The 51,420-nt window shown below is 71.4% G+C and carries 53 protein-coding genes; 28 read left to right on the plus strand and 25 right to left on the minus strand.

What is annotated here, in order from left to right; genetic code table 11:
- Nucleotides 1–1,770: transposase (locus tag AB0K82_RS36335; protein ID WP_364405742.1), on the plus strand; the 1,770-nt coding region annotated here is incomplete at its 5' end.
- Between the two features lie 325 nt (nucleotides 1,771–2,095).
- Here the strand turns inward: AB0K82_RS36335 and AB0K82_RS36340 are convergent.
- The 4 genes from AB0K82_RS36340 to AB0K82_RS36355 are packed head-to-tail and all read right to left on the minus strand — an operon-like array spanning nucleotide 2,096 to nucleotide 4,435.
- Nucleotides 2,096–2,914: an ABC transporter permease gene (locus tag AB0K82_RS36340; protein ID WP_364405743.1), complete on the minus strand. Its 819-nt coding sequence runs from the start codon at nucleotides 2,912–2,914 to the stop codon at nucleotides 2,096–2,098.
- Nucleotides 2,911–3,735, minus strand: coding sequence for an ABC transporter ATP-binding protein (locus AB0K82_RS36345; protein WP_364405744.1), 825 nt, complete (start codon nucleotides 3,733–3,735; stop codon nucleotides 2,911–2,913). The genes AB0K82_RS36340 and AB0K82_RS36345 overlap by 4 nt, the downstream gene beginning before the upstream one ends.
- On the minus strand, nucleotides 3,732–4,202 hold the full coding sequence (locus AB0K82_RS36350; RefSeq protein WP_364405745.1) for a Clp protease N-terminal domain-containing protein: 471 nt from the start codon (nucleotides 4,200–4,202) through the stop codon (nucleotides 3,732–3,734). Before AB0K82_RS36350 ends, AB0K82_RS36345 begins: the two co-directional genes overlap by 4 nt.
- Nucleotides 4,202–4,435 (minus strand): hypothetical protein, encoded by a 234-nt coding sequence (locus AB0K82_RS36355; RefSeq protein ID WP_364405746.1) that lies wholly within the window; start codon nucleotides 4,433–4,435, stop codon nucleotides 4,202–4,204. Before AB0K82_RS36355 ends, AB0K82_RS36350 begins: the two co-directional genes overlap by 1 nt.
- Nucleotides 4,436–4,677: 242 nt before the next feature.
- On the opposite strand from AB0K82_RS36355, the gene AB0K82_RS36360 reads away from it, so the two are divergent.
- The 3 genes from AB0K82_RS36360 (at nucleotide 4,678) to AB0K82_RS36370 (ending at nucleotide 6,479) form a co-directional block, all read left to right on the plus strand.
- Nucleotides 4,678–5,271: a recombinase family protein gene (locus AB0K82_RS36360; RefSeq protein ID WP_364405747.1), complete on the plus strand. Its 594-nt coding sequence runs from the start codon at nucleotides 4,678–4,680 to the stop codon at nucleotides 5,269–5,271.
- A 75-nt stretch (nucleotides 5,272–5,346) separates the two neighbouring features.
- Nucleotides 5,347–5,757, plus strand: a complete 411-nt coding sequence (locus tag AB0K82_RS36365) for an amidohydrolase family protein (RefSeq protein WP_364405748.1) — start codon at nucleotides 5,347–5,349, stop codon at nucleotides 5,755–5,757.
- Nucleotides 5,758–5,867: 110 nt separating this feature from the next.
- Nucleotides 5,868–6,479 carry an NAD(P)H-binding protein gene (locus tag AB0K82_RS36370; RefSeq protein WP_364405749.1) on the plus strand — a complete coding sequence of 204 codons (612 nt, stop codon included), beginning with the start codon at nucleotides 5,868–5,870 and terminating at the stop codon, nucleotides 6,477–6,479.
- Nucleotides 6,480–6,550: 71 nt separating this feature from the next.
- On the opposite strand, the gene AB0K82_RS36375 is transcribed toward AB0K82_RS36370, so the two are convergent.
- Both AB0K82_RS36375 and AB0K82_RS36380 read right to left on the minus strand, forming a co-directional pair.
- Nucleotides 6,551–7,093: a TrmH family RNA methyltransferase gene (locus tag AB0K82_RS36375; protein ID WP_364405825.1), complete on the minus strand. Its 543-nt coding sequence runs from the start codon at nucleotides 7,091–7,093 to the stop codon at nucleotides 6,551–6,553.
- Complete coding sequence (locus tag AB0K82_RS36380; RefSeq protein ID WP_364405750.1) at nucleotides 7,087–7,692, minus strand: methyltransferase; 606 nt, start codon at nucleotides 7,690–7,692, stop codon at nucleotides 7,087–7,089. The genes AB0K82_RS36375 and AB0K82_RS36380 overlap by 7 nt, the downstream gene beginning before the upstream one ends.
- Before the next feature lie 99 nt (nucleotides 7,693–7,791).
- Here AB0K82_RS36380 and AB0K82_RS36385 point away from each other — a divergent pair, with 99 nt between their 5' ends.
- Complete coding sequence (locus AB0K82_RS36385; RefSeq protein ID WP_364405751.1) at nucleotides 7,792–8,244, plus strand: hypothetical protein; 453 nt, start codon at nucleotides 7,792–7,794, stop codon at nucleotides 8,242–8,244.
- 27 nt (nucleotides 8,245–8,271) lie between these two features.
- Here the strand turns inward: AB0K82_RS36385 and AB0K82_RS36390 are convergent, their stop codons facing one another.
- From AB0K82_RS36390 to AB0K82_RS36400, 3 genes are read right to left on the minus strand one after another with little or no spacing between them, the layout of a single operon-like run.
- The gene (locus AB0K82_RS36390) at nucleotides 8,272–9,219 is read right to left on the minus strand and encodes a VWA domain-containing protein (protein ID WP_364405752.1); all 948 of its coding nucleotides are present in this window, start codon (nucleotides 9,217–9,219) and stop codon (nucleotides 8,272–8,274) included.
- Entirely contained in the window at nucleotides 9,216–10,172 is a 957-nt protein-coding gene (locus AB0K82_RS36395; RefSeq protein ID WP_364405754.1) for a DUF58 domain-containing protein, read from the minus strand. Before AB0K82_RS36395 ends, AB0K82_RS36390 begins: the two co-directional genes overlap by 4 nt.
- Entirely contained in the window at nucleotides 10,169–11,173 is a 1,005-nt protein-coding gene (locus tag AB0K82_RS36400; protein WP_364405756.1) for a MoxR family ATPase, read from the minus strand. The genes AB0K82_RS36395 and AB0K82_RS36400 overlap by 4 nt, the downstream gene beginning before the upstream one ends.
- A 127-nt stretch (nucleotides 11,174–11,300) precedes the next feature.
- Between AB0K82_RS36400 and AB0K82_RS36405 the strand changes: the two genes are divergently transcribed.
- On the plus strand, nucleotides 11,301–12,083 hold the full coding sequence (locus AB0K82_RS36405; protein ID WP_364405758.1) for a hypothetical protein: 783 nt from the start codon (nucleotides 11,301–11,303) through the stop codon (nucleotides 12,081–12,083).
- A gap of 89 nt (nucleotides 12,084–12,172) precedes the next feature.
- On the opposite strand, the gene AB0K82_RS36410 is transcribed toward AB0K82_RS36405, so the two are convergent.
- The gene (locus tag AB0K82_RS36410) at nucleotides 12,173–13,750 is read right to left on the minus strand and encodes a carboxylesterase family protein (protein WP_364405760.1); all 1,578 of its coding nucleotides are present in this window, start codon (nucleotides 13,748–13,750) and stop codon (nucleotides 12,173–12,175) included.
- Between AB0K82_RS36410 and AB0K82_RS36415 the strand changes: the two genes are divergently transcribed.
- The 5 genes from AB0K82_RS36415 to AB0K82_RS36435 all read left to right on the plus strand — a co-directional run bounded on the left by AB0K82_RS36415 (nucleotide 13,743) and on the right by AB0K82_RS36435 (nucleotide 16,950).
- Nucleotides 13,743–14,345: a TetR/AcrR family transcriptional regulator gene (locus tag AB0K82_RS36415; protein ID WP_364405761.1), complete on the plus strand. Its 603-nt coding sequence runs from the start codon at nucleotides 13,743–13,745 to the stop codon at nucleotides 14,343–14,345. The genes AB0K82_RS36410 and AB0K82_RS36415 overlap by 8 nt on opposite strands.
- 93 nt (nucleotides 14,346–14,438) lie before the next feature.
- A complete protein-coding gene (locus tag AB0K82_RS36420) occupies nucleotides 14,439–15,068 on the plus strand; it encodes a LysE family translocator (protein WP_364405763.1) in 630 nt (209 codons plus the stop codon).
- Between the two features lie 287 nt (nucleotides 15,069–15,355).
- The gene (locus AB0K82_RS36425; RefSeq protein ID WP_364405765.1) at nucleotides 15,356–15,976 is read left to right on the plus strand and encodes a dihydrofolate reductase family protein; all 621 of its coding nucleotides are present in this window, start codon (nucleotides 15,356–15,358) and stop codon (nucleotides 15,974–15,976) included.
- 48 nt (nucleotides 15,977–16,024) lie between these two features.
- Nucleotides 16,025–16,348 carry a YciI family protein gene (locus AB0K82_RS36430; protein WP_364405766.1) on the plus strand — a complete coding sequence of 108 codons (324 nt, stop codon included), beginning with the start codon at nucleotides 16,025–16,027 and terminating at the stop codon, nucleotides 16,346–16,348.
- Nucleotides 16,345–16,950, plus strand: a complete 606-nt coding sequence (locus AB0K82_RS36435; protein ID WP_364405768.1) for a sigma factor — start codon at nucleotides 16,345–16,347, stop codon at nucleotides 16,948–16,950. The genes AB0K82_RS36430 and AB0K82_RS36435 overlap by 4 nt, the downstream gene beginning before the upstream one ends.
- A 131-nt stretch (nucleotides 16,951–17,081) precedes the next feature.
- Here AB0K82_RS36435 and AB0K82_RS36440 read toward each other — a convergent pair whose 3' ends face one another.
- Nucleotides 17,082–18,347: an MFS transporter gene (locus AB0K82_RS36440; RefSeq protein ID WP_364405770.1), complete on the minus strand. Its 1,266-nt coding sequence runs from the start codon at nucleotides 18,345–18,347 to the stop codon at nucleotides 17,082–17,084.
- 124 nt (nucleotides 18,348–18,471) lie between these two features.
- On the opposite strand from AB0K82_RS36440, the gene AB0K82_RS36445 reads away from it, so the two are divergent.
- The gene (locus tag AB0K82_RS36445; protein WP_364405772.1) at nucleotides 18,472–19,908 is read left to right on the plus strand and encodes a PLP-dependent aminotransferase family protein; all 1,437 of its coding nucleotides are present in this window, start codon (nucleotides 18,472–18,474) and stop codon (nucleotides 19,906–19,908) included.
- Nucleotides 19,909–19,969: 61 nt separating this feature from the next.
- Here the strand turns inward: AB0K82_RS36445 and AB0K82_RS36450 are convergent, their stop codons facing one another.
- Nucleotides 19,970–20,563 carry a TetR/AcrR family transcriptional regulator gene (locus tag AB0K82_RS36450; RefSeq protein ID WP_364405774.1) on the minus strand — a complete coding sequence of 198 codons (594 nt, stop codon included), beginning with the start codon at nucleotides 20,561–20,563 and terminating at the stop codon, nucleotides 19,970–19,972.
- A gap of 101 nt (nucleotides 20,564–20,664) precedes the next feature.
- Here AB0K82_RS36450 and AB0K82_RS36455 point away from each other — a divergent pair, with 101 nt between their 5' ends.
- Nucleotides 20,665–21,867 (plus strand): MFS transporter, encoded by a 1,203-nt coding sequence (locus AB0K82_RS36455; RefSeq protein ID WP_364405776.1) that lies wholly within the window; start codon nucleotides 20,665–20,667, stop codon nucleotides 21,865–21,867.
- A gap of 113 nt (nucleotides 21,868–21,980) precedes the next feature.
- On the opposite strand, the gene AB0K82_RS36460 is transcribed toward AB0K82_RS36455, so the two are convergent.
- Nucleotides 21,981–22,994 (minus strand): tyrosine-type recombinase/integrase, encoded by a 1,014-nt coding sequence (locus tag AB0K82_RS36460; RefSeq protein ID WP_364405778.1) that lies wholly within the window; start codon nucleotides 22,992–22,994, stop codon nucleotides 21,981–21,983.
- A gap of 128 nt (nucleotides 22,995–23,122) precedes the next feature.
- Complete coding sequence (locus tag AB0K82_RS36465; protein WP_364405780.1) at nucleotides 23,123–23,758, minus strand: TetR/AcrR family transcriptional regulator C-terminal domain-containing protein; 636 nt, start codon at nucleotides 23,756–23,758, stop codon at nucleotides 23,123–23,125.
- Nucleotides 23,759–23,965: 207 nt separating this feature from the next.
- On the opposite strand from AB0K82_RS36465, the gene AB0K82_RS36470 reads away from it, so the two are divergent.
- Entirely contained in the window at nucleotides 23,966–24,901 is a 936-nt protein-coding gene (locus AB0K82_RS36470; protein ID WP_364405781.1) for a zinc-binding dehydrogenase, read from the plus strand.
- Between the two features lie 186 nt (nucleotides 24,902–25,087).
- On the opposite strand, the gene AB0K82_RS36475 is transcribed toward AB0K82_RS36470, so the two are convergent.
- Nucleotides 25,088–26,221, minus strand: coding sequence for an NAD(P)/FAD-dependent oxidoreductase (locus tag AB0K82_RS36475; protein WP_364405783.1), 1,134 nt, complete (start codon nucleotides 26,219–26,221; stop codon nucleotides 25,088–25,090).
- A gap of 145 nt (nucleotides 26,222–26,366) precedes the next feature.
- Between AB0K82_RS36475 and AB0K82_RS36480 the strand changes: the two genes are divergently transcribed.
- Nucleotides 26,367–27,134 carry a TetR/AcrR family transcriptional regulator gene (locus AB0K82_RS36480; protein WP_364405785.1) on the plus strand — a complete coding sequence of 256 codons (768 nt, stop codon included), beginning with the start codon at nucleotides 26,367–26,369 and terminating at the stop codon, nucleotides 27,132–27,134.
- A 177-nt stretch (nucleotides 27,135–27,311) separates the two neighbouring features.
- On the opposite strand, the gene AB0K82_RS36485 is transcribed toward AB0K82_RS36480, so the two are convergent.
- From AB0K82_RS36485 to AB0K82_RS36500, 4 genes are all read right to left on the minus strand, one after another.
- Nucleotides 27,312–27,842, minus strand: coding sequence for an HIT family protein (locus tag AB0K82_RS36485; RefSeq protein WP_364405787.1), 531 nt, complete (start codon nucleotides 27,840–27,842; stop codon nucleotides 27,312–27,314).
- The gene (locus tag AB0K82_RS36490; RefSeq protein WP_364405789.1) at nucleotides 27,835–28,095 is read right to left on the minus strand and encodes a hypothetical protein; all 261 of its coding nucleotides are present in this window, start codon (nucleotides 28,093–28,095) and stop codon (nucleotides 27,835–27,837) included. Before AB0K82_RS36490 ends, AB0K82_RS36485 begins: the two co-directional genes overlap by 8 nt.
- Nucleotides 28,096–28,367: 272 nt before the next feature.
- A complete protein-coding gene (locus AB0K82_RS36495; RefSeq protein ID WP_364405790.1) occupies nucleotides 28,368–28,634 on the minus strand; it encodes a VOC family protein in 267 nt (88 codons plus the stop codon).
- The gene (locus AB0K82_RS36500; protein ID WP_364405792.1) at nucleotides 28,631–28,765 is read right to left on the minus strand and encodes a hypothetical protein; all 135 of its coding nucleotides are present in this window, start codon (nucleotides 28,763–28,765) and stop codon (nucleotides 28,631–28,633) included. The genes AB0K82_RS36495 and AB0K82_RS36500 overlap by 4 nt, the downstream gene beginning before the upstream one ends.
- A 407-nt stretch (nucleotides 28,766–29,172) precedes the next feature.
- On the opposite strand from AB0K82_RS36500, the gene AB0K82_RS36505 reads away from it, so the two are divergent.
- The 7 genes from AB0K82_RS36505 (at nucleotide 29,173) to AB0K82_RS36535 (ending at nucleotide 37,206) form a co-directional block, all read left to right on the plus strand.
- Complete coding sequence (locus AB0K82_RS36505) at nucleotides 29,173–29,766, plus strand: hypothetical protein (protein ID WP_364405794.1); 594 nt, start codon at nucleotides 29,173–29,175, stop codon at nucleotides 29,764–29,766.
- A gap of 298 nt (nucleotides 29,767–30,064) precedes the next feature.
- A complete protein-coding gene (locus tag AB0K82_RS36510; protein ID WP_364405827.1) occupies nucleotides 30,065–31,237 on the plus strand; it encodes an MFS transporter in 1,173 nt (390 codons plus the stop codon).
- 1,038 nt (nucleotides 31,238–32,275) lie between these two features.
- Nucleotides 32,276–33,742, plus strand: a complete 1,467-nt coding sequence (locus tag AB0K82_RS36515) for a hypothetical protein (protein WP_364405796.1) — start codon at nucleotides 32,276–32,278, stop codon at nucleotides 33,740–33,742.
- Nucleotides 33,743–33,922: 180 nt separating this feature from the next.
- Nucleotides 33,923–35,680 carry a copper resistance protein CopC gene (locus AB0K82_RS36520; protein WP_364405829.1) on the plus strand — a complete coding sequence of 586 codons (1,758 nt, stop codon included), beginning with the start codon at nucleotides 33,923–33,925 and terminating at the stop codon, nucleotides 35,678–35,680.
- Nucleotides 35,681–35,738: 58 nt separating this feature from the next.
- On the plus strand, nucleotides 35,739–36,461 hold the full coding sequence (locus AB0K82_RS36525; protein WP_364405798.1) for a hypothetical protein: 723 nt from the start codon (nucleotides 35,739–35,741) through the stop codon (nucleotides 36,459–36,461).
- A gap of 32 nt (nucleotides 36,462–36,493) precedes the next feature.
- Nucleotides 36,494–36,883, plus strand: coding sequence for a DUF1775 domain-containing protein (locus AB0K82_RS36530; RefSeq protein ID WP_364405800.1), 390 nt, complete (start codon nucleotides 36,494–36,496; stop codon nucleotides 36,881–36,883).
- Nucleotides 36,880–37,206, plus strand: a complete 327-nt coding sequence (locus AB0K82_RS36535) for a DUF1775 domain-containing protein (RefSeq protein ID WP_364405802.1) — start codon at nucleotides 36,880–36,882, stop codon at nucleotides 37,204–37,206. Before AB0K82_RS36530 ends, AB0K82_RS36535 begins: the two co-directional genes overlap by 4 nt.
- A 439-nt stretch (nucleotides 37,207–37,645) precedes the next feature.
- On the opposite strand, the gene AB0K82_RS36540 is transcribed toward AB0K82_RS36535, so the two are convergent.
- From AB0K82_RS36540 to aroB, 3 genes are read right to left on the minus strand one after another with little or no spacing between them, the layout of a single operon-like run.
- Complete coding sequence (locus tag AB0K82_RS36540) at nucleotides 37,646–38,800, minus strand: sugar phosphate nucleotidyltransferase (protein WP_364405804.1); 1,155 nt, start codon at nucleotides 38,798–38,800, stop codon at nucleotides 37,646–37,648.
- A 31-nt stretch (nucleotides 38,801–38,831) separates the two neighbouring features.
- The gene (locus AB0K82_RS36545) at nucleotides 38,832–40,826 is read right to left on the minus strand and encodes a TIM barrel protein (protein WP_364405806.1); all 1,995 of its coding nucleotides are present in this window, start codon (nucleotides 40,824–40,826) and stop codon (nucleotides 38,832–38,834) included.
- Nucleotides 40,823–41,995, minus strand: a complete 1,173-nt coding sequence (gene aroB / locus AB0K82_RS36550) for a 3-dehydroquinate synthase (protein ID WP_364405808.1) — start codon at nucleotides 41,993–41,995, stop codon at nucleotides 40,823–40,825. The genes AB0K82_RS36545 and aroB overlap by 4 nt, the downstream gene beginning before the upstream one ends.
- A 209-nt stretch (nucleotides 41,996–42,204) precedes the next feature.
- On the opposite strand from aroB, the gene AB0K82_RS36555 reads away from it, so the two are divergent.
- From AB0K82_RS36555 to AB0K82_RS36570, 4 genes are read left to right on the plus strand one after another with little or no spacing between them, the layout of a single operon-like run.
- Nucleotides 42,205–43,152, plus strand: a complete 948-nt coding sequence (locus AB0K82_RS36555; RefSeq protein ID WP_364405831.1) for a sugar nucleotide-binding protein — start codon at nucleotides 42,205–42,207, stop codon at nucleotides 43,150–43,152.
- Between the two features lie 2 nt (nucleotides 43,153–43,154).
- Entirely contained in the window at nucleotides 43,155–44,579 is a 1,425-nt protein-coding gene (locus AB0K82_RS36560) for a trehalose-6-phosphate synthase (protein ID WP_364405810.1), read from the plus strand.
- Nucleotides 44,579–45,841, plus strand: a complete 1,263-nt coding sequence (locus AB0K82_RS36565) for an aspartate aminotransferase family protein (protein ID WP_364405812.1) — start codon at nucleotides 44,579–44,581, stop codon at nucleotides 45,839–45,841. Before AB0K82_RS36560 ends, AB0K82_RS36565 begins: the two co-directional genes overlap by 1 nt.
- A complete protein-coding gene (locus AB0K82_RS36570; RefSeq protein WP_364405814.1) occupies nucleotides 45,838–46,884 on the plus strand; it encodes an alcohol dehydrogenase catalytic domain-containing protein in 1,047 nt (348 codons plus the stop codon). Before AB0K82_RS36565 ends, AB0K82_RS36570 begins: the two co-directional genes overlap by 4 nt.
- A gap of 76 nt (nucleotides 46,885–46,960) precedes the next feature.
- Here the strand turns inward: AB0K82_RS36570 and AB0K82_RS36575 are convergent, their stop codons facing one another.
- The 3 genes from AB0K82_RS36575 to AB0K82_RS36585 form a co-directional block, all read right to left on the minus strand.
- Nucleotides 46,961–47,650 (minus strand): HAD-IA family hydrolase, encoded by a 690-nt coding sequence (locus tag AB0K82_RS36575; protein WP_364405816.1) that lies wholly within the window; start codon nucleotides 47,648–47,650, stop codon nucleotides 46,961–46,963.
- 29 nt (nucleotides 47,651–47,679) lie between these two features.
- Nucleotides 47,680–48,861: an MFS transporter gene (locus AB0K82_RS36580; RefSeq protein WP_364405818.1), complete on the minus strand. Its 1,182-nt coding sequence runs from the start codon at nucleotides 48,859–48,861 to the stop codon at nucleotides 47,680–47,682.
- Nucleotides 48,862–49,021: 160 nt separating this feature from the next.
- A complete protein-coding gene (locus tag AB0K82_RS36585) occupies nucleotides 49,022–49,843 on the minus strand; it encodes a universal stress protein (protein ID WP_364405820.1) in 822 nt (273 codons plus the stop codon).
- Nucleotides 49,844–50,143: 300 nt separating this feature from the next.
- On the opposite strand from AB0K82_RS36585, the gene AB0K82_RS36590 reads away from it, so the two are divergent.
- Together AB0K82_RS36590 and AB0K82_RS36595 are read left to right on the plus strand one after the other, a co-directional pair.
- Nucleotides 50,144–50,803: a response regulator transcription factor gene (locus tag AB0K82_RS36590; RefSeq protein WP_364405822.1), complete on the plus strand. Its 660-nt coding sequence runs from the start codon at nucleotides 50,144–50,146 to the stop codon at nucleotides 50,801–50,803.
- Complete coding sequence (locus AB0K82_RS36595) at nucleotides 50,793–51,230, plus strand: pyridoxamine 5'-phosphate oxidase family protein (protein ID WP_364405824.1); 438 nt, start codon at nucleotides 50,793–50,795, stop codon at nucleotides 51,228–51,230. The genes AB0K82_RS36590 and AB0K82_RS36595 overlap by 11 nt, the downstream gene beginning before the upstream one ends.
- The last annotated feature ends 190 nt before the right edge of the window (nucleotides 51,231–51,420 follow it).

Below are 51,420 nucleotides of genomic sequence, written 5' to 3' on the forward strand. Positions count from 1 at the left end.
CACCGGCCGGTGCTGGAGGCACTCGAGCTGATCAAGCGGTACAAGGCCGAACACCCCGGCAACACCCGCTACTACGCCCGCGGCGAGCACGTCCCCATCGACGGGGTCATCCCCAAGGACCTGGTCGAACTGCTGTACAAGACCGACAAGCGCGGCCGGGCCCGGATCCAGCGGACGGTGTATGAGTGCGGGGTGTTCCAGACCCTGCGCGACAAGCTGCGGTGCAAGGAGATCTGGGTGGTCGGCGCCGACAAGTGGCGCGACCCTGACCAGGACCTGCCGAACGACTTTGAGGCGCGGCGGGCCGAGAACTACGAGGCGCTGCGAAAGCCGCTGGATCCCAAGGTGTTCACCGCCCAGATGCGCGAGGAGATTGCGGCCGCACTCGCCGAGCTCAACGACGAGCTACCCAACCTGTATTGGGTGGAGGTCACCGAGCGGCCCAAGGCCGGCCCGATCATCCTCACCGACCTGGACCCCGTCCCCGAGCCACGCAACCTGCGGCGGCTCAAGGCCGCGGTGAAGGACCGGTGGGGCACGGTCCCGCTGCTGGACATGCTGACCGAGACGAGCTTGCGCACCGGCTGCCTGGACGCCTTCACACCGATCGGCACCCGCAGCGACATCGAGGCCGGCAAGCTGTTCCAGCGGTTGTTGTTGCTGGTCTACGCCTACGGCACCAACACCGGGATCCGCACAGTGGCCGCCGGCGACCACGGCCACACCGCGGACGAACTGCGCTACATCCGCCGCCGCTACGTCACCGTCGAGTCGGCCCGCCAAGTCGCTCGCGTCATCGCGAACGCTACCTTCGCCGCCCGCCAGTCCTGGCTGTGGGGTGAGGGCAGCACGGCGGTGGCCTCGGACTCCACCCACTTCCGCGCGTGGGACCAGAACATCTTCACCGAATGGCATTCGCGGTACCGGCACGGAAAAAGGGGCGTGCTGATCTATTGGACGGTCGAGCGGGGCGGGGCGATGGCCGTGCACAGCCAACTGCTGTCATGTTCGGCCTCGGAGGTGCACGCCATGGTCGAGGGCGCGATGCGGCACGGCACCGACATGCAGGTCGAAGCCAACTATGTCGACTCCCATGGCCAGTCGTTCATCGGGTTCGGAATCACCAGGCTGCTGGGCTTTGACCTCCTGCCGCGGATCAAGCAGATCAACCGCTGCAAGCTGTACCTGCCCGAGCCGGGCAGCCTGGACCTGTACCCGCGGTTGCGGCCCGCCCTGACCAACCCGATCCGCTGGGACCTGATCGAGAACAACTACGACCTGATGATGAAGTACGCCACCGCGATCCGGACCAACACCGCCTCCACCGAGGCGATCCTGCGGCGCTTTAACGCCGAGGTCACCCATCCGGCCTACGCCGCGATGCTGGAGGTCGGCCGCGCCCAAAGAACGATCTTCATCGCCCGGTATCTGCGAGACCGGGAGCTGCAGCGGGAGATCAACGCCGGGCTGAACGTGGTGGAGAACTACAACGGCGTCAACGACTACATCTTCTTCGGTAAGAGTGGGGAGCTGTCCTCCAACCGGCGCGAAGAACAAGAGATCTCGATGGTCTGCCTGCAGATCCTGCAGTCGGCGCTCGGCTACATCAACACCCTCATGATCCAAGACACCTTGGCCGAGCCCGAATGGGCCGAGGTGCTCGGCGACGCCGACCGGCGTGGGCTGACCCCGCTGTTCCACACCAACATGACCCCCTACGGCGACATCCAGCTCAACCTCAAGCGCCGCTTGGACTTGACCGGCCCGTAACCCCCAGGAGAATCCCTGGCGATGAGCCGAACCAGCCGTCGGCTGCGACACGGCGAGATACCGCTATGCGGGTCTCACCGACCCGGGTGGAAGCTGGAAGCCCGGGAAGGTCTTTGGCTATAAGGGGTGGGACCGGTCGGGTGGCCCCGGGGAATCGCACCCCGGGGCACCCGACCGGTCCCACCCCCATAACGAGCGGTGACTGGGTCAGCCGGGATAACGGATGTTCAGGCTGGCGGCCAGAGGTGCCGGTTGCTGGGTCGAGTGAGCGTGTCCAGCAGGTGGGATACAGCTTGTGTATCTTCCGTGCCGTCGAAGGCCCGCTTCAGCCGACCCGCTGCAGGGCCTTCTCGCGGTACTCGGCCACGCGGGAGCCCGATTCGCGGCGGGCCATCCGGCGTAGCAGGAGCGGCGCGAGGATCAGGCCGAGCAGCGCCCACGCTCCGAGTACGGCGAAGGTTTCCAGGTGCCGCCAGGAGTGGCCGAGTTCGACGCTCGCCATGCGGGCGGGCAGCAGGGCCGAGCGCATGCCCAGGCCGAGCCAGTAGATCGGGAACACCTCGGCGATCCAGCGCAGCCAGCCGGGCATCGCGGTGATCGGGTAGAAGATGCCAGAGATCGCGATCAGGGCCATGACCGGGAGCGACATCATGCCGGCGGCGCGGGAACCAGAGATCATCGAGCCGAGTGCGGCGCCAATGGACTGGGTCGCCACGAACCCCAGGATCAGTACCCCGACCAGCGCCGGGCCAGGGGATTTCATCCCGTGGACGAGGAAGAGTCCAGGGATGAGGAGGATCGCGAGGTAGGCCAGGACGGTCCCAGAGACGGTGATGAGCTTGCCGGTGAAGTATGCGCGGATGCCGTACGGCGTGGCCTTGGCGCGCAGGAGGGTGCCGTCCTCGCGCTCCGCGGTGAGGTACTGCATCACCAGGAGCATGCCGAACGCGACGAACATTCCCAGGACGCTCGGCAGGATGAGCGGGCCGAGCTTGACGCCGTTGAATTCGCGGTTCCGCAGGAAGAAGACGGCCACGAGCGTCACCGCGGGCCAGAAGACCTGCGCGATCAGATCGAAGCCGCTGAAGGACTGACGGAGTTCGATCAAGCCACGAGACAGGCCCGCGCGGAGTACCGGGGTCATGCGTTCTCCACCAAGGTGAGATAGGTGTCCTCTAGCGACGCCGGGCGTACCTCGAGGCTGGAGACGGCGTCGCCGTACTGCTTGAACAGATCGAACACAAACCGCGTCGAGTCCTGCGTCGATCGCTCGTGACGCCGCCCGTCAAGGGTCCAGCGCACGACGTCCTCGCCCGCGAGTTCCTCGGCGGTGCCGTCGGCGACGATCCGGCCCTCGCTCAGGATCACGATGCGGTCGGCGAGTTTCTCCGCCTCGGGCAGGTCGTGGGTGGTGAGCATGATCGTCGTCTCGCCGGCGATGCCCTGGATCAGCGCGTGGAAGTCGCGGCGGGCCTCCGGGTCGAACCCGGCGGTGGGTTCGTCGAGGAACAGCATCTCGGGCCGCCCGACCAGGCCGATCGCGACGTCCAGCCGGCGCCGCTGCCCGCCGGAGAGCATCCTGAGCTGCTTGTCCGCGTGCTCGGTCAGGCCGACTGCGGCGAGCAGGTCGTCGGTGTCCCACGCGCGCCCGGCGTAGTACGAGCCCTGGTGCGCGAGGAGTTCCCTTACGCGCCATTTGGCGTGGTCGCGCCAGGATTGCAAGACGACGCCGATCCGGGCTCGCCAGCGCTCGTCGCCGTGCGCCGGGTCGACGCCGAGCACGCTCACCCGGCCGGCCGACCGCCGCCGGAACCCTTCGAGGATCTCGATCGTGGTGGTCTTGCCCGCGCCATTGGGGCCGAGCAGGGCCAGCACCTCGCCGCTGTCGACATGGAACGTCACATCGTTCAAGACGTCGCCCGCGCCGTACCGCATGCGGAGCCCGTCGACGGTGATGGCTTTCATCGGCTCACGGCCTGTCGGACGCGTTCCGCAAGGTCGGCCTGGTCGACACCGGCGAGGGCGAGCGCGCGCGGCACGGTGCCGACGTTGAGCTGCAGAACGCCCAGCAGGAGATGTGCGGGCCGCAGGTCCTTCTTGGAGGCGACCGTGGCCATGCCGCGTTCGAGGACGAGCTTGCCGGTGGCGCCGATCCGCGAGGGACGCTTGGGCGAGCGGCTCGGCCTCGGAAGTTCGCCCACGGTCACGCCGGCCGTGCTCAGGCTGTGCTTGAACTCCTGCTCCAGCGCGTCGCTGATCGCCGGATACTCGAGTCCGGCCTCGCTGAGGAGCCGCTGCGTGGTGCTCTCGTGCTCGGCAGCGATCGCGAGCAGCAGATGCTCGGCCTCGATCGTGGCGGATCCGGCCTCTTGGGCTTCGCAGGCGGCCCGCTCCATGACCGAGTGGATGTACATCCCGACTTCGTGCGACATCAACGCCTCCTAGGCAGGTCGACACCGGCGGCGATGAGCCGCTTGGCGTGCTTCTTGTGAACCGCCTGGCGCGTGATCCCGAGCGCCTCAGCGACTTCGGACCACGTCCAGCCCGACCGCATGGCCTTCTCGACCGCGGCGTCCTCCAGCCGATCCGCGAGGCGCCTGAGAGCGACCACGGCCGCCAACGCGTCAGCGGAATCCTGCGGAGCGGGAATCTCGACATCCGGCATGCGAGCAACTTAGGTTGACAAGCTGGCCTTGTCAACTCAAGTTGCTTATCGGACGTAATCTGGGTCCGGCCGCCGCTGTCCCCTTCCCCACCTATCGCCCCCGACTTCGCGGAATTCGTCGCAGTAACGATCGTTCGCGATACACCACTGGCCGATCGACGTTCTCCCAGCGTGAGCGTGTAACGCTTCCCGTGTACGCGCCTATGTCACGCCGTCGGGCTTTCGCGTTACGCTCGCGACCCATGGGGATTGGCTACGCCCGGGTCTCCACCCGCGACCAGCACCCCGAAGCCCAACACGACGCCCTCACCGCCGCCGGCTGCGAACGCGTCTTCATCGACAAGGCCTCCGGCAAGCTGGCCCGCCGCCCGGAACTGGACAAGGCGCTGCTCGTCGCCCGCGTCGGCGACCAGCTCGTCGTCACCAAACTCGACCGGCTTGGCCGCTCGCTCGAACACCTGATCGCGCTATCGAGGGACCTGCACGACCGTGGTGTCGACCTGGTAGTGCTCGACCAGGGCATCGACACCTCCACCGCCGTCGGCCGCATGTTCTTCCAAATCCTGGGCGCGATCGCCGAGTTCGAGCACTCGCTGATGTCGGAAAGAACGCTGGACGGGCTGGAGGCCGCCCGCGCCCGCGGCCGTACCGGCGGCCAGAAACCGAAGCTCGGCCCTCGGCAGGTCACGCTGGCCCGGCAGATGTATGAAGAGACTGGCCCAGACGGCAAACGCCGATACACCGTCGCCCAGATCGCCGCCGAGTTCGGCGTCACCCGGCCCACCATCTACCGGCACCTCGCCACCACCACAGCCACAGGCAAGCCGACAGCCTGACCTACCTCGGAAAATGCCTCAGATGGCGGCTGGTGGTAGCTCCCTTACCGACAGGCCTACCAGGCCGAGGCCGGGTTGCACGCCATGCGGCTCATCCTCAGCGGCACGCTGGACCGCCACCCGGGACTGACCGTCGTGCTCGGGCACCTCGGCGAGGGCATCCCGTACTGGCTGCGGCGGATCGACAACCGGCACGCGTTCGCGGCGCGGACGGCCGGGGCGGCCACGCCGATGCCGCGCCTGTCCCTCACGCCGAGCGAGTACTTCCGGCGCAACTTCGTGATCACCACGAGCGGCATCGACGATCCGGACGTGCTCGGACTGGCCCTGCGCGCGGTCGGCGAGGACAGGATCATGTTCGCGATCGATTTCCCGTACGAGGACCCGGCGGCTGCCGTGGCCTTCCTGCGGGACGTGCCGCTGACCGGCGATCAGCGGACGGCGATCGGTCACCGCACGGCCGAGCGCGTGTTCGGTATCGCCTAGGACCGGCCCGTGTCGAGATCGCCTCGCCGCCGATCTCGACACGGGCCCTCTCGCGGTACGACCTGTCCACCTGTCTCACCAACACTCATTCACCCAGAGGATGGATCATCATGCGCATCGCGGTACTCGGCGCGTCCGGGAAGGTCGGCCGTCTGCTCGTCGACCAGGGGCTTGAACGGGGGCACGAGATCGTGGCCCTCGTGCGCACCCCGGACAGGGTCACCGTGCCCACGGCGCGGCAGGTCGACGTCCGGCAGGCGGATGTCCTCTCCCCGCGGGACTTCCCAGACCTGGACGACGTCGACGTGGCCGTCTCGGCCATCGGCATCAGCAAGGGCGACCGTCCGGGCGCGCTGGTCGCCGGGGCCCGGGTGCTCGCCGCGGCTCGCGTTCGCACGGTGTGGCTCGGCGCACTGGGATCGGGCGCGTCGAAGGGCGCGGGCGGGCTGATCTACTCGGCGGTGATGCGGATGTTCGTCGGCGCGGAACTGGCCGAGAAGGCCGAGGCCGACCAGATCGCCCTGGACGCCGGTGCCACGGTGTTCCATGCTCCGGACCTCACCGACGGGCCCATCGAACCCGGACGCCGCGTCGTGCCGCTCGCGGAGCTACGACGCCCCCTGCTGCCGCCCCGGATCTCCCGCGCCTCCGTGGCCGCGCTCATGCTGGACGAGGCGCAGAGGGGCGACCACGGTGGCGGAATCGTCGTGCCACTCGGCTGATCGGCCGGCTCCCGGGAACCGGCCCGGCAGGGCTCCGGCCGACGCGGCCGCGCGGGCGGGACGGCCGCCGGTCAGCGGGCCCACTCGCGGCGGCGGGCCTCGGCCAGGGCGATGGCGGTGGCGACGGCGACGTTGAGGGATCCGACCCGCCCGATCTGGGGGATGTAGGCGACCGCGTCGGCGGCGGCCAGCAGGGCGGGGGAGCAGCCGTGGTCCTCTCCGCCGACGGCCAGGCAGACGTCACCGTCCAGCGGCGCCTCGTGCAGGGGCGTCGCGTCGCCGGTCAGCTCGATCGCCACGATCCGGAAGCCGTCCTCGCGCGCGGCGCGCACGGCGTCGGCGATCGGCACGGGAGGCTCCCAGGTGATGAGGCGTTCGGTGCCGAGCGCGGTCTTGCGGGCGTTCGGGTGGGTCGGGGGAGTGGCGTTGCCGGCCAGCCACACGTGGTCGACGCCGAACGCCGCGGCGGAGCGGGTGATGGAGCCGATGTTGAACGGCTGGGTCACCGACTCGACGAGCAGCGCGAGGCGGTCCTCGGTGCGCCTGCGCCACGTACGGTTCAGGCGCTTGACGTCGGTGGGGCGCAGTTGCCGGCGCGCGTCCGTGGTCACGATGGTTCCTTCGGGTCGACGGCCAGGACGCGGTACCCGGCGCGGGAGGAGAGGCGTTGGGTCGGGTGACCCTGGTCGGTGAGCCAGCGCTGCAGGGAGTCGGAGCCGAGATTCTTCTGCACGACCAGGTGGGCGCGTCCGCCGGGAGCGAGCCTGGCCAGCCAGGTCTCCAGCAGCGCGTGCAGGGCCTGCTTGCCGATGCGGATCGGTGGGTTCGACCAGATCGCGGCGAACCGCAGTTCGGAGTCGATCCGGTCGGCCAAACTGAACCTTACATTGTCAAGGCCGGCGGTTTGGGCATTTCGCTCCGCGACGGTCAGAGCACGCTCATTGACGTCCACGCCCCACACCATCGCCTGCGGCGATCGGCTGGCCATGGTCAGGGCGATGGGCCCGTAGCCGCAGCCCAGGTCGAGCAGGTCTCCCCGCGGCGGGGGAGGGGGCACGGTCTCCAGCAGCACGCGGGTGCCCGGGTCGACGCGGTCGGGGGAGAACATCCCCCGGTCGGTGGCGAGCCGCAGGTGAAGATCGGGCAGGACGAGGTCGACGGTGCCCGGTCTGCTGTCCGCCTGCGGCTGTCGCGCGAAGTAGTGCTCCCCCACGTCGGCTGACCGTACCAGCGTTCGGCTGGGGGTGACCTCAGGGGCGGGTCGGGGGAATCCCCGATGGCCTTCGCGCCGATCCTGGCGCATCATCGCGATATGACGCATCAACCGGATGTACCGAGCCGGTCGGAGACGACCTGGATCGCCATGTCGGCGGCCTCCGAAGGGCCCTGGGCCCTCGCGCTCGCCGGGGGCGCGGCGGTCGGCCTGGCCGACTTCGCCCTGCACCTGCTGGGCTGGCACCTGAGCCTTGCCGCCCCGATCGCCCTCGGCCTGTCGGTGTTCTTCCTCATCGGCGCCGGCGGCGCGCTGCTGCGCCGTGGCCATGACCGCGCGCGGGCGTGGGCACAGGCGCACCCGTGGTCGTACGCCGCGGTCCCGGCCGCGGGCACGGCGCTCACGGTGTTCGCGACCTACGTGTTCCTGTCCGGGCACGGCCTGTTCGGCAGCCTGTGGGAGGGGCTGTCCGACGGCCTGGGCGTCCTGGTCCTGCTGGGCATCATCGGGTACGTCGCGCGCGGCGTCCGCCCGGCCTCCCGGCGCGGCTGAACCCCGGAACGGCGGCCGGGCGGCCGGTCAGGGCAGGCGCTGGAACCACACCAGTGACAGCCCGCTGGCCGTCAGGGCCAGCAGCAGCGCGCCGAAGATGTACTGCGAGGCCGCCTCCTGGCGTTCGATGCGGTACCCCAGCGAACTGCCGATGTGCCGGTACACCTCCGACAGCTCGGACCCGGCCTGCGCCTCGTACGCCTTGCCGGACGTGTCGTGCGCGAGGTTGCGCAGCGTGGTCTTGTTGACCTGCACCGGCACGGTCTCCCCGTCGATGTCGACGGTGCCGTACGGGGTGCCGAACGCGATCGTCGACACCGGTACCTTCGCGGCGCGGGCCGCGGCGGCGGCCTCGGTGACCGACCGGCCGCTCTGGTTGTCGCCGTCGGACAACAGGACGATGTGCGAGGGCGGCGGGTCCTGGTTCGCGCGGGCGTCGAACGACCGGATCGACTGCAGGGAGGTGAACACCGCCTCCCCGATCGCGGTGCCCTTGCCCAGCTGCAGCCCGTCGACGGCGTGCCCCACCGCCTCCCGGTCGAAGGTCGGGGCGACCACGGCGGAGGCGCTGCCGGAGAAGCTGACCAGGCCGACGTTGAAGCGCATCGGCAGGTCCTGCACGAACTTCTTCGCCGCGGCCTTGGCGGCGTCCAGGCGGGTCGGGGCGACGTCCGTGGCCTTCATCGACAGGGACACGTCGATCGCCACGATGATCGTGGCGCGCTCCCGCGGCACCTTCACGGGCTTGGCGGGCCGCGCGAACCCGACCGTCATCAAGACCACCGAGAGCAGGAACAGCGTCGCCGCCAGGTGCCGGCGCCACCCCGGGCGGCGCGGCGCGATCTGCGACAGCAGCGCCAGGTTGGAGAACCGCACCGCGGCCTGCCGCCGGCGGGCCTGCATCAGCAGGTACGCGCCGACCAGCAGCGGCACGAGCGCCAGCAGCCACAGACGGCCGGGAGACAGGAAGGTCATGGGCGGGCTCCTCCCGGCTGCGGACGGCCCGCGACGCGCCGCTGCTGCAGCGCGAACCGGGCCACGTCGGTGATCCAGTCCCGGTCGGTGCGCAGCACCAGATGAGACACCCCGCTGCCGCGGATCGCCTCGCGGATCCGGGCGCGCTGGGTGGCCGCCGCGGCCGCGTACGCGGCACGGACCCGGCGCGACAGGATGATCTCGCGGGTCTCGCCGGTCTCCGGGTCGGTCATCATCACCGGCCCGACGTCGGGCAGGTCCAGCTCTCTCGGGTCGATGATCTCCACGGCGATCACCTGGTTGCGGGCGGCGAGACGGCGCAGCGGACGCTGCCACGCCAGCTCCCCGCCCGCGCTCTCCTGCCCGTCCAGGAAGTCGGAGATGACCACGCGCAGGCCCCGTTTGACCTGGCCGCGGGCCAGCCCGGAGATCCCCTCGGCCAGGCGTGGGCCGGGCCCGCCGCCCGATGCGCGGGGGGCGTCCAGCAACGCCTGCAACAGCGCGTACGTGGCCGCGCGGCCGGTGCGGGCGGGCAGGCGGCGCACCGGACCGCCGTGCATGATGTAGGCGCCGAGCCGGTCCCCGAGGCGGGCGGTGAGGAACCCGACGGCGGCCAGTGCCGCGACGGCCAGGTCGCGTTTGGTCATCCGCGCGGTGCCGAAGTCCATGCTGGGCGACATGTCGACCAGCGCCCATGTCTCCAGCTCATGGTCGGCGATCAGGTCCCGTACGTGCGGGACGGTCGTGCGGGCGGTGACGGCCCAGTCCATGTGCCGGACGTCGTCCTCACCGGGCTGGTAGAGGCGGGCCTCGGCCAGGTCGCTGCCGGGCCCGGGCAGCAGGCCCAGGTGCTCACCGTGCAGCAGCCCGTCGAGGCGGCGCGTCACCTTCAGCTCCAGCCGCCGCAGGGACTGCTCGGGCGCGAGCCGGCTGAGCTTCGCTGATCTGCTCATGAGGCGTGCTGGTGGTTCCAGACCACGCGCGGCGGCGGGACCGTGGCCAGGATCCGCTCGACGACCGTGACGGGGTCGACGCCGTCGGCGACGGCGTCGAAGGACAGCAGGACCCGGTGGGACATCACGTCGACGGCCACGGCGCGGACGTCGTCGGGCAGCACGTAGTCGCGCCCGCGCAGCAGCGCCAGCGCGCGGGCGGACGCGACGAGACCGAGCGTGGCGCGGGGACTGGCGCCGATCTCGATGACGCCTTTGAGGTCGGGCAGGCGGTACTGTTCCGGTTCGCGGGTGGCCATCACGAGCCGCACGATGTAGTCGGCGACCAGTTCGTGCACCGCGACCTCGTCGGCGGCGCGCTGCAACGCGATGAGGTCGTCGGGGTCGAGGATCCGCGCCGCGTCCGGCGGGTCGACGCTCATCCGCTGCAGGATCTGCATCTCCTCGCTCGCGCCGGGGTAGGCGACGTTGACCTTCATCAAGAACCGGTCTCGCTGCGCCTCGGGCAGCGGGTAGACGCCTTCGGACTCGATGGGGTTCTGCGTGGCGATCACCACGAACGGCTTCGGCAGCGGGTGGGTCCGCCCGCCGAGGGACACCTGACGCTCGGCCATCACCTCCAGCAGCGCGGACTGCACCTTGGCCGGGGCTCGGTTGATCTCGTCGGCGAGGACGAAGTTGACGAAGACCGGGCCGAGATCCACGTCGAACTGTTCGGTGGACGGATGGTAGATCCGGGTCCCCACGATGTCGGAGGGCACCAGGTCGGGGGTGAACTGCAGGCGGGCGAACGACCCGCCGACGACGGTGGCCAGGGTGCCGACGGCGAGGGTCTTGGCGACACCGGGAACACCTTCGAGCAGACAGTGGCCGCGGGCGAGCAGGGCGATGACCATGCGCTCGACCATGTGCTCCTGGCCGACGATGACCTTTTTGACCTCCGCCACGCTCTGCTGCAGCAGAGCCGCCGCCTCTTCGATGTCACCTATGGCGATCGTCATCTATTCCCTCGGGTCAGGGGCGTGCGCCGACGCTGACGACCCTATGCGATTCAGGCGAAAAGTCGTCTGATCCCCTAGCTGTTAGGGTGTCGCGCGCGACACGGTCACGCCGGGGGAGGGGGCACCGATGCCCAAACCGCTGCAGGTCGGCGATCCAGCCGAGCTGGGGCCGTTCCGGCTGCGCTCCCGGCTGCGCGAGTCCGTCGCCGGAATCGTCTACCTGGGCACCGACCCGAACGGCCGATCGGTGACGGTGGCGTTGCTGACCACCGCCGCGGCCGGTGACGCCGCCGCCCGGGACCGGTTCCGCGCGGCGATCGCGCGTGAGACGCCGGCCCCGGATTCGGTGCCGCGGGCGCTGCCGGAGCCCGGAGCGGGCCGGCCCGCTCCGGTGATCGCGGCGCTGACCGAGGGCGGCGCGCCGTGGGTGGCGACGACGTACGAGGAGGGCTGTCCGGGCGCGGAGCGGTTCCTGGAGCCGGTGCTGCCGCAGCGCGGGTGGACGGGCCGGAGCCGCCGGGGCCCGCAGTTCCAGGCGCACTGGGTGTCCGGCCCGGTCGATCCGGCGGTCGGTGCCGAGGGCCCGCCGGTCGCCGGTCCGGTGGCGGCGCTGGGTGATTCGAAGGGGCTGGCCGCCGCGGTGCTGTCCCTGGCGGCGTTGCTGGCGTTGCTGGCGTTGCTGGTGCTTCTGTTGTTCTCCTGCGAGCCGACGCAGCCGACCCCGCCGATCCCGACGGAGACGCCCACGTCGTCGCCGGGCAGCCCGGAGCCGTCGCCGTCGCTGACCTCGCCGCGGCCGTCGCCGTCCCCGGGCCGGTCCACGCCGGGGAGCCCGCGGCCCACGCCCAGCGGCAGCCAGGACAGCGGCAACCCTCCGGGTGGCCCGCTGGCCGGCGTCGGAGGCGGCTGAACCCGCGCGTTAAGGGGACGACGCCGAACGGGTCACCGGCCAGGTACTCGGCGTCGACGGCGGATCGACCAGGCGGACTGGATCCTCGTCTACGTGAGGTCAAAGGGGGCCGGGTCGTGTCGCTCCCAGATCCGGCGAGAGGCCTCTTCCGGGTAAGGCAAGGTCTTCGACTCGATGTCGAGGACGCGAGTCAGCCGTCGCTCGGGCAGGTGGGCGGGCCACCCGGGGTCGCCGGCCGTGGCGAAGCGGACCCATCCCCGCTGCAGCTCCCGGGATACCGCCGAGACCTCCGGCGTTGGCCGGTCGCCGAAGAGGTGTCGACCGGCGGGGCTGCCCAACGTGGCGAACACCAGGGGAACGTCGAGGCTGTGGCAGGCGCCCAGGACTCCGCCGGACACCGGAGCCGCTAGTTGCAGCTCGAAGAGAAACGACGTGCCTCCAGCCGCTTGGTTCGCCTGGGCCAGTTGCAGTGAGGGCATCCGGAAGAGGGCATCGGAGTACACCAGTTCGAGCAGCTCTTCAGGAGTGGCCTGCGGGTAGGCGGCACGGTAGGCGTCGGCGCCGTCTGGTGCCGGGGCGAACAGCTCCAGGGCCGTATGGGCCTCGTCCTCAGTGAAGGTGCCCAGCCGCCCCATCATGACGCTGAACAGCCGGAATTCATCGCGAGTGTGGCCGACGAGGAGCTCGATTCCGCCCGTACCGCCGCCGGCCAGCGCCCTCCAGGGCGTTTCGGTGAGCACCACGCCGTCGAGGACCGGGCACACGGCGACACCGATCTGCGAGAGCCGACCCCAACTCTTGCGGTGGCCGGGCAGGTCGACACCAAGGGCGGTGAGCTCGCCGGCCAGGCGCGGGGGGTCGATGCCGGACAGGGCTTGCGCGTCAGGTGCCGCACCGACCCGGCCCGCGAGCGCGGCGGCGACTTCTTCCGCCAGCGCGCGGGTGCACAGCGATCCCGGCACCGAGTGCACGATGGCCCTGCGGAACAACCCGCGCGCCCGCTTCATCGTCAGCAGGGCCGCGATCGACCCCGCCCCGGCGGACTGTCCCGCCACCGTGACCTGGTCAGGGTCTCCGCCGAAAGCGGCGATGTTGCGCTGTACCCATTCCAAGGCCGCGATCTGGTCGAGAAATCCGCGATTGGCCGGGGCGCCCTCGATGAGAGCGAAACCCTCGACCGCCACCCGGTAGTTGATGCTCACCACGACCAGGCCCGCGCTGGTCAGGGCCGCAGGGTCGTACATCAGGTCGCTGGAGGCCCCCGCGATGTAGGCGCCACCGTGGATCCACACCAGCACGGGCAGCCCGGCCGTCCCCAGGGCCGGGGTGCTGACGTTGAGCGTGAGCCAGTCGTTCCCGATTGAGGTCTCGGCCGTCGGTCCCGCCTGCGGAACCACGGGGCCGAACTCGATCGCCTGCCTCGTCCCGTCCCACCCCTTGACCGGGGCAGGTGCCTGGAAGCGCAGCGGTCCGACCGGCGGCTGAGCATAGGGGATGCCACGGAACACCGCATGCTCTCCCTGCCGGCGCCCTTCGACGAGGCCCTCCGCGGTCCGTGCCCTTGGTTGTTCGGACATGCCACACCCTTCCTCCGCGGCCGGACTCCAGCTTTTATCGGTCAGATGTAATATGTCAACTGTATTGGAACGGGGAGCGACGATGCCCAAGCAGGTGGACCACCGCGAACGCCGCGAGACGATCGCCCGAGCGCTGTGGCGCGTAGTGGAACAACGCGGCATCGCGCACGCGAGCGTGCGCGAAGTCGCCCAGGAAGCGGGCATCTCCCACGGCGCGGTGCAGCACTACTTCGCCACCCGAGAGGAGATGTTGGTCTTCGCCATGGACTTCGCGTCCGAACAGACATCACGACGCGTCGCCGAAGGCGTCAGAGAACTCGGCAACCCCCCACACCCCCGTGACGTGCTCCGAGTGATGCTCGCGGAGATGCTCCCTCTACATCCCGACGCACGCGCGACGAGCCGGATGAGCGCCGCCTATGTCCTGGAGGCGCTGCACGACGCGAACATCCATACACGCGCACGCGACGGGTTGGCTCACGGCCGCGACCTCGTCGGGCAGATCGTCCGCCAGGCGATCACCGATGGCCACATCGGCTCCGACCGTGACCCGGTGACAGAGACCGACCTGCTCCTGGCACTCACCGGCTTGACTCCGCTCATCGAACTGAACGTGATCGAGCCCCAAGAGGCCCTGACCGCCGTCGACCAGCACCTCGACCGACTGTTCACCAGCAAGACCTGACCGCCCCCGATCGTCGGCGGCCACGTTCCGGTAGGTGCCTCAGCCACCGTTAACGGGTTGCCGGTGCCGATACGCGGCCGTGATCATGACGGCATGCTGCAGAGTCTGCTCGTGTTCGTCGGCGCGGCGTTCCTCGTCGCGATGGTGCCCGGGCCCAGCACGGCGGTGATCGTACGCGAGTCGGTGCGGTCCGGTCGCCGGGCGGGTGTGGCGGTGATGCTGGGCAACGAGATCGGGGTGCTGCTGTGGGGGGTGGCGGCGGTGTTCGGCCTGTCGACGCTGCTGCTGGCCTCCCGGATCGCCTATGACGTGATGCGTGTCGCCGGTGCGGTGTTCCTGATCTGGATGGGGGCGCGGGCGCTGTGGCGGGCGCGGCGGGAGGGCGCGCCGGCGGGGGAGGAGGACGTCCCAGCGCCGGCGGTTTCGCGGGGGCGGCTGTTCCGGCTGGGGGTGCTGACCAACGCCGCCAATCCCAAGGCGGGGGTGTTCGCGGTGTCGTTCCTGCCGCAGTTCGTGCCGCACGGGGTCGCCGTCCCGCCGATGCTGGCGCTGCTGGTGGTGGTGTGGGCGCTGGTCGATGTCGCCTGGTATCTCGGGGTGATCTGGCTGGCGGGGCGTGCCGGGCGGCTGCTGCGCGGACCGCGTGTGCGGCGGCGCATGGAGCAGGTGTCCGGTGTCGTGCTGGTGGGGCTGGGCGTGCGGCTGGTGACGGACTCCCACTGAGAGGGGTCGTCCACAGCGTCATCCCCAGCCGGTCGCCCGGATGATGGCGCGGCGCGGCATTCGCCGGGCGGCCCGGGGCCGGGTTTTCCACAGGCCCGGAGTTGTGCTGGGCGGGGCAGTGAAGCGCTGTCGCTACGGAACTGTCGTGTTGCCGGAGCGCTGAGGACCGGTGTCCCGGAAAGTTTTTCAAAGAAGTCCGGGAGGCGGTGTCGGGTCGGGGCGGTGGTGTTCGTAGCAGGGGTGAGGACGCCCGAGAGGGGCGGCGCCAGGGCAGAGGAACCGCGATCATGAAGCTGACGACCATGACTCAGGTCACCATCGATGGAGTGATGCAGGGAAACGGCGGCGCGTCGGATGACCGCAGGAACGGACTCGAGCGCGGCGGATGGGCGCGGGGGAAGGGCGACAACGAGACCCACGCGTTCATCAACCGGACCTACCGGCGCGCCGAGGCCTTCCTGTTCGGGCGGCGGGCCTACGAGCTGTTCGCCGGCTCATGGGGGAGCCTCACGGTCCAGGATGCCCCTGGCTGGGAGTCCGTCGTGGAAGCGTTGAACACACGGCCCAAGTACGTGGCGTCGACCACGCTCACCGATCCGGCGTGGTCGAACACGACCGTCCTGTCCGGAGACCTCGCGGCCGGCCTCCGAGAACTGAAGGCCGAGCCGGGAGGTGAGCTGCAGGTGCACGGCAGTGGCATCCTGACCCGGTGGCTGCTGGAGAACGATCTGGTCGACGAGATGACTCTGATCACCGTCCCGGTGATTCTCGGCCAGGGCGCGCGGCTGTTCCCCGACGCGGGCCCGGATCTCGCGCTCGACCTGGTCGAGTCGCGGGTCGACTCCAAGGGCGTGACGATCCAGGTCTACCGGCCGGCCGGGCGCCCGCGGTATGCGCCAACGCCATGAAGTCCCTGACCACCGGACCACGCCGACACCACAGGAGATGACCTTCAGATGCGGTACCTGGTTTCCGTGATCGATGACAAGAGCAATCCCGGCAGCACGGACAGGCAGCCTGCCATCAGCGCGTTCAACGAACGACTGATCGCCGAAGGCTACTGGGCTTTCGCGGGCGGGCTCGCGGACACCGACGCGGCCACGGTCATCGACAACCGGGGCGAGCAGGCGGTGTTCAGCGACGGGCCTTTCGTGGAGTCGAAGGAGTACCTCGCCGGCGTCTGGGTGTGGGAGGCCCCCGATCTGGATGTGGCGCTCAAGCTCGCCACCGAGGCGTCGAAGATCTGCGATCGGAAGATCGAGGTGCGGCCGTTCCAGTGAGCGACGTCGAGGAGGCGGTCACCCGGGCCCACCACGAGGAGTGGGCCCGGGTGGTCTCCGCCCTGGCCAGGCGCTTCGGTGACCTCGACATCGCCGAGGAGGCGGCCGCCGAGGCCTTCGCGGCCGCCGTCGCGCGGTGGCCGGCCGACGGCGTGCCCCCCAACCCCGGCGCCTGGCTGACCACCACCGCGGGCCGCAAGGCCATCGACCGGCTCCGCCGCGAGAACAGGCGCGCCGACAAGCACAAGGAGGCTCAGATCGTCCACGACGCCGGCCCGCCCGAGCCCGTCGGCGCCATCGACGACGACCGGCTCCGGCTGATCTTCACCTGCTGTCACCCGGCGCTGGCGACGCAGACCCGCGTAGCGCTGACGCTGCGCATGGTCGGCGGTCTGACCGGGCCATCGCGGTCGCCGAGCTCGACGGACCGCAGGCGGCCCTGGCCGCCGTCGACCGTCTTGAGCACAGGTTGGCCGCCTATCACGCCTACCACGCCACTCGCGCCGACCTGCTGCGCCGGCTGGGCCGCGGTCATGAGTCGCGCGCGGCCTACGACAAAGCCATCGAACTGGCCGGCAACACCGCCGAGACCGCCTACCTGACCCGCCGCCGCGACCAACTGCGGTAACGCCCACAGACCCCGCTCGAAACCCCGCGCGCAGCGGCGGCCGCATCCGGGGCGCCCTGCCGATGGTGCCGCGCGGCCCCGGGTGGGCCGCGGCGCGCGTCCCACCTACGAGCACCGGTCGCCCGCGCAGACCGGAGTCTCCACCGGCCGTCCCGCACCCGCACCGGCCCGCGGTGCCGTACGGGTCCGCGTGGCGTACCGCGTGACCGGGCCCATCGCCAGCCCCGCCGCCAGGAACACGCCCCCGAGCACCAGCCAGCCCGCCCCGCCCCAGCCCAGCAGCAGCGTCGTCAGCACCAGCGGGCCCACCATCCGCGCGAACTGCGGCGCCATCCCGTAGAACCCCTGGTACTGCCCGTGCCCGCCCTCCGGCGCGAGCGCGAAGCTCAGCTCCCAGCCGCCCGCGCCCTGCAGCATCTCACCGAACACCTGCAACAGGGCCGCCACGACCAGCACCGCGACCGTCACCACGACTCCCGCGCGAGCCCCCGACAGCGCGTACACCGCGCACGCCGCCGCCAGCAGCGTCCCGGCGCGCCGCGTCGCCCGCGCCGCGGCCGCCGGCCCGCTCACCGGCCGGGCCACCCGCACCTGGAACACCACCACGCTGAGCATGTTGACCACCAGCAGCGCCGCCGCCACCGGCGCCGGCGCACCGGTACGCCGCACCACCCCCAGCGGCAGGCCCAGGCTCAGCAGCGGCATGTTCAGGTACATCACCGCGTTCAGGAACGTGACCAGCGCGTACGGCCGGTCCCGCAGCACGGCGGGCCGCGGGCCGTTCACCCGCGGCACGACCGGCGCCTCCGGCAGCCGCGCGAGGATCAGCGCGGCCGCCCCGAACCCCACCGCGTCCATCCCGAACACCGCCAGATACGCCGGCCGCGTCCCGAAGCACAGCGCCAGCGCGCCCAGCCCGGCGCCGACGGCCAGGCCCGCGTTCGACGCCGACTGCACCCCCGCCCGTACGCCGGTGCGCTCACCGGCCGGCACCAGGCCCGCCAGCAGAGCCTGCCGCGCCGCCGTCAGCCCCGCCTGACCGCACGCGTACGCGGCGAAGGTCACCGCGAACAGCGGGAATGACCGCACCACCAGGAACGCGGCCAGCGTCCCCGCCGTCGCACCCGCCAGCGCCACCGCCGTACGGCGTGGTCCCCACCGGTCGGCCAGCCGCCCCAGCGGAACCCCGGCGAGCATGCCGACCGCCCACCCCAGCGTCAGCGCGAACCCCACCCGCGTGGGCGACAGCCCGATCACGCGCGTGAAGAACAGCACCGAGCAGGCGTAGAACGCCCCATCGCCCACCGAACCGACCAGCTGCGCCCGGGCCAGCGTCCGCGCCGGCCCGGAACCCGCCACGATACGGAACATCTCGCGCCGCTCCTCACCTCGACCGGGCGGGCACGCCACCCGGTGACCCTCGGCCAGCGAACCGCAGCCGATTGGCCGCCGGAAGAGCCAATGGCCGCCCGGTCGAACGGGCCAATATAGGGACGTGGACCTGCACATCGCCCTGGACGGCCCCGGTGACCTGGCCGCTCGCATCTACCACCAGCTCCTGGAGGCGATCCTCGACGGCCGGCTCCGCCCCGGCGAGCGCCTGCCGCCCAGCCGTGAACTCGCCCGCCGCCTTCAGGTCTCCCGCAACACCGTCTGCGTCGCCTACGAGCGCCTGACCGCCGAGGGATTCCTGGTCGCCCGCGTCGGATCGGGCACCTACGTCGGCGACGCCCAGCGCGCCCGCCTGCGGCGCCGCGCCGCGCCGGCCGGCGGCACCGTGCGTCCCCACCCGCCCTGGGACGCACTCACCCCGGCGCCGCACCCCACCGGCCCGCCGGCCCCGTACGACTTCGGCGTCGGCGTGCCCGACAGCGCCCTGTTCCCGCTGGCGACCTGGCGGCGTCTGCTGACCGCGGAACTGCGCTCCTCGGCGCTGCGCGTCGCCGGGTACGGCGACCCCGCCGGGCACCCCGCGCTGCGCGCCGCCATCGCCCGGTACGTCGGGGTGTCCCGGTCCGTACGCGCCGACGCCGAGGACGTGCTCATCACCCAGGGCGCCCAGCAGGCCCTGGACCTGCTCGCCCGCGTCCTCATCGCCCCCGGCGACCACGTCGCCGTGGAGGAGCCCGGCTACCCGCCGGCGCGGCGCCTGTTCGGCACCCTGGGCGCCCGCGTCACCGGCGTGCCCGTCGACGCGGAGGGCCTGGTGGTCACCGCGCTCCCGGACGGCGCCCGCGTCGTGTACGTGACGCCCTCCCACCAGTTCCCGCTGGGCGTCCCGATGTCGGCGGCCCGCCGCACCGCGCTGCTCGCCTGGGCCGACCGTCACGGCTCGGTGATCGTCGAGGACGACTACGACAGCGAGTTCCGGTTCTCCGCCCGGCCCCTGCAGCCTCTGCAGAGCCTCGACCGCACCGGGCGGGTCGTCTACGTCGGGACGTTCTCCAAGACGCTGTCCCCGGTGCTGCGCGCCGGGTTCCTGGTGGCCCCGGCCGCGCTGCGAACGGCGCTGCGCGCGGCCCGGCAGCTCACCGACTGGCACGGCGACCCGGCCGCCCAGGCCGCTCTGGCCCGCCTCATCGACTCCGGGGAGCTGTCCCGTCACGTCCGCAAGGCCACCCGCGTCTACGCCGCCCGCCACGAGCGTCTGACCACGGCGCTGGGGGAGGGCTTGGCCGGTCTGCTCACCCCAGTGCCCTCGACCGCCGGCCTGCACCTGTGCGCCCGCCTGGCTCCGGACGTGCCCGCCGACCTGCGCGCCGTGCAGGTCACGGCCCGCCGCCTCGGCGTCACCGTCGAGACCCTGGCCGCCTACTGCGCCGACCGGCCTCAGGCGGGCCTGGTGCTGGGGTACGGCATGATCCCGGCCGAGCGCATCCCCGAGGGCCTTCGTCTGCTGCGCCGGGGCGTCGAGGAGGTCCTGGCGGCCTGACCTGTGCTCGCCCGGGTTCCATCGCCGGGTGCGGTGGACCGCGCCGTTGCCGGCGACCGGTTCACCGTGTGGGTCCCAGGGTCTGGATCACCGCGTCGATCGCGGTGGCCAGGCGTTCGGGGTCGTGGCCGGCGCGTTCTCGTACCCGCAGTCCGAGCACCGTGGTGAACAGCAGTTCCACGGCGGCGTCGAGGTCGAGGTCGGTGGGCAGTTCGCCGTTGTCCCGGCCCTCGCGCAGCAGGGATCGCAGTGCCTGGCGGGTGACCTCGAAGGCGGCCTCGGTCCGCTGACGGACCTGGGTGTCGGTGGTGCCGAGCTCGGTCGCCGTGTTGACCACGAAGCAGCCTCGGCCGGGCTCGCCGTCGGACGGGCAGGAGACCAACCACAGCATCCAGTCCCGCAGTACCCGGCGGACCGGGCGGCCGGCGGCGTCCAGCCGCTGCTCGGCCTGCGCGGAGTCGGTGGCCCGGTAGTGGTCGAGCGCGCGCAGGAACAGCGTGTGCTTGTCGGTGAACGTCCGGTACAGGCTGCTGGGAGTGAGCTGGAGTTCGGCGCCGAGATCACGCACCGAGGTGGCGTTGTAGCCGCGACGCCAGAACAGGTCGGTCGCCCGGATGACCGTTTCCTGCTCGTCGAACTGCCGGGGTCGTGCCATGCCCGTCACCATACCCGACTTGTGGAGCGATCGTTCCCATACTAGGGTCCCCATTCCAGCATATGGGAGCGATCGCTCCCAAACGAGTGGAGGAGGTACCCGTGACGCCCACAGAACAAGCCACCGCCCAGGCCACCGGCCGACAGGCCCCGCACAGGAATCGCTGGCCGGCCGTCACCGCGGTGGCCCTGGGGACATTCCTGCTGGTCACCGCCGAGCAACTGCCCATCGGGCTGCTGACCGACGTGGGATCGGCCCTGTCGGTCTCCGAAGGGACGGCCGGACTGATGGTGACGGTGCCCAGCCTGGTCGCCGCGGTCTCAGCACCCCTGGTCCCGGTGCTCGTCGGCCGAATGAACCGGCGGTTCCTGTTGCTCGGCCTGATGGGGCTGATGACACTCGCCAACGCGGCCTCGGCCCTGGCACCGAGCTTCGCCGTCCTCGTGTCCTCCCGGATTCTGGTCGGAGTGGCGATCGGAGGCTTCTGGGCCGTCGCCAGCAGCCTGGCCGTCCGGCTCGTGACCACCGCGAACGTGCCACGGGCCACCGCGATCATCTTCGGCGGCGTCGGAGCCGCCAACGTGTTCGGCGTCCCCATCGGCACGCTGCTCGGCGGGTTCTCCGGCTGGCGGATCGCCTTCGCGGCGCTGAGCGCCCTGGCACTCATCGCCCTGCTCGCCCTGCTGGCCGTACTGCCGCCGCTGGCCGCCTCCCGACCCGTCCGCCCGCGGCTCCTGGCCGAGCAGTTCCGCAACCCCGGCGTACGCGTCGGCATCCTCGCGACATTCCTCATCGTGACCGGCCACTTCTCGGCCTACACCTTCATCAGCCCGGCACTGCAGAAACTGTCGGGGATCGATGAACGACTCGTCGGCCCGCTGCTGTTCGCCTTCGGCCTGGCGGGCATGGCCGGCAACTTCATCGCCGGCGCCGCACTGGCGCGCAACCCGCACCGGACCGTGCTGGTCATCACCGTGACCCTGGCCGCCGCGATGCCGCTCTACCTGCTGCTGGGCAGCACACCCGTCGGCGGCGCCGCACTGCTGATCACCTGGGGCCTGGCCTACGGCGGAGTGTCGGTCGGCCTGCAAACATGGATGATCAAGAGCGCGCCGCACGCCGTGGAGGCGGCCTCCTCCCTGTGGGTCGCGGTGTTCAACCTGTCGATCGGCCTGGGCGCACTCGCCGGCGGCGTCATCGTCGACTCGCTCACCCTCCAGGCCGTCCTGGGACTCGGCGGCGCCTGCGCCCTGGCGGCCGCACTGGCGGTCCGCAGCGCACGCGCCAACGAGAACCCGCGATGACCGGGATCCCCGGCCCGCCGCCCGCGAGGCCCGGCCGCACCGTGACCTCACCGCCGCGACCCGCCCCCGGCCGGCGCGACCAGAAGGACGGCGCCGCCCGCGGCGGCCACGCGCTACCGCGGGCCGCCGGCCTCCCGGTCGCCGAGCAGGGGATGGGCACGCATCGCCGCCTCCAGCTCCCCGGGCAGCTCATCGCGGTACCGGCCCAGCGTCGACAGATCCGAATGCCCCAGCACCCGCCGTACGGCGTCCATGTCCGTCGCCGCGGCCAGCAGATGCGTCGCGGTCGTATGCCGCAGCCCATGCGGCGTCACCGAACGCCGCCGATCCGGATCGACCCGCGCCAGCACCCGGTCGATCACCCCCTGCACGTCCCCGCGCGCCAGCCGGCGCCCCCGCCACGACAGCAGCAACGCCGGAGTCTCCACCATCCGGGCGCGCCGCTGCGCCAGGTAGGCGTCCAGCACCTGCGCGACACCCCGGGGGAGCGGCACGTCACGCGTGCGGCCCCCCTTGCCGAAGATCCGCCAGTAACGCACGCCGTCATTGGTGAAGAAATGGTCCACGTCCGCGCGCGTCAGCTCCGACACCCGCGGCCCGACCGTCGCCAGCAGCAACACGATCAGAGCATCACGCAGCTCGGTGCGCTGATCGGCCCGCTTACCCTCCTCCGGCCCCGCCGACGCCAGGACCCGCGCCGTGCCCAGCAGCCCCTCCGCCTGCTCCCGGGTCAGGGCGCGCCGCTCCGGGCGCAGACCACCCCGCTGCCGCGACGTCACCGTCACCGCCCGCATCGGGTTCAGCTGCACCCACCCGGCCACGGCGGCATGCCGGAAGAACGCCGACACCGACCGGCGGAACCGCGCCTGGGAGTGCGCGCTCTGCAGCGGAACGGACCCGTCGGCGGCCACGGGCGCCTTCCGGCGCCCGTCCGGCTTGCGGGCGAACCTCAGCAGCACCTCATCGACGTCCTCACCGGTCAGATCGTCCAGCACCCGGTCCCCGCCGGCGAGGACCGCGAACGTGTGGACGTCACGCGTGTAGATCTCCGCGGTGCTCGCCGCCAGCGCACCGGTGACGGTCTTGGCCCGCACCATCTCCGCGTAACGATCCGCGGCTTCTTCCACGGTGATCCGTTGAACATCGGCAGGACGCACCCGCCGGACCTTACCGACCCCCTACGACAGAAGACCGCCCCACCGGGCGGACGGGCGGGGCGCGGCCCGCGCGCGGCGGCGTTCGCGCGACCCGCCGGTCAGGGCACGGGCCCGGCCAGCCGGGCGCGGATCCCGCTGAGAAGCAGCTCCAGCCCGTAGCCGAAGTGCTCCTGCGGATGCGGGGCCGCCACGTCGCCCGCCGCGGCGTGCAGGGCCGGATGACGGTCGGGGTCGAGCGCCGACCTCAGCCGCGCGACGGCCGACCGGCCGCCGTCGGGCAGCGCGGCCGCCAGCTGCTCCTCGGTCGCATGACCGACGACGTAGTAGGTCAGGGCGTCCACGGCCCAGACGGCGTCCCGGAGCGCCAGCCCCGCCTCTCGCAGCGTGGCGGTCATGGCATCGCCGTAGGCCAGGGCGTTGGGCAACGGGAAGAACACCCCGGCGAACAGCCGCGCGCCGTCCCGCCGCGCCAGCAGCGCGCCCCGCAGGCGGTGCGCGGTCTCGGCGACCCGCGCGTCCCAGGGCAGGCCCGGGTCCACGGCGCTGGTGACACCCTCGAGCATGCGGTCGGCCATCGCCTCCAGCAGCGCCTGCTTGCTGGAGAAATGCCAGTACGTCGCGCCGTTCTGCACGCCCAGCGCCGCAGCGAGCCGGCGCATCGTCAGCTTGTCCAGGCCGACCTCGTCGAGCAGGTCGAGACCGCCGGCGACCACCTGGTCACGGGTCAGCCGCATCCGTGTCCCTCCCGGTTAATCCGTTGACGAGCCCCGCCAGTATCCCGCAGACTTCAACACCGTTGAACTTCAACAGTGTTGAAGTCCTGGGGGAGAGGAGGCCGGATGCTGATCAGGAACACGCCGTGACGCGGTCCCGCCCCGGGCACCGCCGACCGGGCGGTGCCCGGCCCACGCCGACACAACGACCGACGAAGGAGGTCAGGCATGCGCACGGTGCGCTTCCATGAACACGGCGGCCCGGAGGTGCTGCGGGTCGATGAGCTCCCCGCACCCGAACCCGCCGAGGGAGAGGTCCTCATCGACGTCGACGCCGTCGGCGTCACACTGCCGGTCGTCCGCCTCACCCGCGGACGCCCCGGCGTGCCGCTCCCGCACATCCCCGGCGGTGAGATCGTCGGACGGGTGACACGGATCGGCCGGGGAGTGACCGACCGGCAGGTGGGGGAGCGGGTGGCCGGACTCGCCTTCAGCGGCGCGTACGCCGAGACCGTCGCGGTCCCGGCCCCCATGATGACGACCGTGCCCGACGACGTCGACGACCTGGCGGCGCTCGCGCTGACGCGCGCCGGCCAGGTCGCACTGGGCGCCCTGCGCGCCGGCGGATTCGGCAAGGGCGACAGCGTCCTGGTCACCGCCGCCGCCGGCGGCGTCGGCCACCTGGCGGTACAGCTGGCCGTGGCACTGGGCGCCGAACGGGTGACGGCCGCGGTCGGTGACGCCGCCAAGGCCGGATTCGCCCGCGAACAAGGAGCCCACCACGTCGTCACCTACGACCAGGACGACTGGGGCGAACCGGTGGACATCGTCCTCGACGGCGTCGGCGGCCAGATCCAGGACGCCGGGCTGCGATCCCTGGCCCCGCTGGGACGCCTGGTCACGTTCAACGCGACCGGCGGGACGATCGACACCAACGAGCTGCGCATGCGCGGCCTGTCCGTCATCGGGTTCGCCATGGCGCACCTGGCCGCCCGGCGGTACACCACCTACGAGCGCCACCAGCAAGAACTGTGGCAGCTGTACCGCGACGGGCGGCTGCGCCCGGCCGTCCATGAGGCCATGCCACTGGACCGCGCCGCCGACGCCCACCGCCTCATCGAGGCCCGCGCCAACCGCGGCAGGATCGTCCTCCTGCCCCGATGACACGCCGCTCGGACCGCATCACGCGGGACCGCTGAGACCTGCCACTCCTCGCACCGGACCCGCGTGGTGCGCGGCCGCCGTCAGGGTGACCCCGGCGTCGCGGACCCTGCGACAGGCGGCGTCCAGTTCCGCAGGTGCCGGAAACGCGCCGTTCGGCCTTGAGGGCGTGGCTGGGAGGTTCTGAACCTATGCCGGCTCGGGTCGTTCCGGGTTCGGGACGAAGGCGGGTAGCGCGGCGAGGCTGTGGCGCACGGCCTCGCCCCCGTACTCGAACATCTGCCGCTCGTAGTCGCCGACCGCTCCAAGGAGATCTCGGCGGCGCTCGACGGCCTCGATCAGGCAGCGGCGCAGCAGGTCGGCATCGCGCAGGGCGGTGTTCGCGCCGTTGCCGCCGGTCGGGGAGGTGGCGTGGATGGCGTCTCCGAGGAGCGTGACCGGACCGGGCGCCCAGCGCTCGCGGGGCTCGACCACCCGGATGGACAGCAGGGTGCTGTTGTCCGGGTCGGCCTGCTCGATGAGCGCCTGCAGCTCCGGATGCCAGCCCTCCATTCTGGACAGCACGGCCTCCTGCGCGGTCGGGGCGCCGAGCGAGCCGTTCGGCGGCAGGAGCATCGCCCAGCGCACGTAGTCGCGGATATCGGGGAGGGTCACCTCGGGTGCCAGTTCCTCGGCCGCCTGCTTCGGCGGGGTACGGAAACGCATCGCTCCGAGCATCAGGCTCACCCCGGCCCCGGCGATCTTCGAGCCGAAGGCCGGCGCCAGGGTGGCAAAGCGCTCGCTCAGCGGCGTACGGCCGATGACGAACCGGGTGCCGGTGTCGGTCGCGGTGGTCTGCGGCGAGAGCACCGCACGGACGGCGGAGCCGACCCCGTCCGCCCCGACGAGCAGGTCGGCGGTGGTCGGGTCGCCGTGCGCGAACCGTGCTTCGACCTTGCCGTCGTCCAGCACGTCGTAGCCGGTCAGCGCGGCCCCGGTGCGCACGGTGAGTCCGGTCAGCAGCAGGTGCCGCAGCACCTGCCGGTCGATCACGATCCCGGTCCTACCGGGGCCGAGTTCGCCGATCCGGTTCAGCTGCGGGTCCAGGATCAGCCGCTCGGCATAGGCGTCACCGACGATCGCGTCCAGCAGCGGGTGCCAGCGCAGCGGCAGACAGCCGCGCAACGCCTCGAACCCCACCGGGCTCAGCACCAGCCGGTAGCCCTGGAACCGCGCGGTGATCGCCGGGTCCCGCTCGTAGACGTCGGCCTCGATCCCGGCACCACGCAGACCCTGTGCCAAGCACAGACCTCCGAGACCGGCTCCGATCACGGAAACTCGCATCACATCTCCTGAACAGACTTCGCGTACCCCCTGCTCAGGACCTGAGCAGGGGGTACGCGAACCACGCGGATACGAACTTAGTTCTATATGAACGAACTAAGCTCTGCTTGGAGAACTTAGTTCGTGTCAAGCTATAATGATCGGTATGCCCTCCGATCCCCGGCAACGCCGAGCAGCTCGTCACGCCCAGCCCGCGGGGGAGCCCCCGGAGACGTCACCACGCAAGAAGCCCATCACGGTCGACCGGATCACTGACGCCGCCCTGCAGGTCGTGGCAGCCGAGGGCTACGACGCACTGACCATCCGTCGAGTCGCCGCGATACTCGACACCGGGCCGTCGTCGCTGTACGCGCACATCGTCAGCAAAGAGGACCTCGACGATCTGCTTGTCGGCCGGCTCTGCTCCGAGGTCGTGCTGCCCGAACCGGACCCGGCCACGTGGCGCAAGCAGATCCTCGACGTGTACGCGCAGATCCGCGACCAGTACCTGAAATACCCCGGAGTCTCCCGTGCCGCGCTGGGCGTAGTCCCGACCAACCTCTCCACGTTGCGGGTCAAGGAGGGGCTATTGGCGATCCTGCTCGCCGGCGGAATCGAACCGCGGAGCGCCGCCTGGGTGCTCGATGCTCTGTCTCTCTACGTCAGCGCCTACGCCTTGGAGCAGTCGCTGGTCCAGCAGCGGCGCAGACACCCAAACCAGGAATGGGTCCTTGACCGCGAGGAACTGATCCGCCGGTTCACCGCACTGCCGGCCGACACGTTTCCGCAGACCCGACGCTATGCCGCTGAGCTGACCTCCGGCACCGGACACGACCGGTTCGAGTTCACCCTCGGACTGATAATGGACAACCTCGCCCAGCCCCAGCCCCAGCCCCAGCCCCAGCTGACACCGGCATCCGACACCGCCGGATGAACGCGCATGGCGTGTCGCCCGCGAAAAGTCGGGCGCATCTCGATGGAATGAGTGGTTCCGTCGCTGTTCAGTGGATTCTCCAGCGGCCATCAGTAGGTGCCATGGCAGCGCGGGGCCACCTTGGTGAGTGTCCTGTCTCGTTGATTATGAGGCAGATCAGCGGAAGGGATCCTGGCGTCACTGATCGTGGCTGGCCATCGCCGCCGCGATCCGTTTGGCCAGCGCTGCTTGGTCCTTGGCGGGGATTTGCAGGTAGTCAGGCCGGTTGACCGCGTTGAACTGCTGTTCTTCGAAAGGAACCCCCGGCGGCAGTGGGACCACGTGCCAGTGGACGTGGGCGACCCCTTGGTGGCTGCCGAAGCTGAAGATGTAAAGCCGTTCTGTCGACACCAGAGCGGTGAGAGCCCTGCCGAGGCGATGGACCCGGCGCTGGAGAGCGACGTAGTCATCCTCGGTGAAGTCCGCGACGACGCCGGTGTGATGCTCACGTGGGGCCAACATGGTGTAGCCGAGCAGGCGTGGTGCGTTGGGGAAGAGCACCACGCACAACTCATCTCGATAGATCAGGGCACCCGGCTCGTTGTTCTCGTCCTCGACGAGATCACAGATGAAGCAACGCCCAGTACGGTTATCGGCCTGGAGACGAGCAGCGTACTGAGCCGTATCGAGAACGAGCCGGGGGTACTCGTTCGGCATCCACTCATCCATGCAGGATCGACTCCCTGTCGGCGGCTATCTCGACGGTGTCGATCGGGTGATCGCGGTTCCAACGGTTCCGGTAAGAGGAGTACTCGATCTCTTCCCGGAAGAACCGGACCAGCGGATCGACGTAGCGGTAGTAGGACGACGGGTCCCAGTAGTAGCCCGGGACGACGGTGCGGCGTACTTCAGAGACGAAGACGGCGTCTCGAAGGGCGAGGTGCCGCCAGTGCGGTGTGGCCAAAAGCCTGGTCAGAGCCACAATCTCAGGGTATTGCGCCGCGAAGCGCGCCGGATGGTCTCGGTCAATAATCCGGCGAGGCGTTCAATATGCGACAAAAGCTCCATACCAGACAGAAGCTGGATTCTGTCTGGTATGGGACGGGTGTGGGGTCACTCGACAAGCGACGGTGTCGGTGGAGTGGACGAGGAGAGGGCTGCCATGTGTCCCGCCCTACCGTCGGTGACGGTGCTGTCCGGCCGGCGGTTTGTGCGGCTGTGAGCGAGCTCGGGCGAGCCGGCGCTGATCGCAGGTCAGGACTGCACACTGACCATCCAGACGTGGCCGTCGGGATCGGCGAATACGCCCGCGTAACCCCAGGGCTGCCGCCCAGGGGTGGTGATGACCGTTGCCCCGGCCTTGCGGGCCTGCGTGATCATCTGGTCAACGTCGGCGGGCGTGGCGACGGGGAGCGTCAGTACGCACTCGCTGGCCCCGGATTCAGCGACCGGGCGATCGCCGATGACCCAGCCAAAGCCGCCGGTCGGGATGAACATGACCCGAACGCCGTCGTTGATCACGAACTGGGCTCCGGAACCCCATCCTCGGCCGGCTCGCCGACCGGCTCGAGGCCGAGCGCCTCACGATAGAACGTGTGCGACCGTCGGCGGTCGGCAACCGGCATGCCAATGACGAGCGGCGACGTCGACATCCCGGCCACTCCGTACCTCCTGCTGATCGGTAAGCGCTTCGGCGGTACTGACCCGAGCAGACGGGAGAACTCATCGCCCAGCCGTCCCGCAGCCCGCTTCCCCGTCCTCCGGTGGTTGCTCGATAAGAGACATTATGTCAAGTAAATCGTCGGATATTGCATCTGATGCAATCGCCCGCCCGTCCCCTCGAGGGCCTGCACATCTCCTTGTGCCACGCGGCCGAGCTGCGGTGATCGCTTCTCTCGATGGCTGTGGACGGCATGGCATCGGATCTGGCATGCCACCTCGCCCACGCGAAGTCACCTTGTCGGAATGTGCTCAACAGGACATCGATGCCTGGCTTGCCGAGGGCCCTACGACGCGACACTCGGTCCGCACGTTCATCGTCTGGACGAAGAAGAACCGATTGACGAAGAACGTCACCGTCGGGTTCCGGACAGCACGGCGGACACCCCTATTGAGCCAAGAGCAGCGGCTGGACTGGCTTCGCATCCTCGTCGAGCAACCCGTCGACACACTGTCCTACCGGGTCGCTGGGATGTTGCTGCTGCTCTACGCACAGCCACTTGTTCGTATCGTCCGGCTTGAGGCAGAGGCGGCGACTGAGAGCGCCGAGGGCCTGTTCATCAAGCTCGGCGAGGGTCTTGCCCCCGTACCAGAACCGTTCGCCGCAATGCTTCGCGCCCACCTGTCCAACCGGCCCAACCTCCGAACAGCCTCCGGCGGCCGCAGCCCATGGCTGTCCCCCAGCACCAGGCCCGGCCGGCACCTCGATGCGCAGAGCCTCATGGAACGGCTCCAGGGCATCGGAATCGAACTGCAAGCGGCCCGGAACACGGCTCTTCGAGAACTCGTCCGCGACGTCCCGGCACCCATCGCCGCACGCATGCTGGGCTACAGCGACCAGGTCACCCACAAACACGCCGCGGCCGCCGCAGTCCCCTGGGGCGCCTACGCTGACGCTGTCCGAGAGCAGGCAAAGAGTACCGACGGCGACTGAGCAGCGCTCCAGCCTGACCAACATTCCGTCGGCAAGCTGCTGTTCAACTACTCGGACTGAGCCACGGCCGCCGAGAGAAAACCGGAACCTGAGTGACCCGTGCCGCTTATGCGTCATTACTGATCGTGCAAGGGACGGCGGCGCTAGGGTGGCACCATCAGCTGCTGCCACGATCGGTGGCGGATCGTTGGGAGTTCGGCTCCCGGGTGGGCGGGCATGTCAGGAAAGGCATGCCCCCTTGCGCTCCTACGTGCGAGTCCTTCGGACACCTGGCTTGCGGGTACCACTGACGGCGACTGTGGTCGGCGCTCTTCCACTCGGCATGCTCAGCCTGGGCCTGTTGCTGTTCTTGCGGACCTGGACCGGGTCGCTCGCCGACGCAGGACTGGGGATCGGTGTCTTCGGCGTGGGCAACGCCGTTGGACTGAGTTTCCAGGGACGGCTCATCGACAGGGCCGGGCAGACGACGGTGCTGGTATCCGCCGGGCTGGCCTGCGCCGCATGGATCGGTGTGCTGGTCACCATCGCGCCGGCGACAGGGTCGATGGCATTGGCCCTCGTGGCGTCCGCGGGAGCGGGCAGCACGTTCCCGGCGACCACCGGCAGTATGCGGGTTCTGCTCGCCGAGCTGGTCGCCGAAGCCGAAGACCGCACCGCAGGCTACGCGCTGCTGGCAATGCTGTTCCAGCTGGCGCTGCTGACCGGCCCCCTGGCCACCTCCCTGCTGCTGACGCCGGTGGGGCCCGGCGGAGCCGTCTTGGTGGCCGGCGGGTTGGCCGGTGCCGCCGGGGTGCTGTTCGCCGCTACCGGCGCCTCCCGCGCATGGCGGCCCCACCCCCAGGCCGCCCGCACCGTCACACCGGCTGTCCGCACGCACCGGACGCTGCTCCCGTTGCTGGTGATCGCGACAGGGGCGGGGATCTCGGCAGGACTGATCTCGGTCGCCGTCCCAGCCGCCGCGCTGTCCCATGCCGCCGCAGGCGACAGCGGACAACTCCTCGCGATGTCATCAGCCGGCGAAATCGTCGGTGGGTTCGCTTTCGGTGCCCGGCGGTGGCGCTGTTCCGCGACCCGGCAACTACTCGCGACGCTGGCCGGAGCGATGGTAGCCGCGTGCCTGACGGCATCCGTCTCAGGCAGACTCACCTGGCTGTTCGCGGCGATGCTGCTCACCGGGGCCTGCACCGGCCCATTCGCCGTCGCCTCGTCGGATCTATTGGACACGGTTACTCCCAAGGCAGCACTGACGCAGTCCTACACCCTCATGGTCGGCATCGGCCTGCTAGGCGTCTCTTTGGGCAGCAGCGCCGGCGGTGCGATCGTAGACGCTGCCGGATACCAGATGGCTTTCACCATCAACGCCTGCTGGCTGGGCTGCCTTCTGGTCATCGGCGTCCTGATCCACCCTGCCCTCGCCCGGCAACCGCCCGAGCCGACATCGGTCATCCAAGAAGACCATCGCCGAAGGTGACCGGTTGCCAGCAATACCGGCAGATCGAATATAGGAGCTCACCAGTAGAGGATCTGATAACGCTCGGTGCGATCCCCTGGCCCGCCCGTCGAAGGAGCGGCGGCCTAGGTCTGGCCGCCGGGTTACTTGATCGAGACGCTGAGTCCGGACTCCCAGACGACGCTCTGGCCGGGACGAAGAACCCAGGCGGGCCAGCCCTTGCAGTTGGGTTTGTTGAAGACGAGGGCGGGCTGGTCGGTCTTGTTGCTGACCCGCAGCGGCCCCCTGTCGCTGCCGTAGCAACCGCTGGGGTTCTTGTACGTCTTGTGGCTGATGATCAGTTTTCCGTCGGCCGCATGGGCCGCCCCGGGGACGGTCAGGGTGAGCAGCCGCCGATTGGCAGGGCGCCGAGCGCCGTGACGATGCGTCGCATTTGGGGGTGTCTCCTCGGTTGGCGGGGGTCGTCGTCTGTGGTTTCCCGTCGAACCCAATACCCTGCGCTACTGATAAACTACCCTGGGTGTTCGGTGTGGTCGGCGTCGATCCTGACGGCCGGCCGAGCTCGAGCGTGCTCCCGACGTCCGCGGGCTGGATACGGGTGACCGTGCTCGGTGGCGGACCATTCAGGCCGGTGACCCGCCGCCATGAGCCGTCCCCCTTTGAGCGGCTTCGGGTCCGTCTCTCCCCCGGCCCGGCCGTCCGCGCCGATGGCGGTGATCAGCCGGGGAGCCACTCCGCGCTGGCGGACACGTCCGATGTTCAGCGTCCGTTGTGTCGGTGAACGTGCCGGTTCGACCGATATTCGGTGGTGACACGGACAGGAATGATCATTATCCTCTCATTGCCTGACACTGCGTCGGTTATCGCCCTGCCCGGCCGACGGAAAGGAGGATGGCGGTCCCGCGAGACAGACCACCTCCCAGGCCTGTCAGACCCCCGAGTCATCGGTTCTCTCTCGCGGTCCTGGTTCTATCCGCAAGGGGAGGCGTCAACCCGGCTTGGTCGAACCCGCGAAGTCCGGCGGCCCGCTCGTCTCAGTGAGCGTTCAGGAGTAACGCATTGAAGATCAAATCGATCGCGGCTGGTGTGGTCGCATTCGCCGCGGCGGTGGCACTGCAGCTGCCGAGTTCGGTGTCGGCGTTCGCCGCCGCACCGGCCGGCCCGGCCTCCGGTGGCCCCTCCCGTGGTGGCCCCGCCCTCGATGACACCCACAACGTGCCCACCAACGCGGTCTCGGGCAATGTCACCTTCATCGACAACGTCAAGGGTGTCAGCGGCTACTCGGGGCTGAACTTCATCAGCTACAAGAACTACGGCTACGACTTCATGTTCGCCAACGGCACCGGTGGCCTGGCGATCTGGTCGCTGAAGGACCGTAAGCACCCGGCGCTCGTCGGGAAGCTCACAGCCGCCGAACTGCGCCGTCCCGGCGACACCCAGGACCGGTTCTGGGAAGGCGAGAACATGACCGTCGACCAGAAGCGCAAGCTGGTCTTCTTGAGCCGCGACCCGCGCGGCTTCGGCGGCACTCTCACCACCGGCCAGTCGGGCTTCTACATCATCGATGTGAAGAACCCCTGGCAGCCCAGGATTGTCACGTTCCAACCCGTTCCGGCCGGTCACACCGCCACCTGTATCAACGACTGTGACTACCTGTGGTCGGTCGGGCCGTACAACACCGGCACCAAGGGGAACGACCCGAGCTGGCACGGCGTGCCGGTCTGGGTCACCGACATCCGTGACATCAACCACCCGAAGACCCTGGCGCAGGCGCTCGACCTGAACCGGTTCGATCAGACCACCGACTACGTCCACAGCGTGGACGTGGACAAGAACGGCGTCGCGTGGACGTCCGGGGCCGGTGGCGTGCGCGGCTACTGGACGACGGGGCGGCACTACGACCCGGTCAAGAAGGTCAAGCGCACCGCGACGGCGTACGACCCCGTGCCGTACGCGGGTGGCACCGTCGTGGACCCCGCGCCGGTGTCCTACTTCGACCACAACTCGTACCACAACACCGAAAAGCTCGGTAAGTACGACAAGGGCGAGCTGCTCTACATCACCGAAGAGGACATCCGTACCTGCTCCGACGCCGGTGCGCTGATGATCGCCTCGACCAAGGGCAGCTACGACGGCGAGAGCTGGAATTCCACGCCGGAGAAGCCGTTCCGCCTCAACCTGGTCAGCAGCTGGACGGCGTGGGGCCAGGAGGGCTCGGACACCTCGGCCGCCAGCTGCTCCGCTCACTGGTTCACGGTGAACGGCAACATCATCGCCCAGGGCTGGTACGCCCAGGGCACGCGGTTCATCGACGTCTCCGACCCGAAGCACCCGAAGCAGGTCGGCTACTTCCGCATCCCGTCCGGTAACGCGAACGTGACCGCCGGATCGGCCTCGGCGGCCTACTGGCACAACGGTTACGTCTACGTCGCCGACTACAGCCGCGGCGTCGACGTCCTGCGGTTCGACGGCAAGCTGGCCGGCAAGCCCGACAAGAAGATCTGCTGGAACTCCTGCGACAAGTGACATCACCGATCATCGCCCGCCGGCGCCTCGCGCCGGCGGGCCCGACCGGCCGGACGCGGTTCAGGACCGGCGTCCCGGCGCACCCTTCCGGGCGGTTCGACCACGTCGCCGCCGTCGTACGGGGCGACGCGTCCGTCTTGGCCGGCGAGCCGCGCACAGATTGATTACCACGTGACCTTCATGTTTCGCGCGGCCGAACGCGGCGGTCACCACCGGCGGGTTCTGCGTGTCCTCCTCGTCGCGGCGCTGGCCGTGGGCTGTTTCGCCGCCGAGGTGACGTTCGGTGCGCTGCTTCGCCCCGCCGAGGCCCACGCCGTGCTCCTCGAATCCTCCCCCGTCGACAACGCGGTCGTCGGTTCCGCGCCACGGCAGGCGGTCCTCCGCTTCAACGAAGCGGTGACGCTGACCCCAGAGTCGATCCAGCTCCTGGACCCCAACGGCGACAAGGTCCGGGTCGGTGCTCCCGGGCACGTGGCGGGCAAGGCGAACACCGCGGCGGCGGCGCTGCCCGCCGACCTGGCCAAGGGGACCTACACGGTCGCGTGGCGTGTCGTGTCCGCGGACTCGCACGCCGTCTCCGGGGCCTTCCGGTTCAGTGTCGGTGCGCCGAGCGCCGCGGTCGCCTCCCCCCGTACGGAGACCGGGCTGGTGACGCCGGTGGTGCACGCCGTCGGGCGTGGCCTGGCGTTCCTGGGTCTGGCGCTCACGCTCGGAGGCGTCGTCTTCCTCGGTGTCACCTGGCCCGGGGGGCTGCGGCGGCGTCGTGGCCGGCTCCTCGTCTGGGCCGGGTTCGCCGCGCTGGGTGTGGGAACAGTCGTGGTGTTCCTCGCCCAGGGCCCGTACGGCACCGGGGGGTCGCCGGCGACGGCGTTCGATCCGGGCGTCCTGCGGCTGACCCTGAGCACACGTCTCGGTCGTGCCCTGGTGGCGCGCCTCGGGATCGCCGTCGTGCTCGCGGTCGTCTTCGCGGTCGTGGCCCGGCGCCGGAGCGACGGCGGCGGGGAGGCACGGGTACCGGTGGCCGCGCTCGTCCTGGGCGCGGTCTGCGGGGTCGCGCTGGTGCTGACCTGGCCGCTCACGGACCACGCGCACACCGGCTCGCAGGCGTGGCTGGCCGTTCCCGTCACCGGCCTGCACCTTCTGGCCATCGCGGTGTGGTTCGGCGGTCTGGTCCCGCTCGCGGCGTGTGTCGTCGGTCCGGCCGCCGGCCGTCCGGAGCGGGTGCGGGTCCTGCGGCCGGCACTCCCCCGTTTCTCCGGTCTGGCGCAGGCCTGTTTCGCGGTGATCGCGGTGACCGGCCTGTATCTGGCGTGGCGGCAGGTGGGGACCTTCGGTGCTCTGGGCGGTACGGCCTACGGTCGGCTGCTGCTGGTGAAGTTCGGTCTGGTGCTCCTTGTCGTCGCGCTCGCGGCGCGGGGACGCTCGTTCGTCCGGCGCCGCGGGTCGGAACCGGCGGAGGACGTGCCCGCCGGGGAGGTGCGCCGGCTGCGCGTGTCGGTGGCGGCCGAGGTCGTGCTCGGCGTCGTCGTGCTGTCCGTGACCTCGGTCCTGGTCAACACGGCTCCCGCCCGCAGCAGTTACGCGCCGCCGGTACGGGCGACGGTCGCCGTGCCGGCGACGGCCGGGACGCGCACCGGCCTGGACGGCGGTCACGTCGAGCTGAGGCTGACGCCGGCGAGGCGGGGGTCCAACGTCGCCGACATCTACCTCGTGGCGAAGGGCGGGTCGCTGGTCAACGTCCCCGAGGTCTCCGGGCGGCTGGCACCGGTCGGCAAGGACATCGGCGCGCTGCCGGTCACGATGTCCGCGGCGGAACCCGGCCACTATGTCGCGAGTGCGATGTCCATTCCGTACCCGGGCCGGTGGGACCTGTGGCTCAACATCCGCACCTCCGACTTCGATGAGGTGCCGGTGCACTTCTCCTTCACGGCGCGTTGAAAGGATCGCAGACGAAATGAGGCTCGCGTGTCTTCGTGCCAGGCCGAGGCGGCGTCCCGTGGTGGCGCTGGTGGCCGGCGCGGCGGTCCTGGCGTCGGCCGCCGTGGGCGGCTGTGGCGCGGATTCGGGTAAGAAGCTCACCCATCCGCCGTACACGGTGAAGTCGATCCAGTTGGGGTTCGCCACCATCAAGGACGTCGGCAAGGGCGCGGTCCAGGTCCAGGACTCCGATCACGGCTCGCATGTGATCTACACGCCGCCGAACAGTGTGCCGACCTGTCCTTATGTGCAGCGTGCCGACAACATCACCGTGGCGGTGCAGCCGGACGTCGAGCCGGTGGGCGGCAATTCGACCGGTCGTTTCATCGTCGGTCCGCCCAACCCGGAACAGTCCTCGCTTCCCGTGGTCACCCAGGGCGCGGTGGTCTTCACCACCGACGCGCTGGCGGACACGGGGATGAAGGCCGTGCTGGGCGAGTCGGCGAAGTGTCCGGCGTCGTTCACGATTCTCGGCGGGCCGCCGATCATCGTCGGCGACTACAAGATCCACAGTCGTGCGTTCAAGTCGGGGGGCTGGACCGGGTTCGCGCAGCAGCTCGCGCACACGGCGCCGCCGGGTCTGGGCACCACGACGTACGACGATCTGACGACCATCGTCGCGCACAAGGCGAACGCCGTCATCTATTTCAGCTACGCGGAGATCCACAAGATCGGTCAGCGCGCCGACTCCAGCGCGAAGGCCGAGAAACTGGCGAAGACCACGCTCGGCCGGCTCGGCTGAGCCGGCTCATCTGGTGATCAGTGGGAGAACGTATGTGGCGGCGTTCCGTCCGAGGCGCGGTCATCGCCGTAGGGGCGGCGCTTGTGGTCGGGTTCGGGGCCACCGCGGCCTCGGCGCACGTGACGGTCGCTCCGGAGTCCGCGACGCAGGGCGACCATGCCGCCCTGGTGTTCCGCGTCCCGAATGAGCGGGATGACGCGAACACCGTCAAGGTCGACGTCCAGTTGCCGCCGAACCTGCCGCTGGCGTCGGTTCGCGTCAAGGCGCATCCCGGCTGGTCCTATGAGATCAAGAAGACGAAGCTGGCCACGCCGGTCGAGTCGGACGGCGCCAAGGTCACCGAGGCGGTCAGTGAGATCATCTGGACCGCCAGGACCCGAAGTCGGGGATCAAGCCGGACGAGTACGACGAGTTCGCCGTGAGCGCGGGGCCGCTGCCGAAGGCCGATTCGATGACCTTCAAGACGCTGCAGTACTACGGCGATGATCAGGTGGTGCGCTGGATCCAGGAGCCGCAGCAGCCGAATGGCCCGGAGCCGGAGAACCCCGCTCCGATGCTCCGGCTTCTGCCACCGTCGAAGACCGGCGCCGGACCGGCCGCGGACGCGCCGGCGCGGGCCTCCCGCGGCGGCGTGGTCTCCGAGGCGGATGACACCGTCGCGTACTGGGCGCTGGGGCTGTCCGTGGTCGCCGCGCTCGCCGCGCTCGGGTCCGCCGTGATGGCGCTGCGCGCGTCGCGCCGCTGAGAGTCCGCAACGGCAGGCGCGTCGGCACGGCCCGGGCATCCGGGTCCGTGAGCCGGAATGGATGCAGCCCCCCGCCTGGTGGCGGAGGGCTGCTGTGTTGAGGAGGGCCCGCTCAGCGGCGGCTGCTCGATGCCGTCACCGGGCAGCCGACGCGGGAGCCGGCGGCTTACTGACCTGCGGGCCGCGGCCGCGTGTCGGCCGGGCGCGGCCAGGGGTTCACGATCGGCGGAGTCGGCTCGATCGGCCGCGGGCGGGGGTCGATCCGAGTGGTCATGGTGTACTCCTTGGTGTCTGTTCTGTGTCGCCGTCCGCTTTTTGGCGCGGACGGGCCCGGTCCGGATCGGAGCGGGTCGATCTTGACCGTGCGGTGGTCGGCGCTCGCCGCAAGCGATCCTGCGTGGGAATTTCGCGTGTCCTGTGAGGGGAACGGCCGGGGGTTCTACGGCTCCCCCGCTGCCGTGGTCGGGTCTTGGGTTCCGGCGGCTCGAGCGGGGGTCAGGCCCGTCAGGCCGGTGCGGGTGCCGGTGATGTCTTCGCCGGCGTCGGCGATGGTGCCGTCAAGGCGTGCGCCGGCTCGTACGGTCGCTCCGGGCAGGATCAGGGACCGGTTCACTTCGGCGCCGGGTTCGATGACGCAGCCGGGGAACAGGACGCTGGAGCGGACGACGGCGCCGGGTGGCACGGTGACGTCCGCGCCGGCGAGGCCGCCGGGGCCGTCGAGGTGGCGTGGGGGCGCGTCGGTGAGGGTGCGCGGGAGCGTGTCGGGTGGGAGTGGGAGGGGCCGGTCCAGGAGCTTGAGGTGTTCGAGGTGGTAGCGCTCGACGGTGCCGATGTCGGCCCAGTAGCCGGTGATCGGGTACGCCTGGACGTGTCGTCCTTCACGGATCATGAGCGGCAGGACGTCCCGGCTGATGTCGTGCTGCCAGCGGTCCTGCCCGAGCGCGGCAAGTGAGCGGAGGACGTCGTGGAGCACGTCGGCGCGGAACAGGCAGAACGCGGTGAAGACCAGGTCGGAGGTCGGCTCGGCGGGTTTTTCGACCAGGCGGCGTACGCGCAGGTCCGCATCGACGTCGACCATGCCGAACAGGTGCACGAACCGTCGTTCGATGCGCTGCACTCCGATGGTGGCGTCCGCGCCGGCGGCGCGGTGTGCGGCGACCATGGGCCCGTAGTCGTGGACGTAGACGTGGTCGGCGTGCTGGATGAGGATGTCGCGGGCGCCGGGGGCGAAGACGTGTTCGGCGTTGGTGAGGAGGGCGTCTGCGGTGCCGGCTTCGGGTGGGCGTGGCGGCAGGGGTTCGCCGGGGGCGAGGGCGCCGGAGCGGATGAGGTGGTCGTGGGGGCCGTAGTTGATGCGCACTCCCCTGCCGTCCCAGTGGGTGTGGAGGTGGTCGATGAGGTCGCGTTCGCGGTGCAGGGACAGCAGGACGATCTCGGGTACGCCGGAGCGGGCGGCGTTGGCGACGCTGAAGTCGACGAGGCGGCAGGACGCCGCGTAGGGGACGAGGGGTTTGCAGAGGTTGTCGGTGAGGTGGCCCATGCGTTCGCCGAGGCCGCCGGCGAGCAGGGCCGCGCGTACGTCGTGCAGGGTCATCGGGTCCTCCTCCGGCGTGGGTGCGGGCGGGTCACCAGGTGCGTCCCTGGGGGGCGTGCTGTGGGAGCAGGTCGCGCAGGAGCCGTGTCGAGGCGTGGACGCTTTGTTCGCGGGGCAGCAGCGCGTCTTCGTGTTCGACGTACAGGGTGCCGTGGAAGTCCTCGTCGAGCAGCGCGGAGATGATCGCGGGCCAGGGCAGTTCGCCGGCGCCGAGGGCGCGGAACCGGATGGGTGGTCCGGGGCCGTAGCGGGACCAGCCGGCGCCGTGGGGGGCCTGGGTGGTGGTCCAGCGTTGCAGGTCTTTGGCGTGTGCGGCGGCGAGGTCGGTGCCCCAGCCGCGTACGGCGTCGACGGGGTCGTGACCGGTGGCGGCGAGGTTGGCGGGGTCCAGGCAGATCCGTACGGTGGCGCGGGGTTCGGTGCGGGCGGCGGCGTCGAGGAGCCGGCGGGTGCTGGCGCGGTCGTAGGCGACCTGTTTGGGGTGGGGTTCGATGAGGAGGGTCACGCCGTGTTCGGCGGCGAGGGTGAGGAGGGGGTGGGCGCGTTCGCACCAGGTGGTGATGTTGTCGTCCCAGGTGACGGGGCTGTGCCACCAGGAGAGCCAGCGGGTGAGGTCGGGGACGCCGAGCATGAGGCGGGCGTGGGGCGCGCCGAGGTCGGCGGCGAGGCGGATGGTGTTGCGGGCGTGGCGGAGGGCGTGGTCGTGTTTGGCCTGTTCGGTGCCGTGCAGGACGGGGTCGGTGTGGGGGCCGTGGGGGCCGAGGAGGAGTTGGGTGTCGCGGCTGTTGCTGACGCAGCCGACGTCGATGCCGGTGAGTGCGGTGCGCAGGTCGGCGCGGTAGGTGTCGTCGTGGGACCAGCGGGTCAGGTCGAGCAGGCCGGCGGTGGTGTCGGTGGGCAGGTCGACGGTGTCCGCTCCGGTCTCGGTGGCGTGCTGGAGGGCGGTGGTGAGGTCGGAGCCGCCCCAGGCCGCCAGGCACAGTCCGATGGTGATCGGCGGGTCGCCGATGCGGGGGCGGCGGGGCGGGGGTGCCGGTCGGCGGGGCCGGGGTGGCGGCGGGTCCAGGTCGATGAGCCAGGCGGCGGTGCCGGCCGGGCCGCCGGGTGGGTGGAGCCGGCCGTCCTTGAGGGTGTGGCGCAGGGCGGCGTGGACGGTGGTGGCCGGTTCGGTGATGGGGGCGACGTGGGCGGCCCCGAGTTCGTTTCGGAGTCTGCGGTCGAGTTCGGTGAGCATCGCCGGGCAGCCGCGCAGCACTCCCCCGCCGGCGGCGGCGGACCAGGGGCCGGTGAGTTCGGCGCGGTCGTGGGCGGCGCGGACGCCGAGGATGAGTTCGTCGAGTGCGGCGGTCACGAGGGCGGTGGCGGGTTCGTCGCCGTCGAGCCAGGCGTCGCAGACGGCGGGGGCGAGGGCGGCGACGGCGGTCTTGGGGAAGGCCGCGGCGGCGAGGTGGCGGGCGAGTTCGGCCGGGGGCCGGCCGTGCCGGGCGGTGAGGCGGGCGCCGATCGTGGTGGCCGGTCCCCGGCCGTCCTCGGCGCGGACGGCGGCGCGCAGTCCGGCCATGCCGAGGTCGAAGGCGCTGCCCTCGTCGCTGCCGAGGTATTCGCAGCCGCCGACGCGGGCGAGGCGGGGGTGGTCGCCGGCGGCGATGAACCCTGATCCGGTGCCGCAGACGAGGGCGACGCCGCGGCCGTGGAGAGGTGGGGCCAGGAGCCAGGGCAGGGCGTCGTTGGACAGGATGAGGCTGCCGTGCAGGCCGGCGTGGCGGGCGAGTTCGCGCAGGCGGTCGGGTTCGGTGCCGGGGGTGGTCAGGTCGACGGTGGCGGTGGCGAGCCATCCGGTGCCGGGCCGGCCGTCGAGGGCCTGGGCGATGTCGTGGAGGAGGGCGCGCAGGTTGTGGTCGGCGGTGTCGGGTCCGGCGGAGGCGGGGTTGATGGGGCCGTGGGTGGTGATGGCGCCCGGATCCGGCGTCGGGAGGATCGCGGAGGTGGTGGTTCCGCCGGCGTCGACGGCCCACAGTGCGGTCATGGGCGGCCTGCCGGGAGGTCCTCGGCGGTGGCGCGCAGCAGGGCGGCGCGTACTTCGTCCTCGGTGACGTCGTCGGTGATGAGGGTGGTGCCGAGTTCGACGGGGAGGACGAAGCGCAGGCTGCCGTCGCGGATCTGCCGGATCTTGCCGAGGGCGGTGAGGACGTCGTCGATGGGGGGCACGGCGCGGAGCTGGTGGAGGCGTACGGGCAGGTCGAGGTCGGTGAGCAGGCGGGTGATGCGGTCGGCGACGGCGGGGTCGAGCAGGCCGCGGGCGCGGGCGATGTCGACGGCGATGGCCATGCCGAAGGCGACGGCCTCGCCGTGCAGGACGGGGCCGTATCCGGTGGTGGTCTCGACGGCGTGCCCGACGGTGTGGCCGAAGTTGAGGGGGCGGCGCAGGTCCTGTTCGTAGGGGTCGCGTCCGACGAGTTCGGATTTGATGGCGCTGGCCGCGCGGACGAGTGTCTCGGTGGCGGGGCGGCGGTGGTGGAGGAGGTCGTCGGTGTGGTTCTCGATGAACTCGAACAGCTCCGGGGAGGCGATGACCGCTTTTTTGACGGCTTCGGCGAGGCCGGCGCTGGTCTGCCTGGTGTCGAGGGTGTCGAGGTAGGACAGGCAGGAGATGACGGCGCGGGGCTGGTGGAACGCTCCGACGAGGTTCTTGGCGGAGTTGTGGTCGACGGCGACCTTCCCGCCGATGGCGGCGTCGACCTGGGCGAGGAGGGTGGTGGGGACGTTGATGTAGGGCACTCCGCGCATGTACGCGCTGGCGACCCAGCCGACGGTGTCGAGGATCACGCCGCCGCCGAGGGCGATGACGACGTCGCGGCGGGCGAGGTCGAGTTGGGTGAGCCAGTCGATGAGGAGGTAGGCGGTGTCGAGGGTCTTGCTGCGCTCCCCTGGCGGGACGGCGATGGTGCCGAGCAGCAGGCCGTGCTCTTGGAGGGTGTGGGTGAGGTCGCCTGGGGGCAGGGCTGCGACGGTGCGTTCGGTGATGACCGCGGCGCGGCGGCCGTCGAGTTCGGCCAGGAGCGCTCGGGTGGCCGCTGCCGGATCGGCTGCGACGTGGATGCGGTAGGTGTCGTTTCGTTGGTGAGTGACCTCAATGGCCGACGGGGTCGTGGACAACGGGATGCGGTCGTGAACGACATGACCGTTTACGGCCATCTTGTTTCCCTTACTCAGATCGACGAAATGTGTCGGAGTTACCCAATCGGTCCGCACCATAACCTTTTAACGGGTGTGTTTGGCAAACACCAGATTTGTCAATGATGAGTCCTGATGCGCGAGTCTGTGAGTGCCCGGCGGACCGGGCGGGCGGGACCTGACGGGAACGCGGGGCGCACCCGCAGGCCGGGGATGCCGCCGTGCTGACGATGGTGGTGGGCAGCGGCTACCTCGGCGGGCGTATCGGCGCCCGGATCCGCGCGCTGGGCGGCAGGGCCGTGCTGTGCTCGCGGCGGCCGCCGGCGGCGCGGTCCGCGGCGGGCCTGGAGTGGCGTGAGCTGGACGTGCGTGACGCGCGGGCGTGCCGGGACGTCGTGCGCGGCCTGGCGCCGGACGCCCTCGTCATCGTGCACGGCCCGTCCGACATCACCTGGTGCGAGGAGCATCCGCGGGAGGCGATGGCCGCGCACGGCGCGGGCGCGATGAACCTGGCGGCCGCTGCCGGGCGGCTCCCGGTGCTGCTGGTCTCCACCGACAACGTCTTCGCGGGGACGCGGGACAGCTACGGCGAGTCCGACGAGGTCTCCCCCGCCAACGCCTACGGCCGGGCCAAGCTGGCGGCCGAACGGGCCCTGCTGGACACCGGGGTGGCGCTGGTGCTGCGGGTGAGCCTGGTCTACGGCTGGGATCCGGACGGGCACCGCCCCAACTACTTCACCACCTGCGTGCGCTCGCTGCGGGCGGGGCGCGCCGTCGAGGCCCCGGACGACCACTGGAACACCCCCGTCCTCGTCGACGACGTGGCGGCCTGGTCGGCCGAGCTGGTGCGGACCCGGCGGACCGGGGTGCTGCACCTGGCGGGTCCCGAGCGGCTGTCCCGGTACGCGTGGGCGCGCCGGATCGCCGCCGGCCTGGGGCTGGGCGAGGACCTGGTCCGGGCCGTCGGCAAGGCCGGCACGGCGTACGCGTGCCGGCCGCGGAACGCCTGCCTGCACAGTGAGCACGCGGCGGACCTGCCGGAGCTGGCCGGGCTGTGGCCGGTCGACGTCGATGAGGGCACCCGGCTGCTGGCCGGGGTCGCGCTCGCCCCTGAAGAACCTCCTGGCGCCCCTGAAGAACCTCCTGTCGTCCCCGCCCCCCGATCCGTGGAGGAGTGAGAGTGAGCAAGCGCGTCTTCCTCGCCAGCAAACGCGCGGTCGTCAGTTACGCGCCCGAGCCGGAGACCGGGCTGCTGCGCGCGTGGCTGGCGCCCGGCGGCACCGGCAACGTGGTCGCCGAGCAGGCCGGGTACCTGGACGTGGCGTGGATCGTGAGCGCGGACAGCGACGCGGACCACCGGGCGGCCCTGGAGCATCCGGACGGGATGCGGATCGAGCTGCCGTCGGGGCGGGGCGTGCGGCTGCACCAGCTGCGCCACGACCGCGACACGTTCCGGATCGTGCAGGACTTCTTCACCGCCGAGCTGATGTGGGCGGGCAACAACTACGGGTGGGACCGGTGGACGCGGCCGTCGTTCGGCGCCGAGACCCGGGCGGCGTGGGAGCGGTTCGGGGAGTTCACCGAGGACTTCGCCGGTGAGCTGCTGCGGCGCTCCGAAGGTGAGCCCGACCCGGTGTTCCTCGTCCATGACTACCAGCTGGTGCGGGTGCCGCAGCGGCTGCGGGCCGAGCGCCCGGACGCTCCGATCCTGTTGTTCGTGCACATCCCCTGGCCGGCCGCGGACTACTGGCGGATCCTGCCGAAGATGATGCGGACCGGCGTGCTGGAGGGCATGCTGGCGGCCGACGTCATCGGGTTCTTCGCGCGCCGCTGGTCGGACAACTTCCTGGCGTGCGTGGCCGACCTGCTGCCGGACGCCGAGGTCGACGTCGCCGCCGGCACCGTACGGCGGGGCGGGCACGTGACGAAGGTGTGCACGCAGCCGCTCGGCTACAGCCCGGAGACGCTGCACCGCCGGGACGCGCGGCTGCCCGAGGGCGTCGCGGAGTGGGCCGGCGACCGCCCGCTGGTGGTGCACTCGGGCCGCACCGACCCGATCAAGAACGGGGAGCGCGCCGTACGGGCGTTCGTCGCGGCGGTCGAGGCGAACGAGCGGCTGCGCGGGACGCGGATGCTGGTACGGATGAACCCGAACCGGCTGTACGTCGAGGCCAACGCCGAGTACCAGAGGCGGGTGGAGGCGGCGGTGGCCGAGGCGAACGCCGCGCTGGGCGCGGGCACGGTCCGGGTGCACTGCGACAACGACGTGGGTCACACGTTCGGCTGTTTCGAGCGGGCGGACCTGCTGGTGTTCAACTCGACGGTGGACGGCCAGAACCTGAGCGTGTTCGAGGCTCCGCTGGTGAACGAGCGCGACGCCGACGTGGTCCTGTCGGAGCTGGCCGGGGCGGCGGAGATCCTGGGGCCGGTGTGCCGGACGGTGAACCCGTTCGACCTGGTGGAGCAGGCCGATGCGATCGCCGCGGGGCTGCTGGCCGGGCCGGGCGAGCGGGCCGAGGCGGCGCGGCGGCGGCGGGAGACCGCGCGGCCGTGGACGCTGGAGGCGTGGGTCACCGCGCAGCTCGAGAGCCTGGGCGTCCGCTGATGGAGGCCGGTCCGGGGGCGTTCGCGTACTACGAGCTGGGCGAGGCCCGGCTGGTGCGCGGTGAGGGCGTGCGCGTCTGGGACGAGGACGGCCGGGAGTACCTGGACTGTGTGGCCGGGACGTTCAACCTGGTGCTGGGGCACAACCATCCGGCGGTGCTGGCGGCGGTGCGGGGGCAGCTGGATGATCTGGTGTTCGCCAGTTCGTCGTTCCGTACGGAGCCGACCGACCGGGTGATGGAGCTGCTGGTGGAGATGAGCCCGCCGGAGCTGACGCGGGTGAACCTTCGCAGTTCGGGCGGGTCGACGGCGAACGAGGGCGCCATCAAGATCGCCCAGTGGGTGACCGGGCGGCGTGATGTGATCGTGCCGTTCCGGGGGCACGTCGGGCAGAGCGTGGCCGCGACCAGCTACAACGGTACGTCGCGGATGCGGGCCCCGTTCCCGTACCACCTGCCGGGGGCGGTGCACGTGCCCGACCCGTACTGTTTCCGCTGTTTCTACCGGCAGACGCCGGACCGGTGCGGCATGTGGTGCGTGGACCGGATCGAGGACTTCATCACCTACGCCAGTTCCGGCAGCGTCGCCGCGATGATCATCGAGCCGATCAGCGGGGTGGGCGGGAACGTCGTCCCGCCCCCGGGCTACCTGCGGCGGCTCAAGGAGTTCTGCGACGAACGCGGCATCATCCTGATCTTCGATGAGAACCAGACGGGCCTGGGCCGCACGGGCCGGCTGTTCGCCGCCGACCACTTCGGCGTGACGCCGCACATGATGACGCTGTCGAAGGGGCTGACGGGCAGCGGGTTCCCGCTGGCCGCGATCCTCACCGAGGAACGCCTGGTGGGCATGCCGCGCTCGATGCACGGGTTCACCTACGGTGGCCACACCCTGTCGGCGGCGGCCGCGGTGGTGACGCTGCAGGAGGTGCGCCGCCCGGAGTTCCTCGCCGGGGTGCGCGCGTCGGGCGCGGTGCTGCTGGAGCGGCTGGGCGCGCTGCGGACCGACTTCCCGTGCGTCGGCGACGTGCGCGGGGTCGGGCTGATGCTGGGGGTGGAGCTGGTCGAACCGGACGGGGCCCGCTCCCCCCGGTTGGCCACCGCGCTGAACAAGGCCCTGCACGACCGGTCGGTGATCACCCGGGTGTCCGAGCACGGCCTGGGCAACGTGATCGAGCTGCGGCCGCCGCTGGTGCTGTCGGTGGAGGACGCCGGCCTGATCGCCGACCGGTTCGGTGAGGCGCTGGAGACGCTGCGGCCGTGAACGCGCTCTCCGGAACCGGCCCGGCGCCGCCGGGCCCGCTGAGCGTGGAGCTGACCGGCTCGGGGCCGCGGCTGTCGCGTGCCCGGCCCCGCCGCCCCGGCGGCGCGCACACGGTGCTGGTCGAACCGCTGGTCGTGGGCGTGTGCCGTTCAGACCTGAAGGAGATCGCCGGGCGGCGGCCCGGGCCGAGCCAGTTCGGCCACGAGCTGGTCGGGGTGGTGGCGCGCAGTTCGACGCCGCGGCTGCCGGTGGGCTCCCGGGTCTGCCTCGACCCGAACGTCCCGGTGCTGCGGGGCACCGGGTTCGCCCGCGCGATGTGGGTCGGCGGGGACGACGAGCCGCTGGCGCGGGCGCTTCCGCTGGCCCCCGCAGGGGTTCCGGAGCGGCGGCTGGTCTTCGCCGAGCCGCTGGCGTGCGCGGCGCACTGCCTGACCATGGCCGGGCGGCATCTGGGCCGCGCCGGCCTGCGGGGCGCGGCGATGTGCGTGCTGGGGGCGGGGACGGCCGGGGTGCTCATCAGCCGGCTCGCCGAGGCCGCCGGCGCCGGTGTCTCGCTGGTCAACCGGGACGCCGACCGGCTCGCGTTCCTGTCGGCGCGGCGGATGCTGCCGGGCGCCGGCGGGATGTGCCTGGACGAGGCGCCCTCCGGCGGCCACGACGTCGTGGTCGTCGCCACGAGCTTCGTGCTGCCCGAACTGCTGACACACGCGCTGCGGCTGGTCCGCCCGGGCGGGCTGGTGATGCTGTACGGCGGTACCGCCGCCGGTGACCGGCTCCCGGGCCTGGACTGCGACCTGGACCGGGTGCGGCGCGGCGAGCTGGTGGCGGCGGCGCGGTGGCGGGGCAGGCCGGTGCGGGTGGGCGGTAGTTACGGCACCACGCCCGCCGACTTCGCGCTGGCGCTGCGAGCCCTGGCCGGCTCACCGGACGGGCTCGGCGTCGAGCGGCTGATCACCGCCGAGGTGGCGCTGCCGGAGCTGCCGGACCTGCTGCGCCGGATGGCTGTCGAGCGGTGCTTCGGGAAGGTGCTGGCCCGCCCGTGACCGGCCCGCCCGGGCGCGGGGCGGCGGCGCGCGGCCGGAGCGGCCGGCATCGGGACCGCGGCCCGGGTCCGGGCGGTCAGCGGACCAGGCGCAGGACCGCGGCCAGGCCCCGCGCCGCGCCGGCGGACCGCTCGCTGGGCAGCAGGTAGACCGGCAGCCCGGCGCGTACGGCAGCGCCGTCCTTGGCGGGGTCGTCCCCGACGTACAGGACCCGCCCCGGGGGCGTGCCCAGCCGCTCACACGCCAGGGCGAACAGCGCGGGGTCGGGTTTGGCGAGGCCGTGCTCGCAGGACAGCACCACGGTGTGCAGCGCGTCGAGGACCTCGACGCGCGCGAAGGCCGGCCGGATGTCCCAGCCGATGTTGCTGAGCACGCCGGTGCGCACCCCGGCCTCCCGCAGGGCGCGCAGCACCGGGACGGTGTCGGGGTAGGGCAGCCAGGCGTGCGGGTCGGTCAGGCAGGCGTAGACCGCTTCGACGAGCGGCGCCTCGAACGGGCCGGCGTCGGCGATCAGCGTGGTCCAGACCCTTCGGTGGGCCTGCGGGGACAGGTCGCATCCCTCCCGGGCGGCGAAGCCCTCGGGCGAGTCGACGTGCCGCAGGGTCCGCCGGATCACCTCCGCGGCACCGGTCTCGTCGAGTCGTACGCCGTGGCGGGCGGCGGCCGTGGCGAGGGCGGCCGGATCCAGCACGCCGGTGTCGTCGAACAAGGTGCCGGAGAAGTCGAACAGGACGGCTTCGGCCCGGGCGTCGGCGAGTTGATCCACGGGCGCCAGCATAGGGCGGCGGGCGGGGATCAGGCGTCGGCGCGCTCGGGCGCCGGGCGCGCCGATGGGGCGGTGAACCCGCTCAGCCGCAGCAGCGGCGGGGTCAGCGCGAGCAGGACGGCGGCCAGGGCCGCGACCGCGACCATGGCGCCGCGCAGGCCCGTGGCGTCGGCCCACACGCCGACGTAGACCGGGCCGAGGAGGAAGCCCATGTAGGACACGGTGCCGACGATCGAGGTCGCGCGGCCCCGGTAGGCCTCCTCGACGTTGCGTGACACGATGCCCAGGAGGGTGGGGAACAGTACGGCGGTTCCCGCGCCGCCCAGGATGAGTCCCACGGCGGCCAAGAGCAGGTTCGGGGAGACGGAGATGACCAGCGCTCCCAGCGCGGCGGTGGCGGCGCCGCCGAGCAGGACCGGCCGGGCGTGGGCGTCGTTGAGCCCGCCGAGGCAGAATCGTGTGATCGCGACGGTCCCGGCGAACACGGCGGGGGCGACGGTGGTGAGCCACGCCCCGGCGTGCAGCTCGTCCTGGGCGAAGACCGCGCTCCAGCTCTGGTGGGCGTTCTCGCTGGCGAAGGCGAGCGTGCCCAGCACCCCGACGAGCAGGAGGGGCAGGAGCCGGGACCGGGTGACCGGGGCGAGCCGCGCCGGAGCGGCCTGCTCATCCTGGCCGGCGGCGCCGGGGGGAAGGGTCGTGAACAGGGCCGCGCCGGCGGCGACGGACAGGGCGGCCACCACGGCGAAGGGGACGGCCAGTGGCCAGGACGCGGCGGAGGCGGCACCGGTGCCCAGGCTGGTGAGGACGACCAGGGCGGAGAAGGTGCCGTGGGCGCGGGTGATGACGGGCCGTCCGGCGAGCTTTTCGGCCCGTCCCGCGACCGCGTTCATGGCCACGTCCGCGGCGCCGCTGGAGGCACCGGCGACGGCGAGGCCGGCGCACAGGGCCGGCAGGTCCACCGCGGTGAGGGCCAGGCCGGCGCCGACGAGGCCGAGCAGGGCGATGACGGCGGCCGAGACCCGCAGCCCCCACCGGTCGAGCGCCCGGCCGACCAGCATCATCGCCGGCAGCGCTCCGGCGCCGACGAACAGCAGGGCGAAGCCGAGTTCGCCGTCGGTGACGTCGGCCTGGTCCTGGACCCGGGGCACCGAGGCGCCCCACACTCCCCAGAACGCGCCGAAGGCGGCGAAAGCCGTGAACGCCGAGACCACCAGGCTGCGTGGCGAGGTAATGACGTACTCCTTCGGCCCGTGTCGATGCGGTCGCGGGCGATCACCGTACCGAAGCGCGCCGTTCCCCGTAAGGCCGATCCGCGGTGGATCGCCCCGGGCGGCGGTGCCGGGCGTCCCCGTCCCCTTCCGGAGGGAGTGGTCAGCGGCGTACGGCGACGGGGCAGTCGGCGTGGTGCAGGACGGCCTGGCTGACCGAGCCGAGCAGCAGGCCGCGGAAGCCGCCTCGGCCGCGGGAGCCGACGATGAGCAGGTCCGCGGCCGCGGAGGCGCTGATCAGGGCCTCGGCGGGGTGGGCGGGCACGGTGACGAGGTCGACGGGCACGTCCGGGAAGCGCCGGCCGTGCCGTTCGATCGCCTCGGTCAGGGCGGGAACGGCGGCGCCGGTGGCGTCCTCGACGGCGTGGAGGGCGGTCAGTTCGGCGCCGCGCAGGGCCGCCTCGTCGAACGCGTAGGCGAGGGCCGCCAGGGAGGGGCCGGAGCCGTCGACGCCGACGACGATCCGCTGCGCCTTGTGCGGGTGGCCGCGTATGACGACCACGGGGCAGGGGGCGCGGGCGGCGAGTTCGACGCCGGTGGAGCCGACGAGCAGTCTGCCGACGGCGCCGATGCCGCGGGAGGCGACCACCATCAAGGAGGCGTGGGCGGCCTGCTGGAGCAGGACGGGGATGGGCGCGCCGTCGAGGACGGTGGTCTCGACGGGCAGCTCGGGCGCGCGGGCCTGCGCGCGGCGTTCGGCGGTACGGGCGATCTGCTCGGACGTCTCGCGCAGGGAGTCCAGTTCCGAGCCGAGCAGGGGCGGGCCCAGGGGCGCGTACAGCATCGGCAGGGTGAAGACGTGGACGACGCGCAGCGGTGCGTGGCGCAGGCGTGCCTCGTCCGCGGCCCATTCGACGGCGGTGAGGCTCTCGTCGGAGCCGTCGACGCCGACGGTGACGGGGCCGGTCCCGGGCTGGTCGTGCATGTGGACCTCCTCTGGTCGTCTCCAGCTCATCAGCGGCGGGGCGGGGCCGGGCAGGGACCAACGGCCCGGAACGGCGGCCGACGGCCCCTTCTCGGGTGTGGCCGGTGGCGGTGCCGCGCAGGCGGCCGACACCAGGTGCGGGAATATCGGGGATATCGGGGAATGCCGTCTCCAGGACCGGCGGGTCCGGTCGCTCGACAGGGTCGTTGGTCCTTGATTTGCGGGGCGTGCCGCCCTGTCGCCCGGATCGAGTCCGGGTCTACGGTGGTGCGTCGCGCCGGATCAGGAAGCGAGGCGGATATGACCGTCCGGGTGTTCTTGCTGGACGACCATGAGGTCGTCCGGCGTGGGGTGGCGGCCCTGCTGTCCTCCGAGTCCGACATCGAGATCGTCGGTGAGGCCGGCAGCGCGGAGCAGGCGCTGGCCCGGATCCCGGCGGCCCGCCCGGACGTGGCCGTGCTGGACGTGCGGCTGCCCGACGGTGACGGTGTCAGCGTGTGCCGGGAGGTCCGGTCGCGGATGCCGGAGGTGGCGTGCCTGATGCTGACGTCCTTCTCCGATGAGGAGGCGTTGTTCGACGCGGTGATGGCCGGGGCCGCGGGATACGTGCTCAAGCAGATCCACGGATCGGACCTGGTCAGCGCGGTCCGTACGGTGGCGTCCGGGCAGTCGCTGCTGGATCCGCGCAGCACCGCGCAGATGCTGGCGCGGCTGCGGGAGCGGCAGACCCGCAAGGATCCGCTGGCGGCCCTGTCGACGCAGGAACGTCAGATCCTCGAGCTGATCGGTGAGGGCCTGACGAACCGGCAGATCGGCGAGCGGCTGTTCCTGGCGGAGAAGACGGTGAAGAACTACGTGTCGAACCTGTTCGCCAAGCTCGACATGCGCCGGCGTACGCAGGCGGCCGCGTTCGTGGCGCAGCTGAAGGCGGCCGAGGGCCGCGAGTCCCGTGCCGAGTGACGTCGTGCTGGACGCCGGCGGCCTGGAGGTCCTGGGCAGGCAGGAGTGCCTCGCGCTGCTCGGCGCGGCCCCGATCGGCCGGATCGTGTTCACCGACCGGGCGTTGCCGGCGGTGCAGCCGGTGAACTTCGTGCTGAGCGGCGGGGACATCGTCATCCGCACCACGGCGGGGTCGAAGCTGGCGGCGGCGGCCCGGGGCGCGGTCGTCGCGTTCGAGGCCGATGAGTTCGATCCGCGGGCCGAGACCGGCTGGTCGGTGGTGGTGACCGGGCAGGCCCGTGTCGTGTCGGAGGCCGGTGAGCTGCGGCGGTTGCGGGACCTGTCGTTGCCGGTGTGGGTGCCCGGCGAACGCGGCGACTACATCGCGATCACTCCTGAGCTGGTGTCGGGGCGGCGGATCCCGGCGCGCGGCGGCTCGGCGGCCTGAGACCCGCTCCCCTCCCCCGCGAATCCGGGCCCGGGTGTGGCATGGGCCGAAGGTCCCTCGGATCTGAGCGGCCCGGTACGGGCCGTCCCGGCGCGCCTAGAGTGCGGGCATGCCCGATGGACCGTACCGACGCCGCAGCGCCCGTGTGCTCCTCATCGACGACGCCGACCGCGTCCTCCTGCTCCGCCTG

This window comes from Actinoallomurus sp. NPDC052274 (genome assembly GCF_040679475.1).
GTDB lineage: Bacteria > Actinomycetota > Actinomycetes > Streptosporangiales > Streptosporangiaceae > Actinoallomurus > Actinoallomurus liliacearum.

What these genes read in the sequence shown, in the direction of transcription:
- aroB (WP_364405808.1), bottom strand. Translation starts at nt 41,995, where the DNA reads ATGGCCGTAAACGGTCATGTCGTTCACGACCGCATCCCGTTGTCCACG.
- AB0K82_RS36340 (WP_364405743.1), bottom strand. Translation starts at nt 2,914, where the DNA reads ATGACCCCGGTACTCCGCGCGGGCCTGTCTCGTGGCTTGATCGAACTC.
- AB0K82_RS36360 (WP_364405747.1), top strand. Translation starts at nt 4,678, where the DNA reads ATGGGGATTGGCTACGCCCGGGTCTCCACCCGCGACCAGCACCCCGAA.
- AB0K82_RS36585 (WP_364405820.1), bottom strand. Translation starts at nt 49,843, where the DNA reads ATGCACGACCAGCCCGGGACCGGCCCCGTCACCGTCGGCGTCGACGGC.
- AB0K82_RS36420 (WP_364405763.1), top strand. Translation starts at nt 14,439, where the DNA reads ATGCTGCAGAGTCTGCTCGTGTTCGTCGGCGCGGCGTTCCTCGTCGCG.
- AB0K82_RS36390 (WP_364405752.1), bottom strand. Translation starts at nt 9,219, where the DNA reads ATGACCTTCCTGTCTCCCGGCCGTCTGTGGCTGCTGGCGCTCGTGCCG.
- AB0K82_RS36450 (WP_364405774.1), bottom strand. Translation starts at nt 20,563, where the DNA reads ATGGCACGACCCCGGCAGTTCGACGAGCAGGAAACGGTCATCCGGGCG.
- AB0K82_RS36590 (WP_364405822.1), top strand. Translation starts at nt 50,144, where the DNA reads ATGACCGTCCGGGTGTTCTTGCTGGACGACCATGAGGTCGTCCGGCGT.
- AB0K82_RS36465 (WP_364405780.1), bottom strand. Translation starts at nt 23,758, where the DNA reads ATGCGGCTGACCCGTGACCAGGTGGTCGCCGGCGGTCTCGACCTGCTC.
- AB0K82_RS36540 (WP_364405804.1), bottom strand. Translation starts at nt 38,800, where the DNA reads ATGACCCTGCACGACGTACGCGCGGCCCTGCTCGCCGGCGGCCTCGGC.
- AB0K82_RS36350 (WP_364405745.1), bottom strand. Translation starts at nt 4,202, where the DNA reads ATGTCGCACGAAGTCGGGATGTACATCCACTCGGTCATGGAGCGGGCC.
- AB0K82_RS36425 (WP_364405765.1), top strand. Translation starts at nt 15,356, where the DNA reads ATGAAGCTGACGACCATGACTCAGGTCACCATCGATGGAGTGATGCAG.
- AB0K82_RS36565 (WP_364405812.1), top strand. Translation starts at nt 44,579, where the DNA reads ATGGAGGCCGGTCCGGGGGCGTTCGCGTACTACGAGCTGGGCGAGGCC.
- AB0K82_RS36430 (WP_364405766.1), top strand. Translation starts at nt 16,025, where the DNA reads ATGCGGTACCTGGTTTCCGTGATCGATGACAAGAGCAATCCCGGCAGC.
- AB0K82_RS36470 (WP_364405781.1), top strand. Translation starts at nt 23,966, where the DNA reads ATGCGCACGGTGCGCTTCCATGAACACGGCGGCCCGGAGGTGCTGCGG.
- AB0K82_RS36415 (WP_364405761.1), top strand. Translation starts at nt 13,743, where the DNA reads ATGCCCAAGCAGGTGGACCACCGCGAACGCCGCGAGACGATCGCCCGA.
- AB0K82_RS36530 (WP_364405800.1), top strand. Translation starts at nt 36,494, where the DNA reads ATGTGGCGGCGTTCCGTCCGAGGCGCGGTCATCGCCGTAGGGGCGGCG.
- AB0K82_RS36355 (WP_364405746.1), bottom strand. Translation starts at nt 4,435, where the DNA reads ATGCCGGATGTCGAGATTCCCGCTCCGCAGGATTCCGCTGACGCGTTG.
- AB0K82_RS36520 (WP_364405829.1), top strand. Translation starts at nt 33,923, where the DNA reads ATGTTTCGCGCGGCCGAACGCGGCGGTCACCACCGGCGGGTTCTGCGT.
- AB0K82_RS36345 (WP_364405744.1), bottom strand. Translation starts at nt 3,735, where the DNA reads ATGAAAGCCATCACCGTCGACGGGCTCCGCATGCGGTACGGCGCGGGC.
- AB0K82_RS36555 (WP_364405831.1), top strand. Translation starts at nt 42,205, where the DNA reads ATGGTGGTGGGCAGCGGCTACCTCGGCGGGCGTATCGGCGCCCGGATC.
- AB0K82_RS36545 (WP_364405806.1), bottom strand. Translation starts at nt 40,826, where the DNA reads ATGACCGCACTGTGGGCCGTCGACGCCGGCGGAACCACCACCTCCGCG.
- AB0K82_RS36475 (WP_364405783.1), bottom strand. Translation starts at nt 26,221, where the DNA reads ATGCGAGTTTCCGTGATCGGAGCCGGTCTCGGAGGTCTGTGCTTGGCA.
- AB0K82_RS36395 (WP_364405754.1), bottom strand. Translation starts at nt 10,172, where the DNA reads ATGAGCAGATCAGCGAAGCTCAGCCGGCTCGCGCCCGAGCAGTCCCTG.
- AB0K82_RS36500 (WP_364405792.1), bottom strand. Translation starts at nt 28,765, where the DNA reads ATGTCGACGTCGCCGCTCGTCATTGGCATGCCGGTTGCCGACCGCCGA.
- AB0K82_RS36480 (WP_364405785.1), top strand. Translation starts at nt 26,367, where the DNA reads ATGCCCTCCGATCCCCGGCAACGCCGAGCAGCTCGTCACGCCCAGCCC.
- AB0K82_RS36440 (WP_364405770.1), bottom strand. Translation starts at nt 18,347, where the DNA reads ATGTTCCGTATCGTGGCGGGTTCCGGGCCGGCGCGGACGCTGGCCCGG.
- AB0K82_RS36385 (WP_364405751.1), top strand. Translation starts at nt 7,792, where the DNA reads ATGACGCATCAACCGGATGTACCGAGCCGGTCGGAGACGACCTGGATC.
- AB0K82_RS36485 (WP_364405787.1), bottom strand. Translation starts at nt 27,842, where the DNA reads ATGGATGAGTGGATGCCGAACGAGTACCCCCGGCTCGTTCTCGATACG.
- AB0K82_RS36400 (WP_364405756.1), bottom strand. Translation starts at nt 11,173, where the DNA reads ATGACGATCGCCATAGGTGACATCGAAGAGGCGGCGGCTCTGCTGCAG.
- AB0K82_RS36370 (WP_364405749.1), top strand. Translation starts at nt 5,868, where the DNA reads ATGCGCATCGCGGTACTCGGCGCGTCCGGGAAGGTCGGCCGTCTGCTC.
- AB0K82_RS36405 (WP_364405758.1), top strand. Translation starts at nt 11,301, where the DNA reads ATGCCCAAACCGCTGCAGGTCGGCGATCCAGCCGAGCTGGGGCCGTTC.